This is a genomic window from Pseudomonas auratipiscis, assembly GCF_036324085.1.
Taxonomy (GTDB): Bacteria; Pseudomonadota; Gammaproteobacteria; order Pseudomonadales; family Pseudomonadaceae; genus Aquipseudomonas; species Aquipseudomonas auratipiscis.
Window position 1 is genome coordinate 1 of record NZ_JAZDCU010000015.1, and the last position, 56,946, is coordinate 56,946.

At 58.7% G+C, this 56,946-nt stretch carries 50 protein-coding genes and 1 pseudogene (1 of these 51 only partly in view); 28 read left to right on the forward strand and 23 right to left on the reverse strand.

Annotated elements, in window-relative coordinates; all coding sequences use genetic code 11:
- Nucleotides 1–192: 192 nt before the first annotated feature.
- Complete coding sequence (locus V0R60_RS19295) at nt 193–537, reverse strand: YggL family protein (protein ID WP_136475269.1); 345 nt, start codon at nt 535–537, stop codon at nt 193–195.
- A 259-nt stretch (nt 538–796) separates the two neighbouring features.
- Between V0R60_RS19295 and metE the strand changes: the two genes are divergently transcribed.
- Complete coding sequence (metE, locus tag V0R60_RS19300) at nt 797–3,085, forward strand: 5-methyltetrahydropteroyltriglutamate--homocysteine S-methyltransferase (RefSeq protein WP_330080485.1); 2,289 nt, start codon at nt 797–799, stop codon at nt 3,083–3,085.
- A 72-nt stretch (nt 3,086–3,157) separates the two neighbouring features.
- Here the strand turns inward: metE and V0R60_RS19305 are convergent, their stop codons facing one another.
- The 3 genes from V0R60_RS19305 to V0R60_RS19315 form a co-directional block, all read right to left on the reverse strand.
- Nucleotides 3,158–6,811, reverse strand: a complete 3,654-nt coding sequence (locus V0R60_RS19305; protein ID WP_330080486.1) for a transporter substrate-binding domain-containing protein — start codon at nt 6,809–6,811, stop codon at nt 3,158–3,160.
- A gap of 8 nt (nt 6,812–6,819) precedes the next feature.
- Entirely contained in the window at nt 6,820–7,446 is a 627-nt protein-coding gene (locus tag V0R60_RS19310) for a response regulator transcription factor (protein ID WP_330080487.1), read from the reverse strand.
- 304 nt (nt 7,447–7,750) lie between these two features.
- Nucleotides 7,751–9,082, reverse strand: a complete 1,332-nt coding sequence (locus tag V0R60_RS19315; RefSeq protein WP_136475273.1) for a deoxyguanosinetriphosphate triphosphohydrolase — start codon at nt 9,080–9,082, stop codon at nt 7,751–7,753.
- Between the two features lie 134 nt (nt 9,083–9,216).
- On the opposite strand from V0R60_RS19315, the gene V0R60_RS19320 reads away from it, so the two are divergent.
- Entirely contained in the window at nt 9,217–9,822 is a 606-nt protein-coding gene (locus V0R60_RS19320; RefSeq protein ID WP_330080488.1) for an ATP-binding protein, read from the forward strand.
- Between the two features lie 32 nt (nt 9,823–9,854).
- On the opposite strand, the gene V0R60_RS19325 is transcribed toward V0R60_RS19320, so the two are convergent.
- From V0R60_RS19325 to V0R60_RS19335, 3 genes are read right to left on the reverse strand one after another with little or no spacing between them, the layout of a single operon-like run.
- Complete coding sequence (locus V0R60_RS19325; protein ID WP_136475275.1) at nt 9,855–10,187, reverse strand: hypothetical protein; 333 nt, start codon at nt 10,185–10,187, stop codon at nt 9,855–9,857.
- Nucleotides 10,184–10,561 (reverse strand): phage holin family protein, encoded by a 378-nt coding sequence (locus V0R60_RS19330; RefSeq protein ID WP_136475276.1) that lies wholly within the window; start codon nt 10,559–10,561, stop codon nt 10,184–10,186. Before V0R60_RS19330 ends, V0R60_RS19325 begins: the two co-directional genes overlap by 4 nt.
- Before the next feature lie 8 nt (nt 10,562–10,569).
- Nucleotides 10,570–10,884, reverse strand: a complete 315-nt coding sequence (locus tag V0R60_RS19335) for a DUF883 family protein (protein ID WP_136475277.1) — start codon at nt 10,882–10,884, stop codon at nt 10,570–10,572.
- Between the two features lie 300 nt (nt 10,885–11,184).
- On the opposite strand from V0R60_RS19335, the gene V0R60_RS19340 reads away from it, so the two are divergent.
- Nucleotides 11,185–12,393 carry an ammonium transporter gene (locus V0R60_RS19340; protein WP_136475278.1) on the forward strand — a complete coding sequence of 403 codons (1,209 nt, stop codon included), beginning with the start codon at nt 11,185–11,187 and terminating at the stop codon, nt 12,391–12,393.
- Here the strand turns inward: V0R60_RS19340 and V0R60_RS19345 are convergent, their stop codons facing one another.
- On the reverse strand, nt 12,394–14,352 hold the full coding sequence (locus V0R60_RS19345) for a monovalent cation:proton antiporter family protein (protein ID WP_136475279.1): 1,959 nt from the start codon (nt 14,350–14,352) through the stop codon (nt 12,394–12,396).
- Between the two features lie 176 nt (nt 14,353–14,528).
- Here V0R60_RS19345 and V0R60_RS19350 point away from each other — a divergent pair, with 176 nt between their 5' ends.
- The 4 genes from V0R60_RS19350 to V0R60_RS19365 all read left to right on the forward strand — a co-directional run bounded on the left by V0R60_RS19350 (nt 14,529) and on the right by V0R60_RS19365 (nt 16,629).
- A complete protein-coding gene (locus tag V0R60_RS19350) occupies nt 14,529–14,765 on the forward strand; it encodes a glutaredoxin family protein (protein ID WP_136475280.1) in 237 nt (78 codons plus the stop codon).
- Between the two features lie 94 nt (nt 14,766–14,859).
- On the forward strand, nt 14,860–15,291 hold the full coding sequence (locus tag V0R60_RS19355; RefSeq protein WP_330080489.1) for a D-Ala-D-Ala carboxypeptidase family metallohydrolase: 432 nt from the start codon (nt 14,860–14,862) through the stop codon (nt 15,289–15,291).
- A gap of 88 nt (nt 15,292–15,379) precedes the next feature.
- The gene (locus tag V0R60_RS19360; RefSeq protein WP_136475282.1) at nt 15,380–15,691 is read left to right on the forward strand and encodes a transcriptional regulator; all 312 of its coding nucleotides are present in this window, start codon (nt 15,380–15,382) and stop codon (nt 15,689–15,691) included.
- A gap of 50 nt (nt 15,692–15,741) precedes the next feature.
- Nucleotides 15,742–16,629: a pseudouridine synthase gene (locus tag V0R60_RS19365; protein WP_330080490.1), complete on the forward strand. Its 888-nt coding sequence runs from the start codon at nt 15,742–15,744 to the stop codon at nt 16,627–16,629.
- Nucleotides 16,630–16,669: 40 nt separating this feature from the next.
- Here the strand turns inward: V0R60_RS19365 and V0R60_RS19370 are convergent, their stop codons facing one another.
- The 3 genes from V0R60_RS19370 to acnA all read right to left on the reverse strand — a co-directional run bounded on the left by V0R60_RS19370 (nt 16,670) and on the right by acnA (nt 21,998).
- A complete protein-coding gene (locus V0R60_RS19370) occupies nt 16,670–18,235 on the reverse strand; it encodes a methyl-accepting chemotaxis protein (RefSeq protein ID WP_330080491.1) in 1,566 nt (521 codons plus the stop codon).
- A 93-nt stretch (nt 18,236–18,328) separates the two neighbouring features.
- On the reverse strand, nt 18,329–19,105 hold the full coding sequence (locus V0R60_RS19375) for a CPBP family intramembrane glutamic endopeptidase (protein ID WP_136475285.1): 777 nt from the start codon (nt 19,103–19,105) through the stop codon (nt 18,329–18,331).
- 151 nt (nt 19,106–19,256) lie between these two features.
- Nucleotides 19,257–21,998, reverse strand: a complete 2,742-nt coding sequence (gene acnA / locus V0R60_RS19380; protein ID WP_330080492.1) for an aconitate hydratase AcnA — start codon at nt 21,996–21,998, stop codon at nt 19,257–19,259.
- Between the two features lie 253 nt (nt 21,999–22,251).
- On the opposite strand from acnA, the gene rlmM reads away from it, so the two are divergent.
- On the forward strand, nt 22,252–23,316 hold the full coding sequence (gene rlmM / locus V0R60_RS19385; RefSeq protein WP_330080493.1) for a 23S rRNA (cytidine(2498)-2'-O)-methyltransferase RlmM: 1,065 nt from the start codon (nt 22,252–22,254) through the stop codon (nt 23,314–23,316).
- A 31-nt stretch (nt 23,317–23,347) separates the two neighbouring features.
- Nucleotides 23,348–23,590: a sulfurtransferase TusA gene (tusA, locus tag V0R60_RS19390; RefSeq protein WP_330080494.1), complete on the forward strand. Its 243-nt coding sequence runs from the start codon at nt 23,348–23,350 to the stop codon at nt 23,588–23,590.
- On the opposite strand, the gene V0R60_RS19395 is transcribed toward tusA, so the two are convergent.
- On the reverse strand, nt 23,587–24,984 hold the full coding sequence (locus V0R60_RS19395; protein WP_330080495.1) for an MATE family efflux transporter: 1,398 nt from the start codon (nt 24,982–24,984) through the stop codon (nt 23,587–23,589). The genes tusA and V0R60_RS19395 overlap by 4 nt on opposite strands.
- Nucleotides 24,985–25,139: 155 nt before the next feature.
- Between V0R60_RS19395 and pdxB the strand changes: the two genes are divergently transcribed.
- Nucleotides 25,140–26,282 carry a 4-phosphoerythronate dehydrogenase PdxB gene (gene pdxB, locus V0R60_RS19400; RefSeq protein WP_330080496.1) on the forward strand — a complete coding sequence of 381 codons (1,143 nt, stop codon included), beginning with the start codon at nt 25,140–25,142 and terminating at the stop codon, nt 26,280–26,282.
- Between the two features lie 52 nt (nt 26,283–26,334).
- On the opposite strand, the gene V0R60_RS19405 is transcribed toward pdxB, so the two are convergent.
- On the reverse strand, nt 26,335–26,508 hold the full coding sequence (locus tag V0R60_RS19405; RefSeq protein WP_168198444.1) for a PA1571 family protein: 174 nt from the start codon (nt 26,506–26,508) through the stop codon (nt 26,335–26,337).
- Nucleotides 26,509–26,792: 284 nt separating this feature from the next.
- On the opposite strand from V0R60_RS19405, the gene V0R60_RS19410 reads away from it, so the two are divergent.
- The 4 genes and pseudogenes from V0R60_RS19410 (at nt 26,793) to mqo (ending at nt 32,353) form a co-directional block, all read left to right on the forward strand.
- Nucleotides 26,793–28,565 (forward strand): ABC transporter transmembrane domain-containing protein, encoded by a 1,773-nt coding sequence (locus tag V0R60_RS19410; protein WP_330080588.1) that lies wholly within the window; start codon nt 26,793–26,795, stop codon nt 28,563–28,565.
- 781 nt (nt 28,566–29,346) lie between these two features.
- Nucleotides 29,347–29,457: pseudogene (locus tag V0R60_RS27050) on the forward strand (hypothetical protein); the annotation flags it as partial.
- Between the two features lie 228 nt (nt 29,458–29,685).
- Nucleotides 29,686–30,390, forward strand: coding sequence for a methyl-accepting chemotaxis protein (locus V0R60_RS27055; RefSeq protein ID WP_375547292.1), 705 nt, complete (start codon nt 29,686–29,688; stop codon nt 30,388–30,390).
- Between the two features lie 364 nt (nt 30,391–30,754).
- Nucleotides 30,755–32,353, forward strand: coding sequence for a malate dehydrogenase (quinone) (gene mqo / locus V0R60_RS19420; protein ID WP_330080498.1), 1,599 nt, complete (start codon nt 30,755–30,757; stop codon nt 32,351–32,353).
- A 76-nt stretch (nt 32,354–32,429) separates the two neighbouring features.
- Here mqo and V0R60_RS19425 read toward each other — a convergent pair whose 3' ends face one another.
- Nucleotides 32,430–32,804 (reverse strand): glycine zipper domain-containing protein, encoded by a 375-nt coding sequence (locus tag V0R60_RS19425; RefSeq protein ID WP_136475292.1) that lies wholly within the window; start codon nt 32,802–32,804, stop codon nt 32,430–32,432.
- A gap of 138 nt (nt 32,805–32,942) precedes the next feature.
- Nucleotides 32,943–33,164: a YgdI/YgdR family lipoprotein gene (locus tag V0R60_RS19430; protein ID WP_136475293.1), complete on the reverse strand. Its 222-nt coding sequence runs from the start codon at nt 33,162–33,164 to the stop codon at nt 32,943–32,945.
- Nucleotides 33,165–33,356: 192 nt separating this feature from the next.
- On the opposite strand from V0R60_RS19430, the gene moaB reads away from it, so the two are divergent.
- Nucleotides 33,357–33,896 carry a molybdenum cofactor biosynthesis protein B gene (gene moaB, locus V0R60_RS19435; RefSeq protein WP_330080499.1) on the forward strand — a complete coding sequence of 180 codons (540 nt, stop codon included), beginning with the start codon at nt 33,357–33,359 and terminating at the stop codon, nt 33,894–33,896.
- A 22-nt stretch (nt 33,897–33,918) separates the two neighbouring features.
- A complete protein-coding gene (locus V0R60_RS19440) occupies nt 33,919–35,106 on the forward strand; it encodes a molybdopterin molybdotransferase MoeA (RefSeq protein WP_330080589.1) in 1,188 nt (395 codons plus the stop codon).
- On the opposite strand, the gene V0R60_RS19445 is transcribed toward V0R60_RS19440, so the two are convergent.
- Nucleotides 35,078–36,325 (reverse strand): glycosyltransferase family 4 protein, encoded by a 1,248-nt coding sequence (locus V0R60_RS19445; RefSeq protein WP_330080500.1) that lies wholly within the window; start codon nt 36,323–36,325, stop codon nt 35,078–35,080. The genes V0R60_RS19440 and V0R60_RS19445 overlap by 29 nt on opposite strands.
- 64 nt (nt 36,326–36,389) lie before the next feature.
- On the reverse strand, nt 36,390–37,844 hold the full coding sequence (locus V0R60_RS19450; RefSeq protein ID WP_136475297.1) for a mannose-1-phosphate guanylyltransferase/mannose-6-phosphate isomerase: 1,455 nt from the start codon (nt 37,842–37,844) through the stop codon (nt 36,390–36,392).
- Nucleotides 37,845–38,120: 276 nt separating this feature from the next.
- Here V0R60_RS19450 and yegS point away from each other — a divergent pair, with 276 nt between their 5' ends.
- On the forward strand, nt 38,121–39,020 hold the full coding sequence (gene yegS / locus V0R60_RS19455; RefSeq protein ID WP_330080501.1) for a lipid kinase YegS: 900 nt from the start codon (nt 38,121–38,123) through the stop codon (nt 39,018–39,020).
- Here yegS and V0R60_RS19460 read toward each other — a convergent pair.
- The 3 genes from V0R60_RS19460 to V0R60_RS19470 all read right to left on the reverse strand — a co-directional run bounded on the left by V0R60_RS19460 (nt 39,004) and on the right by V0R60_RS19470 (nt 41,487).
- The gene (locus tag V0R60_RS19460) at nt 39,004–39,663 is read right to left on the reverse strand and encodes a response regulator transcription factor (RefSeq protein ID WP_330080502.1); all 660 of its coding nucleotides are present in this window, start codon (nt 39,661–39,663) and stop codon (nt 39,004–39,006) included. The genes yegS and V0R60_RS19460 overlap by 17 nt on opposite strands.
- Nucleotides 39,660–40,550, reverse strand: coding sequence for a sensor histidine kinase (locus V0R60_RS19465; protein ID WP_330080503.1), 891 nt, complete (start codon nt 40,548–40,550; stop codon nt 39,660–39,662). Before V0R60_RS19465 ends, V0R60_RS19460 begins: the two co-directional genes overlap by 4 nt.
- Nucleotides 40,551–40,989: 439 nt before the next feature.
- Nucleotides 40,990–41,487, reverse strand: a complete 498-nt coding sequence (locus V0R60_RS19470; protein ID WP_330080504.1) for a histidine kinase — start codon at nt 41,485–41,487, stop codon at nt 40,990–40,992.
- A 348-nt stretch (nt 41,488–41,835) separates the two neighbouring features.
- Here V0R60_RS19470 and V0R60_RS19475 point away from each other — a divergent pair, with 348 nt between their 5' ends.
- Nucleotides 41,836–42,771, forward strand: coding sequence for a chemotaxis protein CheV (locus V0R60_RS19475; protein WP_136475302.1), 936 nt, complete (start codon nt 41,836–41,838; stop codon nt 42,769–42,771).
- 45 nt (nt 42,772–42,816) lie between these two features.
- Entirely contained in the window at nt 42,817–43,620 is an 804-nt protein-coding gene (locus V0R60_RS19480) for an MOSC domain-containing protein (RefSeq protein WP_136475303.1), read from the forward strand.
- 80 nt (nt 43,621–43,700) lie between these two features.
- Here V0R60_RS19480 and V0R60_RS19485 read toward each other — a convergent pair whose 3' ends face one another.
- Entirely contained in the window at nt 43,701–45,629 is a 1,929-nt protein-coding gene (locus V0R60_RS19485) for a transglycosylase SLT domain-containing protein (protein WP_330080505.1), read from the reverse strand.
- Between the two features lie 221 nt (nt 45,630–45,850).
- Here V0R60_RS19485 and V0R60_RS19490 point away from each other — a divergent pair, with 221 nt between their 5' ends.
- Nucleotides 45,851–47,770: an ATP-binding cassette domain-containing protein gene (locus tag V0R60_RS19490; RefSeq protein ID WP_136475305.1), complete on the forward strand. Its 1,920-nt coding sequence runs from the start codon at nt 45,851–45,853 to the stop codon at nt 47,768–47,770.
- A 39-nt stretch (nt 47,771–47,809) separates the two neighbouring features.
- Here V0R60_RS19490 and V0R60_RS19495 read toward each other — a convergent pair whose 3' ends face one another.
- Nucleotides 47,810–48,250, reverse strand: coding sequence for a universal stress protein (locus tag V0R60_RS19495; protein WP_136475306.1), 441 nt, complete (start codon nt 48,248–48,250; stop codon nt 47,810–47,812).
- A 109-nt stretch (nt 48,251–48,359) separates the two neighbouring features.
- Between V0R60_RS19495 and V0R60_RS19500 the strand changes: the two genes are divergently transcribed.
- The 8 genes from V0R60_RS19500 to V0R60_RS19535 all read left to right on the forward strand — a co-directional run bounded on the left by V0R60_RS19500 (nt 48,360) and on the right by V0R60_RS19535 (nt 56,599).
- Nucleotides 48,360–48,797, forward strand: coding sequence for a hypothetical protein (locus tag V0R60_RS19500; RefSeq protein ID WP_330080506.1), 438 nt, complete (start codon nt 48,360–48,362; stop codon nt 48,795–48,797).
- Between the two features lie 220 nt (nt 48,798–49,017).
- The gene (locus V0R60_RS19505) at nt 49,018–49,293 is read left to right on the forward strand and encodes a hypothetical protein (protein ID WP_203476728.1); all 276 of its coding nucleotides are present in this window, start codon (nt 49,018–49,020) and stop codon (nt 49,291–49,293) included.
- Nucleotides 49,293–51,440, forward strand: coding sequence for a fatty acid oxidation complex subunit alpha FadB (gene fadB / locus V0R60_RS19510; RefSeq protein WP_203543130.1), 2,148 nt, complete (start codon nt 49,293–49,295; stop codon nt 51,438–51,440). The genes V0R60_RS19505 and fadB overlap by 1 nt, the downstream gene beginning before the upstream one ends.
- Before the next feature lie 29 nt (nt 51,441–51,469).
- On the forward strand, nt 51,470–52,645 hold the full coding sequence (gene fadA / locus V0R60_RS19515) for an acetyl-CoA C-acyltransferase FadA (protein WP_136475309.1): 1,176 nt from the start codon (nt 51,470–51,472) through the stop codon (nt 52,643–52,645).
- Between the two features lie 78 nt (nt 52,646–52,723).
- A complete protein-coding gene (locus V0R60_RS19520; RefSeq protein WP_136475310.1) occupies nt 52,724–52,975 on the forward strand; it encodes a DUF1653 domain-containing protein in 252 nt (83 codons plus the stop codon).
- 100 nt (nt 52,976–53,075) lie between these two features.
- Nucleotides 53,076–55,688, forward strand: coding sequence for a type I DNA topoisomerase (gene topA, locus V0R60_RS19525; RefSeq protein ID WP_136475311.1), 2,613 nt, complete (start codon nt 53,076–53,078; stop codon nt 55,686–55,688).
- 105 nt (nt 55,689–55,793) lie between these two features.
- Nucleotides 55,794–56,315 carry a DUF6586 family protein gene (locus V0R60_RS19530; protein ID WP_330080507.1) on the forward strand — a complete coding sequence of 174 codons (522 nt, stop codon included), beginning with the start codon at nt 55,794–55,796 and terminating at the stop codon, nt 56,313–56,315.
- A 50-nt stretch (nt 56,316–56,365) separates the two neighbouring features.
- Nucleotides 56,366–56,599: a hypothetical protein gene (locus tag V0R60_RS19535; RefSeq protein WP_136475313.1), complete on the forward strand. Its 234-nt coding sequence runs from the start codon at nt 56,366–56,368 to the stop codon at nt 56,597–56,599.
- A 64-nt stretch (nt 56,600–56,663) separates the two neighbouring features.
- On the opposite strand, the gene sulA is transcribed toward V0R60_RS19535, so the two are convergent.
- On the reverse strand, nt 56,664–56,946 hold the 3' portion of the coding sequence (gene sulA, locus V0R60_RS19540) for an SOS-induced cell division inhibitor SulA (protein ID WP_136475314.1). It continues 212 nt past the right edge of the window; only the last 283 of its 495 coding nucleotides appear in the window; the start codon falls outside the window, past its right edge — the gene reads right to left on this strand; it ends in the stop codon at nt 56,664–56,666.

Sequence of the window (56,946 nt, forward strand, 5' to 3'; positions counted from 1 at the left end):
CGGTTTTGGTTCCTTTTGCCAAGACAAAAGGGACCCGCCGTAAGGGCGGAAGGGGCCAACAGCGCCGCCGCATCGAAAGGATAAGCTCACAGCCTCAAATCCCAGCCCAGCCCAAAGATCATGCCCCCGGGATTCCGTGAAGAACCAAAAAAAAGGGCCATCACGATGGATGGCCCTGATTACACCAGAAGATCAAACAGCCGGATTGACCGGATTTTCTGGGTACCATGCGTCGATCAGCGGGCTGATTTCGATATTGGTCAATTCAGCGCGACCTTTGAGCCATGCTTCAACGGCGCTGCGCTGTTCTTCGGTGACCGAGCCACGCTTGGCGGCGCACACCAGACCAAAGTCATCACCACCAACATAATCCAGACCGTTGGCGTCCATCGCCTCGGTCAGGAACGCGTCGAGGAAGGCATCGATTGCTTCGTCAGTCAGATCTTCCTTGAAGCCCAGGTTCAACTCGAAGCCCAATTCCTGGAACTCATCTACACAAAGCTTTTTGCGCAGACGGCGGGAACGGTTAGTGGCCATGAAACAATCCTCTTAATAAATATCGGGCGCAGTCTACCAGCTTCAGCCCCCGGCTGCCTGCTTGTACATGCACTTGCTGATTTAGCACCTGTTGGCTGTACGTTTTGTCTGTAGCGAGCGATCAGGACGGTGCGGATGGCGGAATCTGTTGTGCGAGATGATGAGTAAAATTTGTGATGATCAAGAATTAAATGAGTTTGTCTCACTATAGGCCAAGTGCCGACAATGGCTCCCATCAAACACATCGGAGTTTTTTGTCATGGCCTTGGCTCATTCCCTGGGATTTCCGCGCATTGGTCGCGACCGTGAACTGAAGAAAGCCCAGGAGGCTTTCTGGAAAGGTGAGCTGAGCGAGGCGGGCTTGCGTGCTGTTGGCAGTGAGTTGCGCAAAACCCACTGGCAACTGCAGAAAGATGCTGGAATCGAGTTGCTGCCCGTCGGCGATTTCGCTTGGTACGATCAAGTACTGACGCACTCCTTGATGTTCGGGGTGATTCCGGAGCGATTCCGCCCTCACGATGGTAAAGCGTCCCTGCAAACTCTGTTTGGCATGGCGCGTGGCGTCAGCGACAGTTGCTGTGGCGGTGCCCATGCCCAGGAAATGACCAAGTGGTTCGATACCAACTACCACTACCTGGTACCTGAGTTCAGTGCCGATCAGCGGTTTCAGCTGGGCTGGGATCAACTGTTCGAAGAAGTCGCCGAAGCCAAGGCGCTGGGCCACAACGTCAAACCCGTGGTAATCGGTCCGCTGACCTATCTGTGGCTGGGTAAAACCAAAGGTGCGCATTTCGACAAACTGGAACTGCTTGACCGTCTGTTGCCGTTGTATGGGCAGATTTTCCAGCGCCTGGCAGCCCAAGGCGTTGAGTGGGTTCAGATCGATGAGCCCATTCTGGTCCTGGACCTGCCGCAGGAATGGAAAAATGCGTTCGAACGCGCCTACAACCAGATCCAGCGTGATCCACTGAAAAAACTGCTCGCCACTTATTTCGGTGGCCTGGAAGAAAACCTGGGTCTGGCGGCTAACCTGCCGGTCGACGGTTTGCACATTGATTTAGTGCGCGCCCCCGAGCAGTATCCAACCATCCTCGATCGTTTGCCCGCTTACAAAGTTCTGTCGCTGGGTGTGGTCAACGGGCGTAACGTCTGGCGTTGCGACCTGGAAAAAGCTCTGGCCGTGCTGCAACACGCCAATGAGCGTCTGGGTGAGCGTCTGTGGATCGCACCTTCTTGTTCTTTGCTGCACAGCCCGGTGGATCTGGGGCGTGAAGACCTGTTGGATGCCGAACTCAAGAGTTGGCTGGCCTTCGCTGTACAGAAGTGCGAAGAAGTCGCTGTTCTGGCCAGGGCAGTCAATGAGCCGCAAGCGCCAGCCGTAGTGCAAGCACTGGCGCAAAGCTGTGCAGTGCAGGCCAGCCGCGCCGCTTCCTCGCGTATCCACAAGCCTGCTGTTCAGGCGCGAGTCGCTGCTATCACCAGCAAGGACAGCCAGCGTCAGTCGTCGTTTATCACCCGTATCGCCGAGCAGCGTGCGGGCCTGGATCTGCCGCTGTTTCCGACCACGACCATTGGCTCGTTCCCGCAAACCGGTGCGATTCGCCTGGCCCGTCAGTCGTTCAAGCAAGGCAAGCTCACCGAAGCCGAATACACCGAAGCAATGCACAGTGAGATTCGTCATGCCGTCGAAGTGCAGGAACGCTTGGGCCTGGACGTACTGGTGCACGGTGAAGCCGAGCGTAACGACATGGTCGAGTACTTTGCCGAGCAACTGGACGGCTATGTGTTCACCCGTTTTGGCTGGGTCCAGAGTTACGGTTCGCGCTGTGTGAAACCTGCAGTGATATTCGGTGACCTGAGCCGTCCGAAAGCCATGACTGTAGAATGGATTCGCTATGCTCAAGGTCTGACCGACAAAGTCATGAAAGGCATGCTGACCGGGCCGGTAACTATGCTGATGTGGTCGTTCCCCCGCGAGGATGTTTCTCGCGAAGTGCAGGCACGACAACTGGCGTTGGCCATTCGCGATGAAGTGGTCGATCTCGAAGCGGCGGGGATCAAGATCGTGCAGATCGACGAAGCCGCATTCCGTGAAGGACTACCGCTGCGCCAGGCACAATGGCAGCATTACCTGGATTGGGCGACCGAGGCCTTCCGTTTGTGTGCCTCCGGTGTCGGTGACCAAACCCAGATCCACACGCACATGTGTTACAGCGAGTTCAACGATGTCATTGCATCGATTGCTGCGATGGATGCCGACGTCATCACCATTGAAACATCGCGTTCGGATATGGAGTTGCTGGATGCTTTCGAGGCCTTCGCCTACCCGAATGAAATCGGTCCGGGGGTCTACGACATCCACTCGCCACGCGTGCCGGACGCCTCGGAAATGGCCAACTTGCTGCGCAAGGCCGCCAAGCGTATTCCTGCCGAGCGCTTGTGGGTCAATCCGGATTGCGGTCTGAAAACCCGTGGCTGGCCAGAAACCGAGGCGGCTCTGGTTCACATGGTCACCGCTGCTCGCCAACTGCGTAAAGAGTTGGCTTGATCCGTGTCGCGGTAATTTGCACTGGGTTGCTGGGCTGCGTTGCAGCCCAGCGCCGTTGTCGGCAGTTTGCTTTCAGCTTGCCTTGGCTGCTGTAGTGGCGCGGTCACCGCGCTGCAAGTGCTGCGCCAACGCCTGTTCCAGCATGGCCATCGCAGCTGTCACCTGTTGCTGGTGAAACTTGAGCGTGGCGGGCGATGCATCTGCGCTGCAGCCTGCTTCAAGTTGTTCGCAGGCATTGATCAAGGCATTGGCTTGAATGATGCGTGCAGCACCCAGAACTCGGTGTGCCTCACCTCTCAATTGATGCGATTGCAGGTTCGTATCAAGCGCCTCCATCGCGGCCCGATCCCGGCTCAGGCTTTCCAGAAGTTGCTCGAGCAACGCCTGCAAGTCGGCAGGACAGTCGCCCACCAATGGCCGCAGGCCTTGCAGATCGAACAATCGGCAGTCATCTGCGGGCTCGCGTTCAGGCAGCACGGCGATCCCGGCGAGGCGCTGACTGAGGGTCTTGAGGCTGATAGGTTTGAGCAGGCAGTCGTCCATGCCGGCGTGATGGCACTGTTGGCGGACTTCAGGCTGAGCGTTGGCGGTATAGCCCAGAATGGTGCAGCGTGGCCATCGCCTTTCACTTTCTTCAGTTCGGACCGTTCGGGCAAATTGATAGCCGTTGATGCCTGGCATATTGCAGTCCACGACCAGCACATCGAATGGCTCGCGGCGCCAGCGTTGCAAGCCTTCCAGGCCGTTGTCGGCGCTGCCGTACGCCAGCCCCAGATGAGTCAACTGTTGAGTCATTAGCAACAGATTGGCGGGGTGATCATCGACGACCAGTATTTTCAGCGCGGCAATCTCAATGCAGGACTCGGAGGTGGGGGTGATCACCCTGGGCGCATGGGTCATGAGCGTCAAAGGCATGCTGATGTGCACGCAGGTGCCCTGGCCCAACACGCTGTGCAATGTCAGGCTACCGCCCATACGCCTGCACAGGTCGCGGCTGATAGCCAGGCCCAGGCCGGTTCCACTGCGTGCCAGCTGACTGTCCGGGTTGGCCTGGGCGAAGGGCAGGAAAACGCGTTGTTGGTCTTGTTCGCGGATGCCGATGCCGCTGTCCTTGACCGTCAGCTCAAGTTGGACGATATCTGGCGCGGAGCCAGGCTCCAGGGTTAGATCGATGATGATCTGCCCGTGCTCGGTGAATTTGATCGCATTACTGAGCAGATTTGAAAGTATTTGCTTGAACCGTAGCGGGTCCAGTTGGACGTTGGTGTGGGCGTTGGGGGATATGCGGATCATCAGGCTCAGGTTTTTCTGCCGAGCCAGACCGTCGAACACTCGCCGGACAGACTCGACCAGCTCTGCAAGGTTGACTTGCTCCGGCGCCAGGGTCAGGTGCCCGGACTCGATACGGGCGATGTCGAGTATGTCGCCGATCAGCGCCAGCAGGTCCTTGGCCGAGCTGTAGGCGACTTCTATTGCCGGACGGTCCGGTTGGCTCGCTCCAGCTTTTTCCAGCGCCAGCTCAAGCATGCCGAGTATGGCATTCATGGGGGTACGGATTTCATGACTGATGGTTGCCAGAAAGGTGCTTTTGGCGCGGCTGGCGTCATCGGCACGTTGCTTGGCCAAGCTCAGGTCCTGAATCAATTGGCGGCGCTCGCTGATATCGATCCAGCCACCAATGATACCCTGGATCTCGCCGAGCGAATCGCGGTAGGGGAGGATCCAGTGGTAAATGGTCATTGCCTTGTCGTTGAGCAATAGCGGGCGGTCGACAACCAGTGGCACGCCCTCGCGCATCACTTGCTGATAGTCGGCCTGGATCTGGCTGGCATAGCAGCTGTCGCCCAGGGCGCCATCTTCGACGCGCATGTCCAGCACTTCACTGCGCTGCAATTGGACGGCCTCCAGGTAACTGTCGTTGCAGCTTTGCAGCAAGCCTTCGCGGTCACGCACATAGATGGGATGGGGAGTACCGTTGACCAGCGTGCGCATGAATTCCAGTTGATCGCCCAGGGCGCGCTCGGCACTCTCGCGTTGTTTGATCTGCCGGCGCATGCGCGCATTCCAGGCCAGTGAAAGCAACAGAAGCAGGCTGGTGCCCAGTACGACTTGCAGCACCAGTTGGTGGTACTTGTTCCAGTAGGCGTTACTCTCGGCACTGTAGCCGCGCCAGCGGTTGTTGATAATGCCCAGCTCCTCAGGTGCAATGCTCAGCAGCGCTTTGTCCAGGATGGAGGTTAGCTCCTGGGCATGGCGCGGGGTCGCCATGGAAAACGTTGCCGGCAGCGTGCCAACCGATGCGCGAATGACCATGCCGGCCTGGCTCGCCATACTGAAGTTGGCGTCGATCAGCGGCACAATGGCAGCGTCGACATGGCCGTTGGCGAGCAGTGACGTCGAATAGGCCGTGCTTTCGGTCTGGATCACTTCGGCCATGTGTTCGTGCAGCGTGTCGATCAGCGCGCTGTTGCGCGCCAGGGCTACACGTTTATTTGCGAGTTGCTCCAGGGACGTGGGCTGGTCGATGCCCTTGCGGGTCATCAGCACATACGAATTTTCCAGGTAGGGTCGGCTGATGGCCAGGGTGTTTTCGCGATGCTTGCTATGGCTGATCGCGGCGATGATATCGGCCTGGTCATTGTTCAGGCGGTCGATCATTTCGCTGAAGCCGTTGGCGCGTTGTATCTCGAAGCGCAGGCCTGTACGCAAGCGAATCAGTTCAAGAAGGTCGGCGGCAATCCCGCGAAAATTCCCCGAGCTGTCAAAAAACGTCAGCGGCGCTGCGGTTTCATTGACCACCACGCGAACCACTGGATGCTCGCTCAGCCATCGCTCTTCACGCTGAGAAAGTTGTAGTTTGCGATCTGTCAGCAGCACATCGCTGCCTGCGCTCCAGCGTTTGAACAAATTCTCGCGGGTGTCGAGGGGTATGTGATCGAGTGTTGCATTGACCAGTTGCAGCAAGGTGAGATTGCTCTGCTGTATAGCGAAGCTGAAGCCGACCGGTTCATGTTTGCCGAAGTTGGCCATCTTGACGTTCTGCAAGTGACCTTGTTTGATCAGGTAATGGGTGGAAATGGTATCGCCAAGAAAAACATCGGCCTGGTTGAACGCAACGGCATTGAGGGCGTTCTGGTAGGACGGGTAAGTCTGGATTATGGCGTTGGGATAAGTGGCCCGTACCTCGGCCAGTGGCAGGTAGTGATACACCATGCTCAGGCGTAGGCCAGCCAAACCGGTATCAAGGGGGCGGCTTTCGTCCTCGCGGGTAACCAGCACCGGCTGATCAATTGCGTAGGGCGTGGAAAGTGCCACTCCCGGGGCAGCAGCCTCGAAGCCGTTGGCGCTACCGAGCAGGTCTATCTCTCCACGGATCAAGGCTTGCACTGCATCCTGGCGGGTGGCAAAACGTTTTACCTGAATGCGCAAGCCAATGGCCTGTCCCAGAATCCCGGCAATGTCGGCAGTCAGCCCTTCATAGTCGTCGCCGCTGGCGGTTATGTCGAATGGCGGGTAATCCGCCGCCGAGGTGCCCAGCACCAATTGTTCTTTGCTGTCGATCCACTGCCGCTGTGCATCATTGAGTGCCAGGTTGAGGTTCAACGGCTGGCCGCGGCTGAGCAATCGGTAGTGGCCGGCCGCTATCTGCTCAGCGACAGCCGTCGATACCACACATAGGCAAGCCATGAGCAGACACAAGTAAACGAAGACTACGCGGCTAGGCATGGCCTGACTCAAACCAGAGCATTGCGTTTGGCCATTTCAATAAGTTCGACCAGCGATTTGACTTTAAGCTTCTGCATCAAGCGCTTTTTGTAAGTGCTGACAGTTTTGTTGCTGAGAAACATGCCTTGGGCAATTTCCTTGTTACTCCTTCCCTGGGCAAACAGTTGCAATACCATGAGCTCACGATCATTGACCTGTTTGAAAAGATCCAGTTCGCAAAGCTCGCCTCCCTGAGTTCGGAGATTGTTGATTGCCTGGCTGGGGAAATAGTTGTAACCCGACAGTACCGCTTTGATAGCGCTGAGCAGTTCACTCAGGTCTTCTTGTTTGCACACATATCCAGCGGCGCCGGAGTGCATACAGCGAACGGCGAACAACGCTGGCGATTGTGCCGTGAGCACGAGAATTTTCAGTGGAATTGCCATGGTGTGAAAACGCGACAGCACCTCCAGGCCATCCAGCCGTGGAATGCTGATGTCGAGAATTATCAGGTCCGGCGGGCATTCGCGGACCATTTGCATGGCGTCTACACCATTGTCCGACTCTCCGACCACGTTGTAGCCTTCGTTTTCCAGGAGCATGCGCACCGCCAGGCGGATGACCGGGTGATCGTCGATGATGAATACAGAATGCATGTTGAACTTTCCATGAAGGTGCCAAAGAGTAGGCGGGCACCTTAACGCAGATAGAACAGGTCGCACATGAACTCAAACGCTGGTAAGTGCTATATAGGAAATGTCTTACCTTTAATGCAGGAATGGCCTACGAGAGTTGTGTGGTGTTATTGCCGTAATTGCGTTTATTGGTAACTTTCTGTTTCATTTTGAACGACTTGTTTAGTTGGCGGTTCGCTTTGTAGTCTTTGTCCTGCAGGAAAACGCAGATAGAACAAGCCTGCTGAGAACCGTTTCGTTTACAGCAGGCTTATTCCTCTCGGGGTCAAACCGGGCTGGAGCGGCCGGTCATCTCTCGTGCCATTTCGCTGGCATAACTGTCTGTCATTCCGGCGATGAAATCGATCATGCGCAAGAACGAACTGTGTAGGGATGCCGTAGGGTTTGGAGCATTGTTGCCAAGCAGGTCAAGTACGCGTCGGCTCTTGAATGACGGTGTGCGTCCCCCATGCTGCTCCAGCGCCGCGCCACAGAAAGAATTGAGCAAGATCTCAAGCGTGGTATAGGCACCGATTTCATGCAGGGTCTTGCGTTTGTCCTGGAAGATTTTCTTGCGCGCCATGTCCTTCGCTTGCAGAACGCAGCGCTTGGCCGGGCCATGCATATGTTCGACAAGATCGCCCTGCAACTGGCCAGAAAGCAGAGTCTGCTGTTGTTCGACAAAGGCCCGAGCGGCGGCATTGGTCAAATGCTCGATGGCTTTGCCGCGCAGAATTGCCAACTTACGCCGGCGCGAATCGCCGGGGCCCAGTTGCCGATAGGTTTCTGGTAGGTCATCACCCACCAGGCTCAGCAATAGCGACTCCACCTCGGGGTAATCGAGCAGTTCCATTTCCAGGCCGTCTTCGAGGTCGATAAGGGCGTAGCAGATGTCATCGGCGGCTTCCATCAGATACACCAATGGATGTCGCGCCCAGCGCTGCTCCTCGATCTGTGGCAGGCCCAGCTTGCGGGCAATCTGTTCAAGCAAAGGCAGTTCGCTCTGATAGCAGCCGAACTTGTGCTTTTTATAGCCCAGTGCGTCAGCGTGGCGGGCGGTCCAGGGGTACTTGAGATAGGTGCCGAGGGTGGCGTAGGTCAGGCGGGTGCCGCCATCGAACTGGTGGTATTCCAATTGCGTCAGCACGCGAAAGCCTTGGGCATTGCCTTCGAAATTGAGAAAGTCGGCGCGTTCGGCGTCCGTCATGTCATCCAGCCAGCCGCGCCCGGCGGCCTGCTGGAACCAGTGGCGGATAGCATCTTCGCCGGAGTGGCCGAAGGGGGGATTGCCGATGTCATGGGCAAGGCATGCCGATTGCACGACCATGCCCAGGTCACTCGGCTCGCACCATTGCGGCAGCTTGTCACGCAGGGTTTCGCCAACGCGCATGCCCAGTGAGCGGCCGACACAACTGACTTCCAGCGAATGTGTCAGGCGCGTATGGATATGGTCATTGCTCGATACCGGATGCACCTGGGTCTTGCGTCCCAGGCGGCGGAACGCGCCGGAGAAGATGATTCGGTCATGATCTTTGTGAAAGGGGCTGCGGCCCAGCTCTTCAGGGCTGTGCAGGGTCTTGCCAAGACGTTCGCGGGTGAGCAGGGTGTGCCAGTCCAAGGCCGATTCTCCAATACAGGGGGCAAGCCTGTAGCTTCCAGCTTCGGCGTGGTGCCTGCAAGTTAATCAGTGCCAGTCAGCGGATGCCTGTAGGCTTATGGACGATTTACCTAATGCGTGGAGCAGCCAGCAGGATGATTGTCGTGGTCGAGGGTATCAGTGCCAGTGGGAAAACCACGTGGTGCACGAAGCATGGAGCAGAGCATGTCGTTGCTGAGCATGGACGTTTCGGGAATGTGCCGGACCGTCAACGTGAGCCGGTAGCAGCGGCAGCTTTCTGGTCCGAACGGAATGTGGAGCGCTGGCAGGCGACACTCGCAACGGAAGAAAGCCATGGGTGGGCGCTGTGTGACAGCGACCCGTTAAAGCTCCACTACATCTGGACTCTTTGGCAGATTGGTGAAGCATGCGAACAGGATTGGCTATTGGAACTGGCGGCCACCAGAGAAACAGTAGCGCAAGGGCGAATCGGCTTTGCTGACTGTTACATTGTCGGGCGGATCGATCCGCAGCTTGCACGCGAACGAGCCAAGGCAGACACCAGTCGACGAAGAAGAAATTTCGACTTGCACGTACGTCTGCAAACCGCACTCATGGACTGGTACTCAGCCCTCGACAAGGCACTGCCAGGCAGGGTGCGTTTCGACTTTCCCACCCTCATGCCTGACGTGCAATCCGTTGACAATCGGTACTCGGTAGCGGCTTTCTACCAAATGATCGCCTCACTGCCCAGCGCCTAGCGCCGGCAGCTCAGGATGAGTTCGCGAGGTGCTCAACGCTTGTTGGCGGCGCCCTGCATTGCCAACTTGAGCAACGGTATCAAGCTGCTCCCCAAGCGAATCATTCGGATCAGACCACCGCCTTTTGCGCCTTTGCCGGTAAGAAATCCGAGTACCACCACTGCGCCAATTCCCCACAGTGGCGCATGCTTTATGCCCAGACCGCCCTGCAGGTTGTCACCCATGGCGCGCAGGCGGGTAAGGGGGGTGAGCAATTGTCCAGACTCGTGACGGATTTCCTGGCGGTGCATTTCCAGGCGCAAGCGGATCAACGCTTTGCGCAGTTCACGGCGGTCGGTGGTTTTCGGCAACTCAGGCAGGCTCATGGCAGTAGGCGCTCCCGGTCCTTGGCAAGTTCTTCGAGGGTCGAGTGGAACGGCGATGATTCGTCGAACACCGCAGCTTTCAAGCGCAGTCCACAAAACACCGCCGCCAGGCCGTAGAACACACACAGGCCAATGACCCCGGCCAACCGATAAGTGTCCCACAGCAGCACTAGCACCAGGCCCGAGAGAGCCACCAGCAGCAGCAGGGCAAACACCAGGGCCAGGCCGGCAAACAGCAGCAGGCTCAAGGTTCGGGCTTTCTGCTCCTGCAGTTCAATTCCGAACAGCTCGACATGACCGTGGAGCAGGCCAAGTACGGCGGCACCCAGGCGCTTGCTTGAAGCTGCACTGGTGCTGATCGATTCACTTTCCATAGCCAACCTCAGCGCCGATTTGCCAACAGACCAATCAGGAAACCCACCCCGGCGGCGATACCAATCGATTGCCATGGGTTGCTCTGGACATAATCTTCAGTCGCCGTCAGCGCAGCCTGGCTGCGTTCACGGACCGAGTCCTGGGTAAGCTGCAGGGTTTCGCGAGCGCGAAGCAGGCTGTCATGAATCTGCTCGCGCAGCTCATCGGCCTGATCACCAGCCAATGTGGCGGAGTGCTCCAGCAATTTTTCCGTGTCACGAACCAGAGCCTGGAAGTCGGCCATCAGTATGTCTTGAGCAGTCTTTGCCGATTTGCTGGTCATGGGGCTCTCCTTAAGGGTGTGTGGCTATTTCGAGTGGCGTTTACTTGCGAAGGTTCAGAGTAAAACGCTGGTACAGGTTTTGCTGTTCCAAGGGGCGCTCAGGTCCGCGGCTTTCGCTTCGTCCATGCGAAGGCCTTGAACGGTCCTGTAAACCTTAACCCAATCCACGCCAAACCCAAGGAAAAACTCCAGATATCAGCAGGATCTGCCCAGGGAGGAGGCGCTTCATTGATCCAGGCTGGTGCACAAAGGAGTCACTCCGCGCTGTCTTGGTGCTTTTTCGAAAGGCCTGCCGATTCTATGGAAAACCTGCAAAGTGCAGTGGACACGCTGGTCCACGGCTCCAATACGCTGTTCATCCTGCTGGGCGCTGTAATGGTGCTGGCCATGCACGCCGGCTTTGCCTTCCTCGAAGTGGGTACTGTGCGGCACAAAAACCAGGTCAATGCTTTGTCCAAAATCCTCAGTGACTTCGCTATATCAACTCTGGCGTATTTCTTCGTTGGTTACTGGATCTCCTATGGTGTGAGTTTTCTGCAGCCGGCGTCGGTGCTCAGCCACGAGCATGGTTACAGCCTGGTGAAGTTCTTCTTTCTGCTGACATTTGCCGCGGCGATTCCGGCGATCATCTCTGGAGGCATCGCCGAGCGTGCCCGTTTTGCTCCGCAACTGTGCGCCACGGCGCTGATTGTCGCCTTCGTTTATCCATTCTTCGAAGGCATTGTCTGGAACGGCAATTTTGGTGCGCAGCAGTGGCTGGTAGAGCAATTTGGCGCCGGCTTCCACGATTTTGCCGGCTCCGTGGTCGTGCATGCCATGGGCGGCTGGTTGGCATTGACTGCCGTGCTCCTGCTGGGGGCGCGCAATGGCCGTTACCGTGACGGCAAGTTGGTGGCGTTTGCCCCCTCGAACATCCCGTTTCTGGCGCTGGGATCATGGATCCTGATTGTCGGCTGGTTCGGCTTCAACGTCATGAGTGCCCAGACCCTGCAAGGGGTAAGCGGTCTGGTGGCGGTCAATTCGTTGATGGCGATGGTGGGTGGCACCGTGGCCGCCTTGCTGGTCGGGCGCAACGACCCGGGCTTTCTGCACAACGGTCCACTGGCTGGGCTGGTAGCAGTGTGCGCCGGTTCTGATCTGATGCATCCGGTCGGAGCGCTGGCTACCGGAGCGATTGCTGGCGCCTTGTTTGTCTGGTGCTTCATTGCCGCGCAGAACACCTGGAAAATCGACGATGTATTGGGCGTCTGGCCGCTGCACGGCTTGTGCGGGGTATGGGGTGGTGTCGCCTGTGGCATTTTTGGCCAGACTGCACTCGGTGGGCTGGGCGGCGTCAGTCTGATCAGCCAGTTGATCGGCAGCCTGGCCGGGGTGATGGTGGCACTGGCCGGTGGTTTTGTCGTTTATGGCATGATCAAACTGCTGGTTGGCCTGCGTTTGAGCCAGGAGCAGGAGTACTACGGCGCCGACCTGTCGATCCACAAGATCGGCGCCACCAGCCAGGACTGATCAGCGTCCGGCCACCAGTCGCGCCTCACAGGCTGAGAGCGCAGGCTGTGGGCCGCTGAGCAGCACCGCATCACCCGCATGCAGGCACGTCTGGGCATCTACGGCCAGCTCTTCGCCATTGCGTTGCACCCCCTGCAATTCGACGCCCAGCTGTTCAAGGTTCAGTTCACTCAGCGGGCGTCCACAGGCGTAAGCTTCGGCACCGAGATTGACCGCGTGCATCATGGCCTTGGGCAGCCCTTCGCTGTCGACCGGGCTGGTTTGTGCGCCATGATAGAACGCCTGGAGCATACGGTAGCGTGACTGGCGCACTTCATTGATTCGCGCTTGCACATGCTCCATCGGCAGTCCAAGCATGATCAGTGCATGGGAGGCGAGCATCAGGCTCGACTCGAGCAGCTCCGGCACCACGGCCGTGGCGCCAGCAGCGTTCAATTCTTCACGCTGACTGTCGTCGCGGGTGCGCACCAGTATCTGCACGTCGGGATGACGTTCGCGGGCCACTTTAAGGACGCTCATGGCGATATCGGTCTTGTCTACTGCAATCACCAGCAGGCGTGCTCGCTCAAGGCCGATAGCGCTGAGCAGATCCCCACGACGTGAGTCACCGTAGTGCACGCAGCTTTCGCCAGCGGCAGCTTCCTGGACCCTGACAGGGTCATCATCGAGCGCAATGAAGGGAATGTTTTCCCGACGCAGGAAACGTCCGATCGATTGCCCGACTCGGCCATAGCCGCAGATCAGCACGTGCCCACTCATCGAGGCGCTTTGTGCCTCGATTTCCTCCAGGTGAACTTCTTCATTGGGCTTGCGGTGCAGGCGGGCGGCAAGGCCTGGCGCTGCACGCAGCAGCAGGGGCGTGACCAGCATCGAGCAGAAGGTAGCTGCCAGCAGCAGATTGCCAATAGCCTCGGGGAGTAGATGGGTTTGTTGCATCTGGGCCATGAGTGCAAAGCAGAATTCGCCACCTTGTGCCAGAGCCAGGCCACTGCGCCAGGCCGTTTCAGCATCGCTGCCACGTATGCGCACCAGTGCCGCCACCACACAGCCCTTGACCACTAGCAGGCCCAGGGTCAGCGCGAGAATCTCCAGGCCATGGGTGGCAAACAGGTGCAAGTCGATGAGCATGCCGATACTGACGAAGAACAGCCCCAGGAGAATGTCGCGGAAGGGGCGGATATCTGCCTCGATCTGATGGCGGTAGTTGCTCTCGCCCAACAGCATGCCGGCAAGAAACGCCCCCAGTGCCGGTGACAGTCCGAGCAAATGGGTCAGCCAGGCGGTTAGCAGGACTATCACCAAAGCCAGCAGTACGAACAACTCGGCCGAATGAGAGCTGGCAACTTCATGGAACAGGCGCGGCAGTATCCACCGGCTGGCGAGCAACAGGCCGATAAACAGGATGACGGTTTTGCCCAGGGTCAACGGCAAGGCCCAGTACCAGGCTTGATCGCTTTGGCCCGCAAACACCGGGACCAGCGTCAACAGCAGTACCGCCACCACATCTTGAAACAGCAGCACGCCGATTGCGTTTTGCCCGTGACTGCTGAAAATCTCTCCCAGGCTGGTCAGCTCCTTGCTGACGATTGCCGTCGACGACAACGCCAGCCCCGCGCCTAGCAGCAGTGCAGCGTTGGCGGGCATGTCGAGTAAAAACAGCAGCCCGGCCAGCAGGATCCCCGAGCAGGCCACCTGCAGGCTGCCCAGGCCAAATACCACCTTGCGCAGGGCAAGCATTTTCGACAGAGAGAATTCAAGGCCCAGGGAGAACAGCAGGAACACCACACCCATTTCCGCCAGGTCGGGCAGTTCTTCGCTTTCGTTGACCCAGTTCAGGGCCGTAGGGCCGACGAACAGGCCAACGCAGAGGTAACCCAGTACAGGCGGCAGCTTCAGGCGCCTGAAGAAGGCAATGACGACCAGCGACGAAGCCAGAATGATCAACAGGTTGGCGAACACAAAACACTCCATGTGGAAAAACGATGAAAACCATTAAGTCTGCACCATAGCGCAAGCGTGCGCGCTGATCTGAATCAGCAGCCGGCCAGCGCTGCATGCGCCACGCTGGGTGCTCGACGGTTCCAGCTAGCAGACCTAGAATAGTGGTCCTTTCAACCATCTGCCGGTACTTGTCCATGCTTCCTGAATGCCAACTGTACGGCACCCTGGGTTGTCACCTGTGTGAAGTGGCAGAAGCCTTGTTGATGCCTTTCGTCGAGCATGGCCTGTTGGTCGAGCTGGTTGATATTGCCGAGAACGAATTCTGGGTCGAGCAATACGGCCTGAAAATCCCGGTGCTACGCCGCTGTGATACCGGCGCCGAGTTGAACTGGCCGTTCGATGCCGATCAAGTGGTGGCATTTCTGCGCTGAAGCGCTAGCCCTGCGGAGAGAATTCCTCTCGTGCGCCGCCGCGTGGGTAGGTGGACAATCCTTGGACGCTGTTATGTGTACCAAGGAGTGGATCATGAACCTCAGCGAGCATTTCACCCTGGCCGAAATGACGGCATCGCAAAGCGCTGTGCGCTTGGGTATCGATAATTCACCCAGCGTAGAAACCCTCGACAACCTTCGCCGATTATGCGCGCTTCTGGAACAAGTACGCCTGCTGGTGGAAAAGCCGGTTTTGGTCAGCAGCGGTTACCGCAGTACCGAGTTGAATCGCATCATCGGCGGGGCACCCCAAAGTGCGCATATGCAGGGTCTTGCCGCAGACATCAACGTGCCGGGCATGAGCCCTGCAACCTTGGCGCGGTGTGTGGCAGACAGTCCATTGATGTTTGATCAATTGATTATTGAATTCGATCAGTGGGTGCACCTTGGTCTTGCCGAGGGCCTGCAAAGGCGGCAATTGCTGACGATACGCAAGGGGGCTGGCTACCTTCCGGGGCTGGTCTGAGCCGGGTCTGATTGACGTGTCCGATAACTCTGAATATGCTGTATATAAATACAGTATAGGGGTGGCGTTTGCCCTGAGGATCCAAACCATGGTCAATGTCGAACAACTGAAATACACCGTTAACCGCATGCCTATCGACAGGGTGAGCGAAGCGGTGCTCGAGTTGCGCCTCGACGGTCTGGTGCTGGAGGGCAAGACGCCCTTCAACAAACTGCACTTCAATACCTGTTTTGCCGAGATCGAAGCGTTGTTCCAGCGCGCCGGCTACCATCGCGCTCTTGACGTGGTCGGTTATCAGGGTTTGCTGTACGCACTTTATGACCCAGGTCGCTGGGAAGCGGTCGATGTTCTGCGTTGGCTCAAGGAATTCACCGAGGCCGCTGCAACCCAGACTGGCTGAGGCGCCAGGCTTGCGGGATAATGCACGGTCAATCTGTCAAGAGCGTTCCCATGGCCATTGCCCCTTTCGATCCGGCCCAGCACCAAGCCAGTACGGTCTGCCTGCCGCCTGGCAACTGGGTCACCGTGCTTGACTGCCTGAGCGAGCACTTCAAGGCGATTGGACGCGAACAGTGGCTGGATCGTATCGCCCGTGGGCGAGTACTCGATGTCCATGGGCAGCCCATCAGTGCCACATTGGCCTACAAACCAGGCCTGCGTATCCACTATTTTCGCGAAGTGCCCAACGAGAAAGTGATTCCGTTCCAGGAGCAGATCCTGCACGTCGACGAGCACCTCGTAGTGGCAGACAAACCGCACTTTCTGCCGGTCACGCCGACTGGCGAGTATGTCGAGCACACGTTATTGCGTCGGCTGATCCGGCGCCTCGACAACCCCAGCCTGGTGCCTTTGCACCGTATTGATCGACACACCGCCGGCCTGGTGTTGTTCTCCGCGAACCCGCAGAGTCGCTCAGCCTATCAATCGCTGTTTCCCAATCGGCAGATCGACAAGCAGTACCAGGCTATTGCGCCAGCACTGGCGCACCTGCAGTTTCCACGGGTGCACAAGAGCCGAATGGTGAATGGCGAACCATTCTTTCGCATGCAGGAAGTCGAGGGGCAAAGCAACAGCGAAACCCTGGCACGGGTGCTGGAGAAGAATGGCGAGCTCTGGCGGTATGCGCTGTCGCCGATTACCGGCAAGACTCACCAGTTGCGCGTGCACATGACGGCCCTTGGGGCGAGTATCTGCAACGATCCGTTCTATCCGCAGGTGCTGCAGGAGCAGGATGACTACAGCAAGCCGTTGAAGCTACTGGCGCGGAGTTTGCGATTCAACGATCCGCTAAGTGGTGAAGAACGTTATTTCGAAAGTCGGCTGACGCTCGACTGGTAGGCAGGGAAGCGGCGCACCCACCAGTGGGCGCGCCGTTTTTTCAGCGGTTGAAGCGCTCGACCAGCGAGTATTGAGTAGTCGCCGTCTGGTTCAATTCTTCGCTGAGCAGCGCCGAGTGCTGGGCCTGCTCGGAGGTTTGATCTGCCAGTTCGGCGATTGTGCTGATATTGCGGCTGATCTCGTCGGCTACGGCAGTCTGCTCTTCGGTGGCAGCAGCGATCTGCGTGGTCATGTCTGTGATGTTGGCCACCGCTTCGCTTATGCCCACCAGCGCCTGGTCCGCTTCCATCACCCGGGCGACACCTTCCTCGGCTTGGCGATGACCCGCCTCCATGGTCTGTACGGCATTGCTGGCGGTTTGTTGCAGCTTGGCAATCAGCCCGTGGATCTGACCGGTCGATTCGCTGGTGCGTTGTGCCAGTTGACGAACTTCGTCGGCCACGACGGCAAACCCACGCCCCATCTCGCCAGCACGCGCCGCTTCGATCGCAGCGTTGAGCGCCAGCAGGTTGGTTTGGTCGGCGATGCCTTTGATGACATCGACCACGCCGCCGATTTCGTCACTGTCACGGGCCAATTGAGTCACGGTCAGGCCGGTTTCACCTACAGCTGACGACAGGCGCTGGATCGCCTCGCGCGTTTCGCCAGCGATATTGCGGCCACGGCTGGTCAGGCGGTTGGCTTCTTGAGTCGCATCGGCCGTACGCTGCACATGATTGGCCACTTCCTGGGTGGTGGCTGCCATCTGGTTGACCGCAGCGGCGACTTGTTCGGTTTCGACTCGCTGGCGCTCCAGCCCCGAGGAGCTGTTGTGGGCCAGGGTGTCGGATTGCCGAGCCTGCTCGTTGAGATGCTCTGCGGTATCTTGCAGACGCGTCAGGCAGGTTTTCATCCGTGCATCCTGGCTGAGCATGGCCATTTCCAGGCGCGCCTGGACGCCACGACTGTCCGTGTACATTTGCGCGATCAGCGGGTCGGATGTGGCTTGTTCAGCCAGGCGTAGCAGACGTTTGAGTCCACGCTGCTGCCAGCTCAACCCCAGCAGCCCCAGTGGCACCGACAGTGCTGCCGCCAAGGCGAAGCCCCAGGAGTGACCGAGCCAGTTGCCGATCAGGAAACCGACCTGGCTGACCAGAATGAAGGGCAGCCAGTCTTGCACTACCGGCAACCAACGGTCGCGACGTGGAATCGCCGCGCGCCCTTGGTTGATGCGCTGATAAAGCGCTTCGGCGCGACGAATCTGCTCGGCGGTCGGTTTGATACGCACCGATTCGTAGCCGACCACCTGGTTGTTCTCGAGCACCGGGGTGACGTAGGCGTTGACCCAGTAATGGTCGCCATTCTTGCAGCGGTTCTTGACGATGCCCATCCATGGCAGACCTTGTTTGAGCGTGTTCCACATGTGGGCGAACACCGCAGGCGGGACGTCTGGATGGCGCACCAGGTTATGGGGCGCGCGGATCAGTTCCTCACGGGAAAAACCACTGATTTCGACGAAGGCATCGTTGCAGTAGGTGATGACACCCTTGGCATTGGTGGTCGAGATCAAGCGTTGTTGAGCAGGGAAAGTCCGTTCGCGCTGAGTTATTGGCTGGTTGTTACGCATAAGCTGTTCAATCCGCAAGGCTTTCGAAGGTTATCGGCAACATGGGGTGATTGTTGAATGTATTTTTACACGCGTCAGTAAATGACTGTGGGTTCACGACGGGGCTAGCATTGGGTAGGTAAAGCCGGCGAAATGTGCGAGGTTTAGGCCGAAATGGCAGAGTATTGCAGCGAACAGGCCTCCATAGCGATACGCCAGGCCATAACCGATACCCGCCACGAACGCCAGCACTACCCACAACCAGCCGGCACCAAGATGAGCCAGTGCAAACAGGCCGGCAGCAAAAAACAGTGCCAGGTGCTGATTCTTGAGCAAACGTTGCAAGCCGCCCTGAATGTAACCGCGAAACAGCAGCTCTTCGGTCAGGCTGACCAGCAGCAGATTGTTGAGCATCCACAGCCAGGCTTGTTCTGGCCATTTCGGTGTCCAGGTAATAATCCCCACCAACCAGGCGCCGCCCAGGCAGGCGGCAATCACCGCCGGTAGGGTAGCCGCCAGGCTTGGCAGCAGGCGCTTGCCGCCCATTGCCAGTACCCACGGGCAGGCTAGCAGCAACCAAAAGCCAATAAGCGGCTTGTCCAGATTCAGGTACATGGTGAAGGGCACCGCGCCTTCGCTCCAGAGTGCTTTGTCGATGACCTTGCTGCCCTGGAATCCAGGCAGCCAGTGCAACGCCAGGCCCAGTGCCAGCAGCACGAACAGGGCATGACCGATTATTTGTTGCCAGCGCGCCGCGCGGTTGACCAGCAAGCCTGTGCACAACAACGCGATCAGCGTGGGCAGGGCGAGTAAACCCAGGTTGCCATGAATGAGCGAGTAGACGTAACCAAGACCCAGCAGGGCCAGTCCGATCCATTGGGAGGCAGGCATGTAGATTCCATTGTGCGGCGAAAAGTGAAGCCTTCGACTCCACTGGTGTCGTTCAAGGCACGCCTGTTTGTTGTATCGCTCCTACAACAAGCTGTCGATCAGCAGTGTGTAACCAAACAAAGGCCCGGCCACAAAGGGCCGGGCCGGTGCTTCAGGATGCGATCAATTGCCGCAGCACGTAATGCAGGATGCCGCCTGCCTTGAAGTACTCCACCTCGTTGAGGGTATCGATGCGGCACAGCATCTTGATCTGCTCCTGAGTGCCATCTTGACGCGTGATCTTCACATCCAGGTGCATATGGGGCTGGATCCGCGCATTGCTCAGGCCAAGGATATCGATGTGTTCACTGCCATCGAGGCCAAGGCTCTTGCGCGTCTGTCCGCTGAGGAACTGCAAGGGCAGCACGCCCATGCCCACCAGATTCGAGCGATGGATTCGCTCGAAGCTTTCTGCCAGTACTGCCTTGATACCCAGCAGGTTGGTACCCTTGGCTGCCCAGTCGCGACTGGAGCCGGTGCCATATTCCTGGCCGGCGACAACCACCAGCGCAGTGCCTTCTGCCTGGTAGCGCATGGCTGCATCGTAGATCGCCATTTTTTCGCCAGTCGGCACATACAGCGTATTGCCGCCTTCTTCGCCACCAAGCATCTCGTTGCGGATACGGATGTTGGCGAAGGTGCCACGCATCATCACCTCATGGTTACCGCGTCGAGAGCCGTAGGAGTTGAAATCGCGTGGTTCGACGCCTTTGTCGCGCAAGTAGCGACCCGCTGGGCTGTCGACTTTGATATTACCGGCCGGGGAAATGTGGTCGGTGGTGACCGAGTCGCCGAGCAGCGCCAGGACTCGCGCGCCATGGATGTCCTCGATAACCGGAAGGGGTCCGGTGATTTCATCGAAGAACGGTGGATGCTGGATGTAGGTCGAGTCTTCCTGCCAGACATACGTTGCGGCTTGCGGTACTTCAATCGCTTGCCACTGGGCGTCGCCCGCGAAAACTTCGGCGTACTCCTTGTGGAACATGGCGGTATCGACCTTGGCAACGGCGTCGGCAATTTCCTGTTGGCTCGGCCAGATGTCGCGCAGGTATACCGGCTGGCCATCGCTGCCGGTGCCCAGCGCTTCGGTGCTCAAATCCAGACGCACAGTTCCTGCCAGGGCGTAGGCCACCACCAATGGTGGAGAGGCCAACCAATTGGTTTTCACCAGCGGATGCACCCGGCCTTCAAAGTTGCGGTTGCCCGACAACACCGAGGCGACGGTGAGGTCGGCACCGGTAATGGCCTTCTCGATGACTTCGTCAAGCGGGCCGGAGTTACCAATGCACGTGGTGCAACCGTACCCCACCAGGTCAAAACCCAGTTCATCCAGGTAGCGTGTGAGGCCGGCCGCCTTGTAGTAGTCAGTCACTACCTTGGAACCAGGAGCCAGGGAGCTCTTGACCCAGGGTTTGCGCTGCAGGCCTTTTTCGATCGCCTTTTTCGCTACCAGCCCGGCGGCCATCATGACGCTGGGGTTGGAGGTGTTGGTGCAGGAGGTGATCGCGGCGATTACCACGGCGCCGTCGCGCAGTAAATGATGCTGGCCGCCATGTTCATAACTGACTTCGCCAGCCTGGTCGGCATTGCCGACGGCTACGCCCCCGCCGCCTTCACTCTCCAGTCGCCCGACTTCTTTGTTCGACGCACGTAGCTGCAAGCCGAGGAACCCGTCAAAAGCCTGGCTGACCTGCGACAGGGCAACCCGGTCCTGAGGGCGCTTGGGGCCGGCGAGACTGGCTTCGACTTCATGCATGTCCAACGCCAGGGTGTCGGTGAACGCCGGCTCCTGGCCTGGCAAGCGCCACAGGCCTTGTTCCTTGCAGTAGGCCTCAACCAGTTGCACCGTTTCATTGGGCCGCCCGGACAGGCGCAGGTAGTCGAGTGTCACCTGGTCGACAGGGAAGAAGCCGCAGGTGGCACCGTATTCGGGAGCCATGTTGGCGATCGTTGCACGGTCGGCCAGAGGCAGGTCGGCCAGGCCATCGCCGTAGAATTCGACAAACTTACCGACCACACCTTTTTTGCGCAGCATCTGGGTAACGGTCAGCACCAGGTCGGTAGCCGTAATACCTTCGCGCAGTTTGCCGGTGAGTTTGAAGCCAATGACCTCGGGAATCAGCATCGAGACCGGTTGACCGAGCATGGCTGCCTCGGCCTCGATCCCGCCCACGCCCCAGCCCAGCACGCCCAGGCCATTGATCATGGTGGTGTGCGAGTCGGTGCCGACCAGGGTGTCGGGAAAGGCATAGGTGCGGCCGTCTTCTTCACGGGTCCAGACGGTTCGTCCCAGGTACTCCAGGTTGACCTGGTGACAGATGCCGGTGCCGGGCGGCACCACGCTGAAGTTGTCGAAGGCATTCTGACCCCAGCGCAGGAAGGCGTAACGCTCGCCATTGCGCTGCATTTCGATGTCGACGTTTTCGGCGAACGCCTCTTGGCTGGCGTAGCGGTCCACCATGACCGAGTGGTCGATCACCAGATCGACCGGCGACAGCGGGTTGATTCGTTGCGGATCGCCACCGGCCTTGGCCATGGCCGCACGCATGGCTGCCAAGTCGACCACTGCCGGCACACCAGTGAAGTCCTGCATCAGCACCCGTGCCGGGCGGTACTGGATCTCTCGGTCGGAACGACGCTCCTTGAGCCAGTCGGCGAGGGCGCGGAGGTCGGCCTGGGTGACGGTTTTGCCATCTTCCCAGCGCAACAGGTTTTCCAGCAGCACTTTCAGCGACATCGGCAAGCGCTGCAGGTCGCCGAGGCTCTTTGTCGCTTCAGTGAGACTGAAGTATGCGTAAGTGCGGTCAGCGACCGGTAATGACTTTAACGTTTTCAGGCTATCTAGCGAGGGCATTACCAACTCCTTCTGCGCCGGTGAACGGCAATCTTCCCTGCTGTCGCCGGTTCACCGCCTCTATGACGGTCCGCACGGCACGGACCTGGCTGAACGGTCAGGTTAGACCTGTTTGTCACCCCTGACCATGTTCTGGACCGGCGGGGCATGTCGCAGGTTCCGAACTTCCTTTATCATTCGTGCATTTGCCGGCGCAGTACATTGCGCTCGGTCAGGGTTGGAGTGATTGGCTGCCAACCGTCCTGGAGTGAGAATGAATACCCTGTTTATGCACTGCCGGCCCGGCTTCGAGAGTGAAGTGTGTTCGGAAATCGCCGAACATGCCGCCCGGCTGAACGTTCCCGGTTACGCCAAGGCCAAGCCGCAAACCGCGTGTGCCGAGTTCATCTGCAACGACGCTGAAGGGGCCGAGCGCCTGATGCGCGAGCTGCGCTTTGGTCAACTGATTTTTCCCCGTCAGTGGGCGCGCGGCAGTTTCATCGAGCTGCCGGAAACCGACCGAATCAGTGTGCTGCTCGACTTTCTGGCCGAGTACCCGCAGTGCGGCAGCCTTTGGCTGGAAGTAATGGACACCAACGACGGAAAAGAGCTTTCGACGTTTTGCCGCAAGTTCGAAATGCCCCTGCGCAAGGCCTTGAGCAAGGCCGGGCGCCTGGTTGAAGACGCCAGCAAACCACGTTTGTTGCTGACCTTCGTCAGCGGCCGACGGGTGTTCGCAGGCATTGCCGCCGCAGACAATTCGGCCATGTGGCCAATGGGTATCCCACGTCTGAAATTCCCTCGTGAAGCGCCCAGCCGCTCGACCCTCAAGCTGGAAGAGGCTTGGCATCATTTCATTCCTCGGGACCAGTGGGAGGCGCGACTGTCCGATGACATGACGGGCGTAGACCTGGGCGCGGCACCCGGCGGCTGGACCTACCAATTGGTCAAGCGTGGCATGCTGGTCACCGCCATCGATAACGGACCGATGGCGGAAAGTCTGATGGATACCGGGCTGGTGCAGCACCTGATGGCCGACGGTTTTACCTACAAGCCCAAGCAGATTGTGGACTGGATGGTCTGCGATATCGTCGAAAAACCGGCGCGCAGTGCTGCGTTGCTGGAGACCTGGTTGGGCGAAGGTCTGTGCCGCGAAGCGGTGGTCAACCTCAAGTTGCCGATGAAGCAGCGTTATGCCGAAGTGCGGCGCTTGCTCGACCGCATCGAGGAAGGCTTCAAGGCGCGCAAGGTCAAGGTTTCAATCGGCTGCAAGCAGCTGTACCACGACCGCGAAGAGGTAACCTGCCATTTGCGTCGGCTGGATTTGAAACCACGCTGAACCCCACAGTTAACAGTTTCTGGAGTTGCACATGACTGATTTCACCCCGGACGCGGTTCTCGACGCCACCGGCCTCAACTGCCCTGAGCCGGTAATGATGTTGCACCAGCACGTTCGTGACCTGGCCGCGGGCGGCTTGCTCAAAGTTATCGCCACCGATCCATCGACGCGCCGTGATATCCCCAAGTTCTGCGTGTTCCTGGGCCATGAACTGGTCCAGCAGCAGGAAGAGGCCGGCACCTACCTGTACTGGATCCGCAAGAAACTCGACTAAGCGCGCTGCGCCCGGCGAATGTGTTTGTTACTGCTGCGTGCCAGACGAATGGACAGCATCACCGCTGCGCACGTCAAACCGGCAATCAGCCCTTCCCACAAACCGTTGGGACCGCTGGCTGGGCCCCAGTAATCGGTCAGGCCGAGCACGTAGCCCACCGGCAAGCCGATGCCCCAGTAGGCGAACAGGGTAAGGATCATGGTCACTCGCGTGTCTTGATAGCCACGCAAGGCGCCCGCTGCAATCACCTGGATGGCATCGGAAAACTGATACAGCGCGGCGTACACGATAAGCATGGCGGCAATCTGGATAACCGTCGTGTCAGGGGTGTAGATCGAAGCGATCGGCTCACGCATCAGCAAGATCAGGCTGGCCGAGAAACAGGCGAAGACCAGTGCCGCCGCCAGTCCCACGAGGGCGGCAAAGCGTGCCTGATGCGGCGCCCCGGCGCCCAATGCCTGGCCGACCCGTACCGTCACGGCCATGCCCAGCGAGTACGGGATCATGAACAGCAGGGAGCTGATGTTCAGGGCGATCTGATGGCCAGCCACCACCGTCGGGCCGAGACTACCGATCAGCAGGGCAATTACCGCGAAGATGCTCGACTCGGCAAACACCGCGATGCCAATTGGCAGGCCGACGCCAATCAGACGCTTGATGACTGACCATTGCGGGCGCTCGAAGTTGACCAGCACTCGACTCTTTGCGTACGCCGGAGCCCAGCGGGTCCAGGCCGCCATGGCCAGGGCCATGAACCACATGACGATACCGCTGGCCCAGCCACAGCCAACGCCGCCCATGGCCGGCAGGCCGAGGTGGCCATAGATCAGCACATAGTTGAGCGGAATATTCAGCAACAAGCCGAGGCAGCCAATGACCATGCTTGGGCGGGTATGGCCGAGGCCATCGCTGTAGCAACGCAGCACGTAATAGAGCGCGATACCGGGAAAACCAAAGGCGATGCCTTGCAGGTAGCCCAGACTCGGTTCGATCAGCTGCGGGTCGACTTTCATCACTTGCAGGACCGGCTCGGAACAGATCAGCAAAGCGCTGGCAATCAGGCCGACGGTGACCGCCAACCACAGCGCCTGGCGCACCAGCGGACCGATTTCAGCATGCTGCCCGGCACCAAAACGCTGGGCTACCTTAGGCGTGGTGGCGAGCAGAATACCGGTCATGAGCAGGAACACCGGAATCCAGATCGAGTTGCCCAATGCTACGGCTGCAAGATCGCGCGGACTCACCCGTCCGGCCATCACCGCATCGACGAAGCCCATGGCCGTGGTCGCCAGTTGCGCAATGATAATCGGCGTTGCCAGCAACAACAGGCTGCGCAGTTCTACGCGCACCCGGGCAGCGCGGGATAAGGAAGGAGATAGAGCGTCGCTGATCATGGGCGTCACAAGGCAGGTGTCCTGCAAAATAGGATGCAAAGCCGACCAGTGTACCCGTTGACATCCTGGTCAGGAAATCCATTCGCAGGATCTGTCGGTAACTGGATTAGCGCCCCTGCAAGGGCCTACACTGCGCACCCCGATAGGAGAGCGCCATGCTGATTGTTGCCGACGAGAATATTCCGCTGCTCGATGCCTTTTTTGCAGGATTCGGCGAAATTCGCCGTTATCCGGGACGTGCAATCGATGCTGCCTGTGTAAAAGATGCCGATGTCCTGCTGGTGCGCTCGGTGACTCGCGTCGATCAGGCGCTGCTTGAGGGCAGCAAGGTTCGCTTCGTCGGCACCTGCACCATTGGTACCGACCACCTGGCGTTGGACTACTTCGCTCAGACTGGCATCCAGTGGTCCAGTGCGCCGGGCTGCAACGCCCGAGGTGTGGTCGATTATGTGCTGGGTAGTCTGCTGACGTTGGCTGAACTCGATGGTGCCGAGCTGGCTGGGCGTACTTATGGTGTCGTCGGTGCCGGTGAGGTGGGAGGGCGCCTGGTTGAGGTGCTACGTGGTTTGGGTTGGCAGGTATTGGTGTGCGACCCGCCACGCCAGGCCCGAGAGGGTGGTGATTATGTCAGCCTGGAAACCATTCTGGCGCGTTGCGATGTGATCAGTTTGCATACGCCGCTGACCCGTTGTGGCGAGAACGCGACTTGGCATTTGCTCGGCGAGCAGCAACTCCAGGCATTGCGTCCGGGATCCTGGCTGATCAATGCCAGCCGTGGCCCGGTTATCGACAATTCGGCGCTGCGCGAGCTATTGCTGCAGCGAGAAGATGTGCTGGCGGTACTGGACGTCTGGGAGGGCGAGCCGCAGGTCGATCTGGAGCTGGCTGACCTTTGTGTATTGGCCACGCCGCACATTGCCGGTTACAGCTTGGACGGCAAGCAACGCGGCACTGCACAGATTTATCAGGCTTTTTGTGCCTGGCGTGGTGAGCCGGCTTCAGTGCAACTGGCCGACTTGCTGCCTCAGTTCTGGTTGGCAGAAGTGGGCCTGCAGGCTGAAACCGATCCTGCCTGGGCGCTGGCAACCCTGTGCCGTGCGGTGTATGACCCACGCCGTGACGACGCTGATTTTCGTCGCAGCTTGAGCAGTGATGTGCTTGAGCAAAAGAGTGCGTTCGATGCCTTGCGCAAGCACTACCCGCCGCGCCGTGAAATCGAAGGCCTGGTGGTGCGTCTGCATGGCGAAGCCCCCCATTTGGCGCAGATGGTTCGAGCCCTGGGCGCTGTGCTGGCCTGAATTTCAGGTAATAAAAACCCGGCGCTCGGGCCGGGTTGAACAATTCGGTGATTCAGTCTTTCTTGGCGGGTGCCTTGCGGCTTTGTTCCAGCTTTTCGCACGCCTGCTGGACCATCTCTTCGGTGATGATGATCTCTTTGCCATCTGGGCCGATGATCGAACCGCCCACCGGCGCTTGCGGGTTTGGAGCGCTTTTGGGCTGGTTGGTGCTGTGTTGCAAGCTCATTTTTGTCTCCTCATCAGATTGCCAGCTCAGACTAGAGTCGCGCAGTGACCGAACTATGACAGCTGCGTCGGTTTTCACGCTACGACTCTCTCCAGTCCAACAGAAAGTTGGACAAACCTCCAGTGGTGCCTTAGAACGAAACGGTCTAACCACTTAAGCGGCGACATCTGGAGGGGCGCCGAGACTGGTTTGTTAAATGACGACTGTTTATTCCTGTGAGTTCCTTGGCATGGGACGAGCGGTCAGGTGTAGGCTGGCAGAAACAATTGATCGTTGGTCTCTCCATGCTCAACCGCTTCTCACCCCGCCAGCGCCAGGCGCTGCAATTGGGTTGGCGTTTTGTTCGCCCTTATCGCAAACAAGTTCTGCTGGCGTTGCTCGCCTTGATCGTGACAGCAGGTATCACGCTGTCGATGGGCCAGGGCATACGCTTACTGGTCGATCAGGGCTTCATGACCCGCTCACCGCAGTTGCTCAACCAATCCATCGGTTTCTTCCTGTTGCTGGTATTGGCATTGGCGATCGGGACGTTCAGTCGCTTCTATCTGGTGTCGTGGATCGGCGAACGGTGTGTGGCTGACATCCGTCAGCAAGTGTTCGATCACCTGATCTATTTGCATCCAGGCTTTTTCGAGAGTAATCGCAGCTCGGAAATTCAGTCGCGCCTTACTGCCGACACGACCCTGCTGCAGTCGGTGATCGGCTCGTCACTTTCCTTGTTTCTGCGCAATGCCTTGATGGTACTGGGTGGCATTGTTCTGTTGTTCGTGACCAACCCCAAGTTGACCAGCATCGTGGTGGTCGCCTTGCCGCTGGTGCTGGCACCGATCTTGATCTTCGGACGACGGGTACGCAGCCTGTCGCGTCAGAGCCAGGACCGGGTAGCCGATGTCGGTAGCTACGTTGCCGAAACCCTTGGACAGATCAAGACCGTGCAGGCCTACAACCACCAGGCAAGCGATCAGCAGCGCTTCGGCCAGACCGTGGAAGCTGCCTTCGCCATCGCGCGCAAGCGCATCATGCAGCGGGCCTGGCTGATTACTCTGGTAATCGTGCTGGTGCTCGGGGCCGTGGGGGTAATGCTCTGGGTTGGCGGCATGGATGTCATCGCCGGGCGGATTTCCGGGGGCGAGTTGGCGGCGTTCGTGTTCTACAGTCTGATCGTTGGCGGCGCCTTCGGTACGCTCAGCGAGGTGATCGGTGAGTTGCAGCGTGCCGCGGGTGCGGCTGAGCGAATTGCCGAGTTGTTGGCCGCCCGAAATGAAATCGGCGTGCCGGCCGAAGGCCTGGAGCGCAGCGCGGTGCGGGCCACTGGCCGGCTTGAGTTGCGTGAGGTGCGCTTTGCCTATCCATCACGACCCACACCTGCTGCTATCGATGGCTTGAGCCTGACTGTCGAACCAGGAGAGACGCTGGCGCTGGTTGGGCCTTCGGGGGCTGGCAAGTCGACGTTGTTCGACTTGTTGCTGCGTTTCTACGACCCTCAGCAAGGGCAGATACTCCTGGATGGCCAGGCGTTGAACCGGCTTGATCCCCTGGACCTGCGTCGGCATTTTGCCCTGGTTGCACAGAACCCGGCATTGTTCTTCGGTACGGTCGAGGACAACATCCGTTACGGGCGTGCCGATGCCAGTGCTGAGCAGGTCGAGGCGGCGGCCCGAAGCGCTCACGCCCATGAATTCATTCTCCAACTGCCCCAGGGTTACCAGACTCACCTGGGAGACGCGGGCCTGGGATTGTCAGGCGGCCAGCGTCAGCGCCTGGCCATTGCACGAGCGTTGCTGGTAGATGCACCGATCTTGCTGCTCGATGAGGCCACCAGTGCCTTGGACGCCCAAAGCGAGCACCTTATTCAGCAAGCGCTGCCGACGCTGATGCGTGGGCGCACCACGTTGGTTATCGCCCATCGGCTAGCCACGGTACAGCATGCCGATCGTATCGCTGTGATTGACCAGGGGCGCCTGGTGGCGATCGGCACGCATCGCCAGTTGATCGCTGAAAGTCCGTTGTACGCGCGACTGGCGGCGTTGCAATTCAACACCGTTACGGATTTGTGACAGCGTTTCGCGAACTGTCACATTTTTGTAGCAATCCCCTGAGACTATCTATCACAGCTGTTGCGTAACGCTCGAACTTGGCTGCTATCGGATGATGGCAGCTTTTTTTTCGCCTGCAGCAGCTGCCAGTGAACGAGGACAAGGACGTCTTTATCTGGTTGATGCAGCGATGCCTCGCTTCCTATTTCCTTGTTCCGGAACCCTGCCGATGTTGCGTAAATCCCTCCGAGTGCAAATCCTCGCATTACTCGCTGGCAGCCTGATGGCGATACTGATGATCGCTCTGGTTTGCTTTCAATTGCTGTCCTCCAGTGTGCGTGGCTACGGCCAACTGATTGATGGGCCGTTGCAGGCCTCGCAGTTGATCGATGAGGCCAATCTGCAATTCAAGGTGCAGGTTCAAGAGTGGAAGAACGTGTTACTGCGTGGCAAGCAGCCGGCGGAACTGGATAAGTACTGGCAGCAGTTTCTGGCCCGCGAACAGCAGGTGCAGGGTATTCTCGATCAGTTGATCCGCAGTAGCGACGCCACGCTCAAAGCGCGTGCCGAGCAACTCAAGCAGAGCCACCGACAACTGGGCCAGGCCTACGCTCAGGGGCGCCAGGCATTTTTGGCCGCAGGTGCCGACCCTGCGGTCGGGGATCAGGCGGTCAAAGGTGTGGATCGAGCGACCAGTGAGCAAATGAGCGAGTTGGTCAGCCAGTTGCGCAGCGATGCCCAGGGTCGTGCCCAGGCCATCAATGCGTCTGCCGAACGTATCGTGTGGCTGGGGCTGCTGGTGATGTTCGGCTCTGCACTTGTGGTGGGGGTGTTCAGCCTGTGGCTGATCAATCGTAGCCTGATCGAGCCGATCCGGGCGCTGATCGAGTACGTCGCGCAACTGAGTCAGGGGCGCTTCGAGGCACGTGTAGCCAGTGACCGCCAGGATGAACTGGGCCGTCTGGCGGTGGCTGCCAATACTTTGCGTGACTTTCTCGCCGAGACCATTGCTCGGCTGCAAAACAATGCCGGCGAACTGGAAGCTGCGAGTGGTGATTTGCGCTCCCTTGCCGGCAGCATGGCGCTAGGGACCGATGATCAGTTCCAGCGTACTGATCAGGTTGCCACGGCCATGCATGAAATGTCTGCCACAGCCCAGGAAGTTGCCCGCCACGCCGCACAAGCGGCACGCGCCGCTGATGATGCCGATCACAGTGCCCAGGCGGGCGAACAGGTGATGCAGGCCACCATCGACACGATTGCTGCCGTAAACCAGGAAATCACCGGAACAGCGGCGGTGATTCGCCATCTGGAAGCTGACAGCGCCCGGATCGGCAAGGTCCTGGAGGTGATTCGCGCGATTGCCGAGCAGACCAATCTATTGGCGCTCAATGCCGCCATCGAGGCGGCGCGCGCGGGGGAGGCCGGTCGTGGTTTTGCCGTAGTCGCGGATGAGGTACGGAGTCTGGCCCAGCGTACTGCGGCTTCGATCGCCGAGATCAACCAGATTATCGGTGCTGTGCAGAACGGAGCCCTGGAGGCGGTCAAGGCGATCGAGAGCGGGCAGCAGCGCAGTGAAGAGGGGGCTGAACAAGTTCAGCGTGCCGGGCAGATGCTCCAGCGTATCACCCAGGCGGTGGAGGCCATTCGCGACATGAATCGGCAGATTGCCACCGCCGCCGAAGAGCAGACCAGTGTGGCAGAAGACATCTCTCGCAATCTGGTGGAGATTACCCGCATCGCCACTGCCAACCAGCAGGCGGTGCAGCACACCGAGCAGGCCGGGCATCGCCTGCACGGACTATCAGGTCAGCTCGGCGAGGTTACCGCCCGTTTGAGCGCCTGATTGGCAGGGGGAAATCCGCCACATAGCTGCTTCAGGGCGTGGCAATGTGGCGGATTGTCGCCAGAAAAACCGTTAAAGATGGGGTGCGACGACTCGTCCTAGCTATTAGTCGTTAGTCTTGCATGAGTTGGCCTGATTTGTGCTTAAAGGGGGCAGCAAGCTTCAATGTCAGTTCGTCCGAGTGACGACCGGTTCCGATCCATCGAATAATCCCAGCCGACAACACATTGCCGCGTGTCCCGGCCGCTCGCCAGAGCGCCAGGCCTCGCTAAGCTTTGGTATGTGCGAGCGATAACAAGAATGTGGGCGTGCGCAACGGAATCAACGGTCATTGCCAATTACTCCACCTTCATTGGATTGAATTATGAAAAAAATCCTGCTGGCGCTCCTATGCCTGAGCGTCATTGGTTGCTCCAAACCCAGCGAGCCAGAAAAAACCGTCGATGTCCTGCTGATCGGCGGCGGCATTATGAGCGCGAGCCTGGGTACCTACCTCAATGAGCTGGAGCCTACCTGGTCGATCGACATCTACGAGCGTCTGGACAAAGTTGCCGAAGAAAGCTCCAACGCCTGGAACAACGCAGGTACTGGTCACTCCGCGTTCTGCGAACTGAACTACACCAGTGAAGGCGCCGACGGCAAAATCGACATCAGCAAGGCGGTAGGGGTCAACGAGCAGTTCGAGATATCCAAGCAGTTCTGGGCCTATCAGGTCGAGCAGAACGTATTGAGCAACCCCAAGTCGTTCATCAACAACGTGCCGCACATGAGCTTCGTCTGGGGCGACAAGAACGTCGAGTTCCTCAAGAAGCGCCATGAAGCCCTGCAGCACAGCTCGTTGTTCCGTGGCATGGAGTATTCCGAGGACCACGCCCAGATCCAGAAATGGGTGCCGATCGTGATGGAAGGCCGTGCTGCCGACCAGAAGATTGCCGCGACCCGCATGCCGATCGGCACCGACGTCAACTTTGGCGAAATTACCCGTCAGTTGATCGCTTCGCTGACCAAGCATGACAACGTCAAGCTGCATGTGCAGCATGAAGTGCGTGACATCGTCCGCAACGCGGACAACACCTGGACCGTGGTCGTCGCTGACCTGGCCAACAAGGGTGTAGAGCGTAGCGTCAAAGCCAAGTTCGTCTTTATCGGTGCCGGTGGTGGCGCCCTGAAGTTGCTGCAGAAGTCCGGTATTCCGGAAGCTGACGGTTATGCAGGCTTCCCGGTAGGTGGTCAGTTCCTGATGACCGATAATCAGGCTATCGTTGCCCGTCACAAGGCCAAGCTGTACGGCAAGGCTTCGGTGGGTGCACCGCCGATGTCCGTTCCACACCTGGACACGCGGGTTATCGACGGCAAGGAAGTGTTGCTGTTCGGCCCGTTCGCGACCTTCTCGACCAAGTTCCTCAAGAACGGTTCGTTGCTCGATATGTTTGCTGCGCTGACTACGCACAACATCATGCCGATAACTCACGCCGGTATCGACAACATTGACCTGAGCACTTACCTGATGGGACAGCTGATGCTCAGCTTCGATGACCGTATGGAGGCGCTGCGCGAGTACTTCCCGAACGCCAAGAACGAAGACTGGAAGTTGCTGCAAGCTGGCCAGCGCGTCCAGGTCATCAAGAAAGACCCTGTACAAGGCGGCATCCTGCAATTCGGTACCGAAGTGGTTGCTGCCCAGGATGGCACTATCGCAGCCTTGCTTGGCGCATCGCCTGGCGCCTCGACTGCTGCGCCGATCATGCTCAGCGTGCTGGAGAAGACCTTCAAGGATCGAATCAAGACCCCTGAGTGGCAGGCCAAACTGAAGGAGATCGTTCCGACCTATGGCCAGAAGCTCAACAATAATCTTGAGTTGACCAACAAGACCCGTGAATGGAGCAGCTCGCGCCTGCAGTTGCTGTACGTTCCGGTGCTGCCTGAAGAAACTGCTGCAGTTCAGGCTGAGCCTGCGCTGTAACGTTTGCATCGGTAGAAAAACAGCCCCCTATTCAGGGGGCTGTTTCGTTTCGGCGCTGGGTTTGTTCAGCCTGAGATCAATGACGCTTTTTACGATGGTCATTGGCCAGGTTGTTGCCCAGGGCGCCGCCAGCCGCACCACCGAGGCCTGCGCCGATTGCCGAACCGGTGCTGCCGCCCAGCTTGCCGCCTACCAGCGAGCCGCCAGCAGAACCCAGGCCGCCACCAATGGCCGCCTTGGTCTTGTTGCCACTTTTTGCGCCCATGGCGCTGCCTGCGGCGCCACCGACACCGGCACCGATTGCGGCGCCTGTGCTGCCCCCCAGTTGCTGGCCAACTACGTTGCCCAGAACACCGCCCAGGCCGCCACCTACGGCAGTCTGGCCATCGCCAGCCATGGCGCCTTGAGTGCACAGCAGGCCAAGAGTCAGGGCGGCAAGAGTCTTACGCATGTGTTTCAACCTCTAAGTTCGAAAGGCGCGCATTCTGCTGGGCGCGGCAGCAGGGTGCAATGCTGGCCAGGGTGGTTTGTTGCAATCGGGACACAAAAAAGCCCGCGCAAGGCGGGCTCGTTGTAGTGCGCTATGGCTTCAAAGATCTTTTACGGTACGAACCTGATCTTTGTTGATGCGCGTACGCTTGCCATCAAGTTGTTCGAATTCATAGAAGCCCGACTCATCGTCATATTGCGGTGTGTCGACTGCCTGGATCTCGCGACCGTCGTTCAGGGTGATGACGGTTGGCGAAGCGCAACCTGCCAGAGTACCTAGGCCGAGGGCGAGCAGAAATGCAGGAAGGGTCCGTTGAATCATTGTGTTTCTCCAGTAAAGGATGGTGCGTAATGTTCTTGAGACGCATGGTGCCGACGCAAGTTCCTTGCTGATTGCAGCATAGTCATTGCGCAGGACTTTTGATTCACGGCAATCGAGTGTCGAGGGCGGGCGCGAGCCGGGCAGGGCTGTGATATAACACCGCCATTCTCTCTATCAATGGATCAAGGCCCCATGAAAGCCAAGGCTGATGTACCTTTCGTGCCACTGAACATTGCAGTGTTGACGGTCAGTGACACCCGTACCCTGGAAACCGACACTTCCGGGCAGGTATTTGTCGATCGCCTGACCGAAGCCGGCCATGGCCTGGCGGCGCGTGTACTGCTCAAAGACGACCTGTACAAGATTCGTGCGCAGGTTGCGACCTGGATCGCCGATGAGCAGGTGCAGGTGGTGCTGATCACCGGCGGCACTGGTTTCACCGGCCGCGACAGTACGCCCGAAGCGGTTGCCTGCCTGCTGGACAAGCAAGTCGATGGCTTTGGTGAGCTGTTCCGGCATATTTCCCTGGCAGACATCGGCACATCAACCGTTCAGTCTCGCGCCTTGGCCGGGTTGGCCAACGGTACGCTGGTCTGTTGCTTGCCGGGTTCGACCAATGCCGTGCGCACGGGCTGGGATGGCATCCTTGCCGAGCAGCTCGATGCTCGCCATCGTCCCTGCAATTTCGTACCTCATCTCAAGCAGGCCGAACCCTGCGTCAGTCGTGGTTGAGGTGCCTGTGAACAAGCCATTGATGCCGGTCGAAGATGCTTTGGCACGCTTGCTGGCACTGGCTGAAGCCGCCCCGATCGTCGAAACCGAACAGCTTGCGCTGGCGCAGGCCGAGGGGCGGGTGCTAGCCCGCGAACTGGTTGCGACCCTGGATCTGCCGCCTTGGCCAAACAGTGCCATGGACGGTTACGCGTTGCGGCACGCCGACTGGCAGGGCGAGCCTTTGCCTGTCAGTCAGCGAATCTTCGCAGGTCACGCCCCTGAGCCGTTGCTGCCGGGAACCTGCGCCCGGATATTTACCGGCGCGCCGGTTCCGCCTGGAGCCGACTGCGTCGAGATGCAGGAAAATGCCGAGGTCCTGGAGGATCAGCGGGTGCAATTCACCGCGCCGCTGCGCGTGGGTCAGAATATTCGCCCGCAAGGGCAGGAAACCCGTGCCGGAGAGTCGGTGCTGGCGGCGGGTACGCGCCTGGGGCCGATTGAGCTTGGCTTGGCGGCAACGCTTGGCTACGCCACCGTCAATGTGGTGCGCAAGATCAAGGTTGCCGTGCTGTCCACAGGAGATGAGCTGGTCGAGCCGGGTTTGCCGTTGGGGCCAGGACAGATCTACAACAGCAACCGACGCCTGCTCGTCAGTTGGCTGCAGCGCCTGGGTTGCGAAGTGACCGATGCTGGGATTCTTGCCGATGACCTGCAAAAGACCCGTGACTGCCTGGCCGGGTTGAGCGAAGTCGATTTGATACTTTCCACCGGCGGTGTCTCGGTGGGAGAGGCGGACTACCTGGGCCTGGCCTTGCGTGAGGCAGGCGAACTGGCACTGTGGAAGTTGGCGATCAAGCCCGGCAAGCCGCTGACCTTCGGCCACTACAAAGGTGTACCGGTCATTGGTTTGCCTGGCAATCCGGCCTCGACGCTGGTGACTTTTGGCCTGCTGACTCGACCCTACCTGTTGCGCCGCCAAGGCGTGCAGGACGTGACGCCGTTACAGTTCGCGGTGCCCGCAGGTTTCGACTGGCCCACGGCTGGCTCGCGTCGGGAATACCTGCGCGCGCGACTGGAGCAGGGTCAAACGCTGATCTACAGGAACCAGAGCTCTGGCGTACTACGCAGCGCCGCTTGGGCCGAGGGCCTTGTCGAAGTTCGCGAAGGCACTGCACCTGCCAAGGGTGACACCGTTCAGTTCATTCCCCTGAGTGAGTTGCTCGGCTGAGTGCGCTGGCTTGAGAAAACACGGGTGCCCGCTGACTCAGGCGGGCATGCACGTTTTCCAACTGGGCGGCGGCAATGCTCCAATCGTGACGGTCGTTGACGAACTGGCGAGCCGCCTCGGAAAGTTGGCGCATGCGCCAGGGCTGGTTGAGCAGTTGGGTAATGATCAAGGCCAGTTGATCACTGTCGTCGCTGCCTAGATAGTGCTCGCCCTGAGTCACTTGTAGCCCGGAAACCCCTTTGGCGGTGGTGACCACTGGCAGGCCTGCGGCCATGGCCTCGAGTACCTTGATTTTCGAGCCGCCGCCATAGCGCAGGGGGGCGAAGAAGATCGCCGAATGTCGTTGCAGTTCGCGTAAGTCAGGCAAGTAGCCAATCCACTCGATACGCGGATCGTTCCAGCGCGATTTCCAGCTGTCGGGCAAGGCATGTCCTACTATGGCCAGGCGCACGGCAGGATTGCTTTGCCACACTTGCGGGAGGATGTCTTCAAGCGCCCATTCCACGGCTTCGAGGCTGGCGCTGTATTCAAAGTTACCGACAAACAAAAGTCGCTGGCTGTGCTGAGACGGGTAGATATCCTGGTAATGCGCGCAATCGACGCCATTGATCACCAGAGACGCGGGGTAGCCGGTCAGGCGACTGATATGTTCGACATCCCTGGGGCTGACGGCGACGACCTCATGCGCCTGGCTCAATACGCGACTTTCCCAGCGCCGGTAGCGCCAGCGGTCGAAGGCGTTGAATGGTCGCAACCATAAAGGCAGGCGGTCATGACAGGCCGCGCCAGATACCGATTCGATGGTGTGTTCGCTGAGTAGAAAGGGCAGTTGCCGAGCTTGCAGTGCTTTTTCAAATGGCTGGAAGCTGTAGCTGTGCTCAATGTGGATCACATCCCAGTGTTCTTCCAGCAGTTGCTCGAAACGATGCCGAAGGTGCGGCGCCAGGCCATTCACACTGGCGCGCACGGGATAGCCGGCATAGACCGCAGCCAACAGGTTCAATGGGCTGTGCAATGGCCGCCTGGGCAATACGATCAGGCGTTCGAGCAGTGGCTCGAGCGCCTGACGTGCTGCTTCGCTGGGCGGGATCTTGGACTGCACCAGTAAGGTGATCTGGTGGCCCCGCTGCGCGAGACTGCGCAGCAGGTGGTATTGCCGGGTTTTGCCACCGCTGGTGGTAGGCCAGGGCAGATAAGGCAGTGTCCAAAGTACGCGCATGACCCCTTTCCTCTATACCCAGGCGGGTGACGGCATGCAGATAGGAATGGACGCGCCTTGGGTGTCAGTTGCTGGCAGACTCCGGGGCGCGTCCATAGATATCAGTAAAGCGCACGATGTCGTCTTCGCCCATATATTCGCCACTTTGTACTTCGATCATGACCAGGTCGATCACGCCCGGGTTGGTCAGGCGGTGAACTCGGCCGGGTTTGATGAACGTCGACTCGTTGGTGTCGAGGAGGAACTCGTCCTCACCATTGGTCACGCAAGCCATGCCGCTGACCACGATCCAGTGTTCGCTGCGATGGTGGTGCATCTGCAATGACAGCGACTCTTGGGGGCGCACCACGATACGCTTGATCTTGAAGCGCGGGCCTTCTTCCAGCACGGTATACATGCCCCACGGGCGATTCACCGTGCGATGCAGGCGATACGCATCATGACCTTGGTGCTTGAGCTGCTGGGCGATCACTTTGACTTCCTGGCTGCGTGAAGCATCGGCGATCAGCAGGGCATCAGGTGTATCGATGACAATCAGATTGTCCAGGCCGACGGCACCGACCAGTCGGCGTGGCGAGTCGATGTAGCAGTTGGTCACATCATGCAGCACGGTTTCGCCGTTGCAGTGATTGCCGTTGTGATCGGCTTCCTTGAGCCCGCGCACCGCCTCCCAGCAACCGATGTCGCTCCAGCCAAGGTCGGCAGGCAGCACGGCAACCTGGCTCGAGGTTTCCATGACTGCATAGTCGATGGAAATGTCCGGTACTTTTTCGAAAGATTGCGGGTCAAGTTCCAGCTGCAATTCGTTTTTGCCCTGTTTGCGCGGGCTTTGTTGCAGGCACTGGTGGACGCTGGCGAGCAGGTCGGGAACGTGGCGGTCAAGTTCGGCCAGAATCGCGTCCACGCGCATGCAGAACATGCCCGCGTTCCACAGGTGCTGGCCGCCATCCAGGTAGCCTTGGGCGGTGACCGCATCAGGCTTCTCGACAAAGCATTCGACTTTGTAGCCTTGGCCATTCAAGGCCTGGCCTTTCTCGATGTAGCCAAAGCCGGTTTCGGCGTGACCTGGCACCAGGCCGAATGTGGTCAGCCAGCCTTCGCGAGCCAGGTTGCGGGCTTCGGCGACAGCGCGTTCAAACGCTGGGAGATCACCGATCAAGTGGTCAGCCGGCAGTATCAGCAGTTGGGCGCTGTCACCGTACAGTTCGGCGCAATGCAGGGCTGCAGCGGCAATCGCAGGGGCGGTGTTGCGGCCGAAGGGCTCGAGGATAAAGTCCAGTGCGATGCCGTTATGGTTCAGTTGGCGGTATTCATCCTGGGTGCGGAAATAGACTTCCCGGTTGGTCACGGTCAAAACCCGTTCGACATCCGGCAGGGCGCTGGCGCGAGCGAAGGTCTTTTGCAGCAGGCTCTGGCCGTCGGGCAAGCGCATAAAGGGCTTGGGCATGGTTTCGCGGGAAACAGGCCAAAGTCGAGTGCCGGCGCCGCCGGCGATGATGCAAGGGATTAGAACGCTCATTTCACAGCCTTGTGTCAGAGCACTGAGACTACAGTGCATTAAAGGGAATCCGGACCTGGCAGGCGCTCGCTTGGGTAGTCAATAAAATGACTTTTAGCATCGGCATCTTCCGTGAAGGCCAAATATTTGTCGAATGATGCACCCAGGCGCGCGCTGTTTCAATGATATTTGTGTGAATACTCGGCAAGTATCTCGGAAAAAGAGCAACGAAAATGCAGTAAACAGGTCGGCAACAAGGTCCAGATAGTGGGTTTTCTTTGGTGGGGATCGGGTGCTATGGCGCAAAAAAAGGCGTTATTGATTTTGCATGGCAAACAGGCAACGAACGAGCAGGTGCGCGCTGCCGTCAGCGTGATGCGCGAGCGCGGTTGGCCGCTGGATGTGCGTTTGACGTGGGAAGCCGGTGATGCCGCCCGCTGGGTCGAGGAGGCGCTGGCCGCGGGCTACAGTCATATCGTGGCCGGCGGTGGCGATGGTACGCTACGCGATGTCGCCGAAGCCATGGCGCGGGCCCAGGGAAAGGCTGGTCTTGTGCTATTGCCATTGGGAACGGCCAATGATTTTGCCCGTGCCGCGGGAATACCGTTGGAACCCGAGGCGGCGCTGGCGCTGCTGGATGCCCCGGCGCAGGCGATTGACCTTGGCCAGGTAGGGCAGCAGATATTTCTCAACATGGCCACCGGCGGCTTTGGTAGTCAGGTAACCGCCAATACCTCCGAAGACCTGAAAAAGGTGCTAGGTGCGGCAGCCTACCTGTTTACCGGCTTGTCGCGCTTCAGTGAGCTCAGTGCCGCTTCGGTGGAGCTGCATGGGCCGGACTTTCAATGGCAGGGCGAGTTGTTGGCGCTGGGTATCGGCAATGGTCGTCAAGCCGGTGGTGGGCATGTGCTGTGTCCGCAGGCGCAGGTTGACGACGGGCTGCTGGATATCAGCATTTTGCCCGCGCCGCAGGAAATGGTAGGTACGTTGCGCAGTCTGCTCAGCGATGGGCTGGGATTGGATAACCTGTTCGTGCGCGCGCGCTTGCCGTGGATTGAAATCAAGAGTTCGCAAGGCCTGGATATCAATCTCGATGGCGAGCCGCTGCAGGGCGACAGCTTGCGTTTTGAAGCGCTGGCAGGCGCGTTGCGGGTGCACTTGCCGCCCGACTCGCCATTACTCAGTCATCGAGGCTGATGATTCGTTCGCGCACCGCAAATAGAACCAGGCCGGCAACGTCATAGATATGCAGGCGTTTCATGATCTGCGAGCGATGGGTTTCCACGGTCTTGATGCTCAAGCCCAGGCCGTGAGCAATTTCCCGGGTCGATTTGCCGCGCACAATCAAGCGCAGAATTTCCAGTTGGCGGGCCGTGAGGTTGTGATTTTCCGCGATCTGCGGCTTAGGTCTCTGCGTGCGTGACAAGGCCCGATTGATCACCGTATGGGCAATCGCCGGGCTCAGGTAGCGCTCGTTGTTACGCAGGGCTGCGAGGGCCTGTTCCAATTCGGTGGCGGTGGTGTCTTTGAGCAGATAGCCGTGGGCACCGCTTTCCAAGGCTTGCATGATCAGTTCGGGGTCTGTGTGCATCGACAGAATCAGCACCTTGCTGCGACAACCGTTGGCGCGCAGTTGGGTCAAGGCATCGAGGCCATTGGTGGTACGCATGGAAATATCCAGCAAGATGATGTCCGGATCCAGGTGCAGCACCAGCTCGGCCACCTGACTGCCATCATTGCCTTCGCCCACCACCGTGTAACCGGGGATATAGGATACCAAGGCGCGAACGCCGGCACGGATCAGCGAGTGGTCATCTATCAGCAACAACTTACAGGTCATGGGGCACTACTTGTGTCGGCGCGTTCAAGGGTGCGGGGCGGCCAGGGAAACAGAGCGTCGATGCGAGTACCTTTGCCTGGCTGGCTGCTGACATTCAGCGTGCCGTCGAGCAGTGCCGCACGTTCGCACATGCCGGCCATGCCGCGCTGTCCTTCATCTGCAGGATTGCAGGCCGGTAGAAAGCCTTGTCCGTCGTCCCGGATGGACAACGCCAGGCCACCTGGCTGGCGTTCGATGCAAATGATCAGATTGCGTGCGTCAGCATGGCGAAGAATATTGGTGACGGCTTCCTGGGTGATACGGAAGGCGGCAATGGCCATCTCTTCGGGAATTCCGCCAAGACGCTGGCGGCATTCAAGGCTCCAATGCAGGCTGGTGTTTTCCAGGGTGCGCACCAGGTGGGCGCGTAAACTGGCCTCCAGCCCAAGGCTGGACAACTGGCGAGGATTGAGGGTGGCGCAGACGTCGCGCATGTTATCCAAAGTGTCATCCAGTGTGCTGCGCAAGGTGCTGCAGTGCTCCTGCAGCGCGCCGGGTGCGAGGCGCTGCAGCAAGTCGGCCTGAAGCTTGGCGGCGGTCAGCAGCTGGCCGATATCATCATGCAACTCTCGGCTTATGCGCTGGCGCTCACTCTCCTGAACTTTGAGCAGACGGTCAGCGAGTTCGGCAGGGCGCATGGCAATTGAATGTGCCCATTGGTGAAGGTGCCAACCGATGCTCAGCATGGCAGCAAGGTGCAGTAGGATAACGGCAAGCGGCATTGGCAGCGCGTAAATATACAGGGCCAGGTTGGCGGCGATCGAGGTGAGGCACAAGACAGTGGTGAGTCCGCGCAGAAGGGCGGCTCCGGGGGGCCAGAACTTGGATCGATTTAGGCTTGAGAGCATAGAAAAATGAAGCCATTGAAATATCGCGGTAGAAAGCCGTGCAAGTAGCAAGCTAGAGACGTTTTGGCAGTGCCTTCAATATCGTTGAATGTCGGCAGCAAACGGCCTGGATAAATACTTGCGCCAAGTGACTTAGTCATCTAAGGCGTGTCCGACCTGGGGGTATCTGGTCGTCTTTGGCGCGCATGGTATCACTTCAAGTGTAAATGGTCGCGAACTCTCGGGACTGTCACAATCGTCAGGTTTTACGGGCTGATGCCCGGATTTCTCAGGGGCTTGATCCTAGCATTTGGCCACTACTTTATTAGCCGAAAATTTTGCCCCGTAGAACTAAAGTCATACTTGTCAAAGTGGCGGCGGCAATGGGTCGGTCTGTGCGTAAAGTTCAAAGCTAATATGCTCTCCGGGCGCGTCGACTGGCCAGGGGCTGTCATGCTGTTTAGTTGTCCGTACTTGGATGCCTAATTGTCGGATGAAGCAGGTGCGACGGATGGTCGCAAGGGGCTTGGCTGGCGCTGCAGGATTCGCAGGCCAGCACTGGGTTCAGTGCGGCGGCGAGGTTATCCAGCAATAGGACTTGCTCATCGATATCCAGGCCCAGGCGGCCGGTACGAGGATCCACCAACTCCAATTGCCAGGCCAGCAAGGTCAGGCACTCGGTCAGGGCGGGTAGTGCGGTTCCTGGTAGTTGCGCTGGGTTCTGGGCGGTTTCCAGCAAATGCTGCAGCTGTCTGCAGTAGCTGGCCACTTCGACCAACCCCAGGCGCTGGGCGCGATTGACCAGTGAGGCCAGAGTATCGTTCAGGCAATGACAGGCATCCGGATCGTTGTCGATCAGTTCCAGATGCTGCAAGCACTCCTGGGCTTGGGTCAGCAGCACTTGGGCATCCACCAGGAACTCCTGGAGCGCGCCGCTGTTCAGTGATTCGTTGGCCATCATTTGGCTCCAGCGCAAAGGGCTGGAGCAGGGGCTGGCCACAATGAGGCGATCGCTGACAAAAGCCTGACTCCGTTCATGCAATGAGAATGGCGTCACATTAATGGCTATTGGATATCGCGAACATCAGGTCTCGCCCGATTGCTACTAGGGGAATCCCTGATGGTGTGATTCGTTTGCGACCTTTTGCGAAGGTTGGCGACGAGAGGGGCGTTCAGCAGTAAAGCATGATGTTAAAGTGACATCAATGGTTGGCGAAGCATTTTCGCCAAGGGGTCAAGCTGAGTCCTATCTGGCCGATACAGAGCCATTGGATTCATTTATTGAAACAAGCCTGGGGGTTCTGTAATGGCTGGCATTCTCGACACTGTAGACCAAAGAACGCAGTTGGTAGGTGAGAACCGCCTGGAAATTCTGATGTTCCGCCTGGCTGGCCGGCAGTTGTTTGCGATCAACGTGTTCAAGGTTCAGGAAGTGCTGCAAATGCCTAAGCTGACCTTGATGCCCCAACGCCACGCCTATGTTTGTGGCGTGGTCAATCTGCGCGGACAGACGCTACCGGTTATCGACCTGTCTCAGGCCATCGGCATGCGACCGTTGGAGCCGGGGCCGGGCAGCACAATTATCGTCACCGAATACAACCGTTCGGTTCAGGCATTTTTAGTAGGTGGGGTCGACCGAATCGTCAACATGAACTGGGAGGCGATCATGCCGCCACCCAGCAGCGCCGGTCGCCAGCATTACCTGACGGCCATCAGCAAGGTTGATGAGCAGTTGGTGGAAATCATCGACGTGGAAAAAGTGCTGGCTGAAATCGTGCCCTACAGTGCCAAGGTTTCACGCGACAAACTCCAGGACCCCGTGCTGGCTCGAGCCCGAGGTCGTGAGGTGCTATTGGTGGATGACTCCACGGTAGCGCTGGCGCAGTTGCGCGATACGTTGTCGCAGTTGGGAGTGAAAATGCACGTTGCCACTGATGGCCTGAAAGCGTTGCGCATGCTCAAGGGTTGGGCGGATGCAGGAGAGGACGTCTGTGAAAAGCTGTTGATGATTTTCACCGATGCCGAGATGCCAGAAATGGACGGCTACCGCCTGACCACCGAGATTCGTAACGACGCCCGCTTGCGTCCGCTTCATGTGGTGTTGCATACCTCGCTCTCAGGTAGCTTCAACGAATCGATGGTGAAGAAGGTCGGCTGCGACAACTTCCTGTCCAAGTTCCAGCCCGATAAATTGGTCGATGTGGTGCGTCAGCGCCTGATGCTGGATGAAGCCACGGCCTGAGTCGGTATAAGCTACGGCTTTGAACCGGCAGAAGGAAGGTCGTCGATGCAATTGAGTGCGCTTTACCGTTATCCACTTAAGTCCGCGCGCGGCCAGGCGCTGCAATCTTCTTCGCTGGGCCTGTTGGGATTGAGTGGTGATCGTCGCTGGATGCTTGTAGAGCGTGACAATGGGCGATTCCTGACGCAGCGCGCGTATCCGCAGATGAGTCAGTTAACAGCCCTGTACAGCGTTGATGGCGATCTCACTCTTGAGGCGCCCGGACGATCAGCGCTGTCCGTGCCGGTGCCGCAGGCTGACAGCGACCTGCGCGGCGTAACGATCTGGCGAGACACCTTCCGTGTGCCGGATGCCGGGGACGAGGCAGCACAATGGCTGAGCGAATTCATTGGCAAGGACATCCGTCTGGTCCATGTACCTGAAGAGCGCGCTCGTTTTTTGCCTGGCGGTTATGGTGACAACAGCGACCGAGTGGCTTTTGCCGATGGCTTTCCCTTGCTGCTTATCGGCCAATCATCACTGGATGATCTGATCCAGAAGGTCGGCCGTCCGCTGGAAATGTCGCGTTTTCGTCCCAACCTGGTCGTTGAGGGGGCGCAGGCCTTTGCCGAGGATGGCTGGAAGCGCATCCGTATTGGTGACATGGAGTTTCGCGTGCTCAAGCCCTGTGAGCGCTGCATCATGACCACCATTGACCCGCAGACAGGCGAGCGCAGCGCCGACCGCGAACCCCTGACGACACTCAAGACCTATCGGCAAAAAGAAGGGGATGTGCTGTTCGGCCAGAACCTGGTGGCCGATGGTAGCGGTACGCTTGAGGTGGGGATGCCGGTGACGGTTCTGGAATAGCCGTCGCAAGAGGGGGCTTTGTATAACGCCAGTTGTCAGGCCGGCGTTATACAAGGCAGCGCGCTGTGTAAGGGCCGCGTTTACTGATCGTCGAAATACCGCTCATGCCAATCCACCAGCGGCTGTGGCGAATTGAGCTTCTGGCCATAGATGACCGAGTAGGACAGAACGTTCTGCACGTATTGGCGAGTCTCATCGAACGGAATCGATTCCACCCACACATCAAAGCTCAGGTGATCGGCGCCACGCAGCCATTGCCGTACCCGACCTGGTCCCGCGTTGTAGGCGGCTGAAGCCAGGACCCGGTTACCGTTGAATTGACTGTGCACTTGACTCAGGTACGCCGCGCCAAGCTGGATGTTTTTGTCCGGATTGAACACCTGGGCCGGCGAAGCCAGTGGGATGCTGAACTTGCGCGCGGTTTCCTTGGCGGTAGCGGGCATCAATTGCATCAGGCCACTGGCGCCCACGCTGGAGCGGGCGTCCTCCATGAATGCACTTTCCTGGCGAGTGATGGCGAATACCCAACTTGAATGCAGGCCACGCACCTTGGCTTCACGTACCAGTGTGTCGCGGTGGGCCATTGGGAAGCGGATGTCCAGGTCATCCCAGTACTGAGCCTGGCTGATAGTGCGAATCGCCGGGAAGTACCAGCGCATGTCGTAGGCCAGGCGCGCTTGAGCCACCATTTCGTCGCGATTGAAGTGGCGACTGACGTGGTACCACTCACGTCGACCATCAACGATCTGGCCGCGTGCATGAAACTCCAGGGCGCGACGGATGCCCGGAGTGTTGCGAACCTTGTTCATCAAGGCCTTGCTCAGCACCAAGGGTTTGTTGTTGAGCTGGTAAGGGGTTTTCGCCCGATCGGCAGCCAGGAAGCCATAGAAATCACGCTCCCGGGCAACGGTTTTGTACAGCATGGGAATCTGCGTGTTCTGTGGCTGCGCCAGTTCAAGGCTGCGCGCTTGCCAATAGCGCCAGCGGTTGCTCGAGGCAAGATCCTGCGGCAGGCGCTTGGTCAGCTCATAGGCATCTTCCCAGCGTCCCAGGCGCAACAGCAGGCGCAGGCGCCACTCGGTGACGGTGTTGTCGCGCAACTCGGGGTCGTAGCGGGTCATCAAGTCCAGGGCCCGCGGGTCGTAGCGTCGGGCCAGGGTCAAACCGATTTCCCGGGCGATGGCGACTTTTTCGTCGCGCGAGAAGTGCATGCGGCTGGCGTAGTCATCCAGCAGGCTCATGGCGCGCTGTGGGTCCTGGCGGGCCAGGCGACGCAAGCCAAGGCTGACCACATCCGACATGGCCTCGTTGACAGGTACGAAGCGACCCGGTTGGTTCAGCAGTTGTGGTTTCTGTGCCACCTCAACCAGCAGGCGGCCTTGCGGTGCCAGGGTAGGGAGGGTCTTGGTCAGGCTGTTGGCCAGCGCATAGTTGCGGGCCTGGGCTGCAAGCTTGGTGCGCTCCCAGCGTTTTTGCTCACTGAGCTGGCCTTCGGCTGCCCAGCGCTCGAACAGGGCATCGCAGGCGGCAGGCTGGGATTTGCCCACCAGCCAGAGTTTTTCTGCGCTGGCGTAGCCCTCGGCGCGCTGGCCCTGGATCAATTGGCGCTGGCCATTGAGACAGTCGAGTTCGGTGAAATTGAGTTTCGGGTCATAGTAACGGCTGAAGGTTTCCCATTCGCCACGCTCAGCCAGCCAGCGCAACCAGCGCAGTTTCATCCAGTTGGCCTGGGGCAGGTCGCCATGGGCGGCGAGGAATTTTTCAATCTCGGCGTTACTGGCGGATTTCAGCCGCGCGGTCAGCTCGTCGTAGGCCAAGTAGGGCGTCAGCGGGTAATCGCTCAGGGCCTGGGCGTAGCGCAGGTACGGCCCTTTGTCGCCTTTGGCCAGGGCGCGCTTGGCCTCGTCGTAATACTGGCGCTGCACAGTGATGTCGGTGGCCTGGGCGACGCTGGCCGCGGAGGCCGAGAGGAGCAGGCAGGAAACTAGATTTAACAGGCGGCTGCGCATGAGACTTCCGGGCAGTTTGACCATGAAAAGTGACGGCGAAGCCAGCACTGTTGGGGTTACGTTGCCTAAGCTTAGCCGTTTGCCGTGGGCGGATGAAAGCATTGTGCTTGTATCGAGTTGTAATCAGGCGGTCTGTCGTCGGATCTGTAAGCGCACGTGCCTGCTTAATGTGAACCAGGCCCAAGTCGGGTAGAATACGCGCCCGGTTTTTGGAGAAGATCATGACCCTGCTCAAATTAAGCGATGTGTCCCTTGCGTTCGGCGCCATGCCGTTGTTGGACAAGGTGTCGTGGCAGATCGCCCGTGGTGAGCGGGTGTGCATTATCGGCCGCAACGGCACTGGCAAGTCGAGCATGCTGCGCCTGGTCAAGGGCGATCAGAAGCCTGACGACGGCGATGTCTGGCGTGCCCCTGGCCTCAAGATTGGCGAGTTGCCGCAAGAGCTGCCGCTGGCAGACGGCCGTACGGTATTCGACGTAGTGGCCGAAGGCCTCGACGGTGTTGGTGCATTGCTCGCTGAGTACCACCACCTGAGCCAGAACATCCACAGCGATGCCGATCTGGAAAAGCTCATGCACGTCCAGCACGATCTGGAAGCGCGTGATGGCTGGCGCTTGCAGCAGTTGGTGGACAGTACCCTGAGCCGCTTGCAACTGCCGGCCGACAAAACGCTGGCCGAGCTGTCCGGCGGCTGGCGTCGTCGCGTGCTGCTGGCCCAGGCCCTGGTGTCCGAGCCAGATCTGCTGCTGCTCGACGAACCAACCAACCACCTGGACATCGGCGCAATTGCCTGGCTTGAAGAAGCACTGAGTGGCTTTGGTGGCGCCGTACTGTTCATTACCCACGACCGTTCTTTCCTGCAGAACCTGGCTACGCGCATTCTTGAACTGGATCGCGGTGGCTTGATTGATTGGAACGGCGACTACGCCAGCTTCCTGGTGCACAAAGAAGCTGCACTGGCCGCTGAAGAAACGGCCAACGCCCTGTTCGACAAGAAGCTCGCTCAGGAAGAAGTGTGGATTCGCCAGGGCATCAAGGCTCGTCGCACCCGTAACGAGGGGCGCGTTCGTGCCCTGAAGGCATTGCGTGTAGAGCGCAGCGAACGTCGTGAGCGTACGGGCAAGGCGAATATTCTGCTCGATGTTGCGGAAAAGTCCGGTAAGCAGGTCATGGTGCTGGAGAACGTCAGCTTCGCCCACCCAGGTGGTCCGCAACTGGTCAAGGACTTCTCCATGGTCTTGCAGCGTGAAGACCGGATCGGTCTGCTCGGCGCCAACGGTACCGGTAAAACCACCTTGCTCAAGCTGATGCTCGGCGATCTTGAGCCTACCAGCGGCACGGTTGAGTCCGGCACCCGTCTTGAGGTGGCTTATTTCGATCAGTTGCGCCATCAACTGGACCTGGAAAAGACTGTCATCGACAACCTGTCCGAAGGTCGCGATTTTATCGAAATCGATGGCCAGAACCGTCACGTCCTGAGTTATCTCGGCGATTTCCTGTTCAGCCCACAGCGTGCCCGTACCCCGGTCAAGGCGCTTTCTGGTGGCGAGCGCGCGCGCTTGCTGCTGGCCAAGTTGTTCAGTAAGCCAGCCAACTTGCTGGTGCTCGACGAACCGACCAACGACCTGGACGTAGAAACCCTCGAATTGCTCGAAGAAGTGTTGTCGGCATTCAAGGGCACCGTGCTGATGGTCAGCCACGACCGGGCCTTCCTCGATAACGTGGTCACCAGCACGCTGGTCTTCGAAGGTGAGGGCAAGGTGCGCGAATACGTCGGCGGCTATCAGGACTGGATTCGCCAAGGCGGTTCGCCGAAGTTACTGGGTGTCAGCGAAAGCAAGTCGGGCAAATCGGAGCTCAATACTGCGGTGGTTGAAGCGGTGGCACCGGAGCCGGCACCAGCCGCCGCTGCCGAAGCACCGAAAAAGAAGCTCAGCTACAAACTGCAGCGCGAGCTCGAGGCCTTGCCTGGCCAGATCGACGCGCTGGAGCAGAAGATGGCAGCCGTGCAGGAAGAGATTTCCAGCCCGGCCTTCTATCAGCGTCCAATCGATCAGACCACTGCGGTGCTGGCCCAATTGGAGCAGTTACAGGCAGAACTGGATGTGTTGGTAGAACGCTGGGCAGAGCTCGACAGCTAAGAAGGAGGGCCTGGCGCAGCCTGCGCCAGGCTTTCCGCGTTACGAGGTTTTCAGCAGGCGCACCGCGAGCACATCGCAAGGTGCGCCGTGCAGTACGTCGTTGGCAGTGGAACCGAGCAGCAGCGCCAGGCCGTGACGGCCATGGCTGCCCACCACGATCAGGTCGCAATTCTGGTCTTTGGCCAGTTGATGGATTTCCTGGCGAGGTTGGCCATAAGTCAGGTGCGAGTCGCCGCGATTGATGTCCGGATACTTGTTGAACAGGCGGTCCATGCGCTCTTTGGCCTGGTCGAACTGTTGTTGTTGCAGTTGTGACAGGTCCATCGGTACATCGCCACCAAAGGCCATGGCCATTGGTTCCACGATATGCACCAGAGAGACCTTGGCACCTGTCGGCTCGGCGAGTTTCATGGCGCGCTTGATGACCGGGTCACATTCTTCGGTCAGATCGACGGCAACCAGTATGTGTTCGTAGGGCATGAGAGGCTCTCCTGACAATCGCAATAGTTCAAGTATGGTCGGTTTCAGGCTGATCGCTTAGAACCTCGGCTAACCAGCTCATTTGCAAAGCTTTATGGGAACAACAGATATGACGGTCTGGGTGGTGGTGTCAATCCTTGCGCTGATTTTGAGTCCATTGGCCTGGCTGCGTCCTTCGCGCAATCAGAGCGGCCGGATGGCGCTGCGCATGGAGGCCCGGCGCATGGGATTGAATATGCAATTGACGGCGCAACAGTGGCCGCACTGGCTGCCCAAGGAACCGCCTAGCCCCTGTGCGCAGTACGTACGGCCGCGCCGTCAGGGCAGGGTAGACAGTTGGAGCTACTGGCAAACTGCGCCCGGTACCTGGCTCAATCAATGGCGAGAGCCGTGCGCTGATGCTGTGCTGAATGAGCATTTTTCCCGCCTGCCTGACAACGTCTACAAGGTCGAAGCCGGCCCGCAAATGATTTCCCTGTACTGGGGAGAGCACGGCGAAACGGCTGTATTGCAGGATATTGCTGCAGTATTGAAAGCGCTCGCCTGACCGCGCTCAATAAAAAGCCCGATGTACGCATCGGGCGGGCGGGCCAGGCAGGCCGGTTGTAAGTGTTGATTCCCACCTAGTGTAGCGGGCTTGCCGCTTTCTGCTTTTTCTCTGTGCTTGTTGATTGCACCCGAATGCGTGGACAGCGCGTTTGTGCGTGTAAGCCTTTGACCACTATCGCTGGTATGAATACGGCTCGATCACCGAGGTCGGTGTTTGCATGCGCCGAAAGAAAAATGACCGCAAAGTCGCGTTTTCACGCCGCTTTTGGGTATTTGACAACGGCGTTCTTTTCGTTGAATGTGTGCATACCCAAATCAAACGGGCGTATGAATTGAGCGTTTGTATTGTCAGAAGGCTCTTACAGAATCCCGACTATCGCGCTGACGGGTGTGCCTGGCGCAAGGATTCGGCAAACACCGGCCAACGGCCCGCCGAGTCTTTCACCAGCGATTGGCGTGTACAGTTCAGCTTCCATATCGTGGAGATCAGTTGATGATTTACGAAGGTAAAGCCATCACGGTTAAGGCTCTTGAAAGCGGCATCGTCGAACTGAAGTTCGACCTCAAGGGTGAGTCCGTCAACAAGTTCAACCGTCTAACCCTGAACGAATTGCGTCAGGCCGTAGACACCATCAAGGCCGATGCATCGATCAAGGGCGTCATTGTCAGCAGTGGCAAGGACGTTTTCATCGTCGGCGCGGATATCACCGAGTTTGTCGATAACTTCAAGCTGCCCGAGGCCGAACTGGTCGCCGGCAACCTGGAAGCAAACCGCATTTTCAGCGACTTCGAAGACCTGGCCGTCCCGACCGTTGTGGCCATCAATGGCATTGCCCTGGGTGGCGGTCTGGAAATGTGCCTGGCAGCCGACTACCGCGTAATGTCCAGCAACGCCAAAATCGGCTTGCCGGAAGTCAAACTGGGTATCTACCCAGGTTTTGGCGGTACTGTTCGCCTGCCGCGCATTATCGGTGCCGACAACGCTATCGAGTGGATTGCCGCTGGCAAGGAAAACCGTGCTGAAGACGCCCTGAAGGTCGGCGCCGTCGATGCCGTGGTTGCGCCCGAGCTGCTGCAGGCTGCGGCCCTCGACCTGATCAAGCGCGCCATCAGTGGCGAGTTCGATTACAAGGCCAAGCGTCAGCCAAAGCTTGAAAAAATCAAGCTCAACGCCATTGAGCAGATGATGTCTTTCGAAACCGCCAAAGGTTTCGTTGCTGGCCAGGCTGGGCCGAACTACCCGGCGCCGGTCGAAGCGATCAAGAGCATCCAGAAGGCGGCCAACTTCGGGCGTGACAAAGCGCTGGAAGTTGAAGCTGCAGGTTTTGCCAAACTGGCCAAGACCTCGGTTGCAGAAAGCCTGATCGGCCTGTTCCTCAACGACCAGGAGCTCAAGCGCAAGGCCAAGGCTCATGACGAAATCGCTCACGACGTGAAGCAGGCCGCCGTACTCGGCGCCGGCATCATGGGTGGCGGCATTGCCTACCAGTCCGCGGTCAAAGGCACGCCGATCCTGATGAAGGATATCAACGAGGCTGCCATCCAGTTGGGCTTGAACGAAGCGTCCAAGCTGCTCGGCAAACGCGTTGAAAAAGGCCGTCTGACCCCAGCGAAAATGGCCGAAGCGCTCAATGCGATCCGTCCGACCCTGTCGTATGGCGATTTCGCCAACGTCGACATCGTCGTCGAGGCCGTGGTCGAGAACCCGAAGGTCAAGCAAGCAGTATTGGCTGAAGTGGAAGGCCAGGTGAAGGAAGATGCCATCCTGGCGTCCAACACCTCGACCATCTCCATCAACCTGCTGGCCAAGGCGCTCAAGCGTCCAGAGAACTTTGTCGGCATGCACTTCTTCAACCCGGTGCACATGATGCCGCTGGTTGAGGTTATTCGCGGCGAGAAGTCCAGCGACGTGGCGGTTGCCACCACCGTCGCCTACGCCAAGAAAATGGGTAAGAACCCAATCGTGGTCAATGACTGCCCGGGCTTCTTGGTCAACCGCGTGCTGTTCCCGTACTTCGGTGGTTTCGCCCGCCTGGTCAGCGCCGGTGTCGATTTCGTACGCATCGACAAGATCATGGAAAAATTCGGCTGGCCGATGGGCCCGGCCTACCTGATGGACGTAGTTGGCATCGACACCGGCCACCACGGTCGTGACGTCATGGCCGAAGGTTTCCCGGACCGCATGAAGGACGACCGTCGCTCAGCGATCGATGCGCTCTACGAAGCCAACCGCCTGGGCCAGAAGAATGGCAAAGGTTTCTACGCCTACGAAACCGACAAGCGCGGCAAGCCGAAGAAAGTTGCCGATGCGGCTGTACTCGAAGTACTCAAGCCAATCGTTTACGAGCAGCGTGAAGTCACCGACGAAGACATCATCAACTGGATGATGATCCCGCTGTGCCTGGAAACGGTTCGTTGCCTGGAAGACGGTATTGTCGAAACAGCTGCCGAAGCCGACATGGGTCTGGTCTACGGCATTGGTTTCCCTCCGTTCCGTGGCGGTGCACTGCGCTACATCGATTCGATTGGCGTAGCAGAATTCGTTGCCCTGGCAGACAAGTACGCCGATCTGGGTCCGCTGTATCACCCCACCGCGAAGCTGCGTGAAATGGCCAAGAACGGTCAGAGCTTTTTCGGTTAAGCGCCCAACGATAGAGAGCGAGAGAAAATATGAGCTTGAATCCAAGAGACGTGGTGATTGTCGACTTCGGTCGCACACCAATGGGCCGCTCCAAGGGTGGCATGCACCGCAACACCCGCGCCGAGGACATGTCCGCGCACCTGATCAGCAAGGTGCTGGAGCGCAACACCAAGGTTGATCCGAACGAGGTCGAAGATGTGATCTGGGGCTGCGTCAACCAGACCCTGGAACAGGGCTGGAACATCGCCCGCATGGCCTCGTTGATGACCCAGATCCCGCACACTGCCGCTGGCCAGACTGTCAGTCGTCTGTGCGGTTCGTCGATGAGCGCGCTGCACACTGCAGCACAGGCGATCATGACCGGCAATGGTGACGTGTTCGTCGTCGGTGGCGTCGAGCACATGGGGCACGTCAGCATGATGCATGGTGTCGACCCGAACCCGCACATGTCGCTGTATGCCGCCAAGGCCTCGGGCATGATGGGCCTGACCGCGGAAATGCTCGGCAAGATGCACGGTATTACCCGTGAGCAGCAGGACCTGTTCGGCCTGCGTTCGCACCAGCTCGCCCACAAGGCGACGGTCGAAGGCAAGTTCAAGGATGAAATCATCCCGATGCAGGGCTATGACGAAAATGGCTTCCTCAAAGTCTTCGACTACGATGAAACCATTCGCCCGGATACCACGCTGGAAAGTCTGGCGGCACTGAAGCCGGCATTCAATCCAAAAGGCGGTACTGTGACTGCCGGTACTTCCTCGCAGATCACCGACGGTGCTTCTTGCATGATCGTGATGTCGGCCCAGCGTGCCCAGGACCTCGGAATCCAGCCGCTGGCTGTTATCCGTTCCATGGCCGTGGCCGGTGTCGATCCTGCGATCATGGGCTACGGCCCGGTTCCGGCGACCAAGAAAGCGCTCAAGCGTGCGGGCCTGAGCATCGCTGATATCGACTTCTTCGAGCTCAACGAGGCCTTCGCTGCACAGGCACTTCCAGTACTGAAAGATCTGAAAGTGCTCGACAAGATGGATGAGAAGGTTAACCTGCACGGCGGCGCGATCGCTCTGGGTCATCCTTTCGGTTGCTCTGGTGCGCGGATTTCCGGCACTCTGCTCAACGTCATGAAGCAGAATGGCGGGACCTTCGGCGTTTCGACCATGTGCGTCGGCCTGGGTCAAGGCATCACTACCGTCTTCGAACGCGTTTAAGCGTTTCGCGGGTGGAAACCGGGGCCTGGTGCCCCGGTTTTTGTTTTTTGCAGTTTTTTTTTCAAGAGGGTGAGCAACATGCAGATACAACCAGGCGTATACCGGCATTACAAGGGGCCTGAGTATCGTGTGTTCGGTACAGCGCGCCATTCCGAAACCGAGGAATGGGTCGTGTTCTACCAAGCTCTGTACGGCGAATTCGGCCTTTGGGTTCGGCCACTTTCCATGTTCATGGAGTCGGTCGAGGTTGACGGCGAGCATGTGCCGCGCTTTGCTTTGGTCACGGCTGAAAAGGATCTGTTTTCTCGCTCCGATGCCGAGGGTGGCTAGCGCCTCGCGCTTGACCTCACTCTGTTGCCACTATATATAGCGGTGCCGCGTCAGGTACCTGCCGTGTTTTTATTTTCAGTATTCAGGAATTTTCCGATCCATGGGCAAATCGCTGGTCATTGTGGAATCCCCGGCTAAGGCCAAGACCATCAACAAGTATCTGGGCAGCCAGTACGTGGTGAAGTCGAGTATCGGCCATATCCGAGACCTGCCCACCAGCGGTTCGGCCAGCGCCAGCAAAGAGCCTGCCGCCAAGCGTGGCAAGGCCGCAGCGGGCGAGGCTCCGGCTCTGTCGCCGAAAGAAAAGGCGCGCAAGCAACTGGTTGCACGCATGGGGGTTGATCCGGACCACGGCTGGAAAGCCAAGTACGAGATCCTTCCAGGCAAGGAAAAGGTCATCGAAGAGCTGCGTCGCCTGGCCAAGGATGCCGACACCATCTATCTCGCAACCGACTTGGATCGCGAGGGGGAAGCCATTGCCTGGCACCTGCGCGAAGCCATCGGTGGTGACGACAGCCGCTACAAGCGCGTGGTGTTCAACGAAATTACCAAAAAGGCCATTCAGGAAGCGTTCTCGCAGCCGGGTGAGCTGGATATCGATCGGGTCAACGCCCAGCAGGCTCGTCGTTTCCTCGATCGCGTAGTGGGCTACATGGTTTCGCCACTGCTGTGGCAGAAGATCGCCCGTGGTCTGTCAGCCGGTCGCGTGCAGTCGGTCGCGGTAAAGCTTGTGGTCGAGCGTGAGCGTGAGATCCGTGCCTTCATTCCTGAAGAATACTGGGAAGTGCATGCCGACCTGGGAACCGCCAAAGATGCCAAGGTGCGTTTCGAAGTTGCGCGCGAGAAGGGCGAGGCTTTCAAACCGCTCAACGAAGCCCAGGCTATGGCGGCATTGGAGAAGCTCAAGGCTTCCAGCTACAGCGTCGCCAAGCGTGAAGACCGTCCTACCAGCAGCAAACCGTCTGCTCCTTTCATCACCTCCACCCTGCAGCAGGCGGCGAGCAATCGCCTGGGCTTCGGGGTGAAGAAGACCATGATGATGGCCCAGCGTCTGTACGAAGCCGGCTACATCACCTATATGCGTACCGACTCGACCAACCTTTCGGCCGACGCGGTGGAAATGGCGCGTAGTTACATCGAGAGCGAATTCGGCAAGAAGTACCTGCCAGAAGCGCCGATTGTCTACAGCAGCAAAGAGGGTGCCCAGGAGGCGCACGAGGCGATTCGCCCTTCCGACGTCAACACCCACCCGAGCAAACTCGCGGGGATGGAGCGTGATGCCGAGCGCCTCTACGAGCTGATCTGGCGTCAGTTCCTGGCTTGCCAAATGCCACCGGCGCAGTACCTGTCGACTACCGTCAGCGTGATGGCTGGCGATTTCGAGCTGCGCGCCAAGGGCCGTATTCTCAAGTTCGACGGTTACACCCGCGTGCTGCCACAGCAGACCAAGCCGGGCGATGATGACGTACTGCCTGAGATGAATCAGGGTGAAGTGCTCAAGCTTATTCAGCTTGATCCAAGCCAGCACTTCACCAAGCCACCTGCGCGTTTCTCCGAAGCCAGCCTGGTCAAGGAAATGGAAAAGCGGGGTATCGGCCGTCCTTCCACCTATGCGGCGATCATCTCGACCATCCAGGATCGTGGCTACGTCACCCTGCATAACCGTCGGTTCTATTCCGAGAAAATGGGCGACATCGTCACCGAGCGCCTGTCCGAAAGCTTCTCGAACCTGATGGACTACGGCTTTACCGCCGGTATGGAAGAAAACCTCGATGACGTGGCTCAAGGTGAGCGCGACTGGAAGAATGTGCTGGATGAGTTCTATGGCGACTTCAGCAACAAGCTCAAGCTTGCCGAAGATGCTGAGAAGGGCATGCGTGCCAATCAGCCGACGCTGACCAATATCCCCTGCAAGGATTGCGGTCGTCCGATGATGATTCGCACGGCCTCCACTGGCGTGTTCTTGGGTTGCTCGGGGTATAGCCTGCCGCCTAAAGAACGGTGCAAGGCCACCGTCAACCTGGTCCCGGGTGATGAGATCGCTGCTGATGACGAGGGTGAGTCCGAGTCGCGGGTATTGCTCAACAAGCACCGCTGCCCGATCTGCTCCACCGCGATGGACGCATACCTGCTCGACGAGAAGCACAAGCTGCACATCTGCGGTAACAACCCTGATTGCACCGGCTACGAGATCGAAGAGGGTAGCTACCGCATCAAAGGCTATGAAGGCCCGAGCCTTGAGTGCGACAAGTGCGGGAGCGAAATGCAGCTCAAGACCGGCCGCTTTGGCAAGTTCTTCGGCTGCACCAACGCTGAATGCAAAAACACCCGCAAGCTGCTCAAGAGTGGTGAAGCGGCGCCGCCGAAGATGGACGCGGTGAAAATGCCGGAGCTCAAGTGCGAAAAGGTCAATGACACTTACGTGCTGCGTGACGGTGCTTCGGGACTGTTCCTGGCCGCCAGCCAGTTCCCGAAAAACCGTGAGACCCGTGCACCGCTGGTGATCGAGATCATTCCGCATAAGGATGAGATCGATCCGAAGTATCACTTCCTTTGCGATGCGCCAAAGAAAGATCCTGACGGACGCCCAGCGGTAATTCGCTATAGCCGCAAGACCAAGGAGCAGTACGTGCAGACCGAGGTTGAAGGTAAGCCTACAGGCTGGCGTGCGTTCTATGACGGCAAGGCCTGGAAGGTCGAAGACAAGCGCTGATCAATCGCCATTGATCCAATCGCGGGGCAGGGCCCCGCGATGCATTTCGGGGCTGCATTAGTGTAAATTCAGTAATCGCCTTGCAGCCTTTCGGAGGGCACCCAGATGGCCCAGGAACTTTACACGCGCACCAACCAGAAAATTTATTTCGCAGGCCTGGCTCTCGAGGCTATGGGCAAGGCACAGGACAGCCGGGCAATGAACGCTCAAGCGTTGATTCAGGCTGAGCGCGAATCTGCGTTGTTTCACCTCTACGGCGCGCTTCTGGGCCTTTGCCATGAAATTGCCGGCTACTACCGTCTACCGCAAGCCGCGGCTGCGCGTGCGGAGTTGTTGCTGACTCGCGAAGTGCTGGAAGCGGTGGCTATTCCGGAGATGGCCGAGCTGGTTGAATTGGCGGAGCAACGCGAAACCTGGCTCGCGCAACTGTTGAGCGCTTATGCCGATTTGTTTCGACCGCCGGTCGCGAAAAAAGCGCTGAAAACCGATGTCACCCAGCCTCTGATACAAGCCGTAAGCCTTGATGAGCCTGAGCAAGCGCCGCTATCTCGGGAGGAGTTGGAGGGTTGGCGGCAAAATCTCAAGGGCTTGACCGTTCGCTTTCGTGAGGGCCTGAGTGAGTGCTGATTTAAGCGCTCGCTGGTACAATACTGGCCTTTCGTGGAGAACAGCCCTTTATGCCAACGTCCTTTCTAGAAATTGTCGAGTTGCCTGATGGCCGGATCGAGCTGCGCCGCGCCGAGGACGAGGGCTCCCTGGTGACCCTGGATTTCTCCGAGGACGCCAAGGCCTTCTTGCAAGGTCAGCACGTGGAGGTGGCCAAAGCCATGCTCAGTGTTGGCGTGCAGATGGCTGGCAAGCTGGTCGAAGGTGAAGTCGAACGAGACGATGGGTCGCGCGTTCTGCACTGATCGAGCGGTATGGCTTCCTTGTTCTGAGGAAGCCGGACAATATCCAGACTACCGAGCCTGAATATCAGCCAAGGCGGATATTCAGGCTTTGTGCATCTCCGGCGCGGGCGGCATTGCTCAATTGCATGCGTGCGCTGCTGCTGACGGTGCTCAGCCAGCTGACCACGGTGTGGCTGCGGCCCAGGCGCAGGGCGTCACAAGCCAGTTGCAATGCACTTTGGTTGCCGCGTGGTTGCAGCAGCAGAATGCGCTCGCGATTCAGGCCGGCTTCGCGTAGCCAGGCCTGGGTCAGGCTGGCCGGTGGGGCGATCAAGGTTAGCCAGCGAGCGTCGTGCTCTTCGCTCAAC

Coding starts and splice junctions, on each gene's coding strand:
- V0R60_RS19295 (WP_136475269.1), bottom strand. CDS start 537: ATGGCCACTAACCGTTCCCGCCGTCTGCGCAAAAAGCTTTGTGTAGAT.
- metE (WP_330080485.1), top strand. CDS start 797: ATGGCCTTGGCTCATTCCCTGGGATTTCCGCGCATTGGTCGCGACCGT.
- V0R60_RS19305 (WP_330080486.1), bottom strand. CDS start 6,811: ATGCCTAGCCGCGTAGTCTTCGTTTACTTGTGTCTGCTCATGGCTTGC.
- V0R60_RS19310 (WP_330080487.1), bottom strand. CDS start 7,446: ATGCATTCTGTATTCATCATCGACGATCACCCGGTCATCCGCCTGGCG.
- V0R60_RS19320 (WP_330080488.1), top strand. CDS start 9,217: ATGATTGTCGTGGTCGAGGGTATCAGTGCCAGTGGGAAAACCACGTGG.
- V0R60_RS19325 (WP_136475275.1), bottom strand. CDS start 10,187: ATGAGCCTGCCTGAGTTGCCGAAAACCACCGACCGCCGTGAACTGCGC.
- V0R60_RS19330 (WP_136475276.1), bottom strand. CDS start 10,561: ATGGAAAGTGAATCGATCAGCACCAGTGCAGCTTCAAGCAAGCGCCTG.
- V0R60_RS19335 (WP_136475277.1), bottom strand. CDS start 10,884: ATGACCAGCAAATCGGCAAAGACTGCTCAAGACATACTGATGGCCGAC.
- V0R60_RS19340 (WP_136475278.1), top strand. CDS start 11,185: ATGGAAAACCTGCAAAGTGCAGTGGACACGCTGGTCCACGGCTCCAAT.
- V0R60_RS19350 (WP_136475280.1), top strand. CDS start 14,529: ATGCTTCCTGAATGCCAACTGTACGGCACCCTGGGTTGTCACCTGTGT.
- V0R60_RS19355 (WP_330080489.1), top strand. CDS start 14,860: ATGAACCTCAGCGAGCATTTCACCCTGGCCGAAATGACGGCATCGCAA.
- V0R60_RS19360 (WP_136475282.1), top strand. CDS start 15,380: ATGGTCAATGTCGAACAACTGAAATACACCGTTAACCGCATGCCTATC.
- V0R60_RS19365 (WP_330080490.1), top strand. CDS start 15,742: ATGGCCATTGCCCCTTTCGATCCGGCCCAGCACCAAGCCAGTACGGTC.
- V0R60_RS19370 (WP_330080491.1), bottom strand. CDS start 18,235: ATGCGTAACAACCAGCCAATAACTCAGCGCGAACGGACTTTCCCTGCT.
- V0R60_RS19375 (WP_136475285.1), bottom strand. CDS start 19,105: ATGCCTGCCTCCCAATGGATCGGACTGGCCCTGCTGGGTCTTGGTTAC.
- acnA (WP_330080492.1), bottom strand. CDS start 21,998: ATGCCCTCGCTAGATAGCCTGAAAACGTTAAAGTCATTACCGGTCGCT.
- rlmM (WP_330080493.1), top strand. CDS start 22,252: ATGAATACCCTGTTTATGCACTGCCGGCCCGGCTTCGAGAGTGAAGTG.
- tusA (WP_330080494.1), top strand. CDS start 23,348: ATGACTGATTTCACCCCGGACGCGGTTCTCGACGCCACCGGCCTCAAC.
- V0R60_RS19395 (WP_330080495.1), bottom strand. CDS start 24,984: ATGATCAGCGACGCTCTATCTCCTTCCTTATCCCGCGCTGCCCGGGTG.
- pdxB (WP_330080496.1), top strand. CDS start 25,140: ATGCTGATTGTTGCCGACGAGAATATTCCGCTGCTCGATGCCTTTTTT.
- V0R60_RS19405 (WP_168198444.1), bottom strand. CDS start 26,508: ATGAGCTTGCAACACAGCACCAACCAGCCCAAAAGCGCTCCAAACCCG.
- V0R60_RS19410 (WP_330080588.1), top strand. CDS start 26,793: ATGCTCAACCGCTTCTCACCCCGCCAGCGCCAGGCGCTGCAATTGGGT.
- V0R60_RS27055 (WP_375547292.1), top strand. CDS start 29,686: ATGTCTGCCACAGCCCAGGAAGTTGCCCGCCACGCCGCACAAGCGGCA.
- mqo (WP_330080498.1), top strand. CDS start 30,755: ATGAAAAAAATCCTGCTGGCGCTCCTATGCCTGAGCGTCATTGGTTGC.
- V0R60_RS19425 (WP_136475292.1), bottom strand. CDS start 32,804: ATGCGTAAGACTCTTGCCGCCCTGACTCTTGGCCTGCTGTGCACTCAA.
- V0R60_RS19430 (WP_136475293.1), bottom strand. CDS start 33,164: ATGATTCAACGGACCCTTCCTGCATTTCTGCTCGCCCTCGGCCTAGGT.
- moaB (WP_330080499.1), top strand. CDS start 33,357: ATGAAAGCCAAGGCTGATGTACCTTTCGTGCCACTGAACATTGCAGTG.
- V0R60_RS19440 (WP_330080589.1), top strand. CDS start 33,919: ATGCCGGTCGAAGATGCTTTGGCACGCTTGCTGGCACTGGCTGAAGCC.
- V0R60_RS19445 (WP_330080500.1), bottom strand. CDS start 36,325: ATGCGCGTACTTTGGACACTGCCTTATCTGCCCTGGCCTACCACCAGC.
- V0R60_RS19450 (WP_136475297.1), bottom strand. CDS start 37,844: ATGAGCGTTCTAATCCCTTGCATCATCGCCGGCGGCGCCGGCACTCGA.
- yegS (WP_330080501.1), top strand. CDS start 38,121: ATGGCGCAAAAAAAGGCGTTATTGATTTTGCATGGCAAACAGGCAACG.
- V0R60_RS19460 (WP_330080502.1), bottom strand. CDS start 39,663: ATGACCTGTAAGTTGTTGCTGATAGATGACCACTCGCTGATCCGTGCC.
- V0R60_RS19465 (WP_330080503.1), bottom strand. CDS start 40,550: ATGCTCTCAAGCCTAAATCGATCCAAGTTCTGGCCCCCCGGAGCCGCC.
- V0R60_RS19470 (WP_330080504.1), bottom strand. CDS start 41,487: ATGGCCAACGAATCACTGAACAGCGGCGCGCTCCAGGAGTTCCTGGTG.
- V0R60_RS19475 (WP_136475302.1), top strand. CDS start 41,836: ATGGCTGGCATTCTCGACACTGTAGACCAAAGAACGCAGTTGGTAGGT.
- V0R60_RS19480 (WP_136475303.1), top strand. CDS start 42,817: ATGCAATTGAGTGCGCTTTACCGTTATCCACTTAAGTCCGCGCGCGGC.
- V0R60_RS19485 (WP_330080505.1), bottom strand. CDS start 45,629: ATGCGCAGCCGCCTGTTAAATCTAGTTTCCTGCCTGCTCCTCTCGGCC.
- V0R60_RS19490 (WP_136475305.1), top strand. CDS start 45,851: ATGACCCTGCTCAAATTAAGCGATGTGTCCCTTGCGTTCGGCGCCATG.
- V0R60_RS19495 (WP_136475306.1), bottom strand. CDS start 48,250: ATGCCCTACGAACACATACTGGTTGCCGTCGATCTGACCGAAGAATGT.
- V0R60_RS19500 (WP_330080506.1), top strand. CDS start 48,360: ATGACGGTCTGGGTGGTGGTGTCAATCCTTGCGCTGATTTTGAGTCCA.
- V0R60_RS19505 (WP_203476728.1), top strand. CDS start 49,018: ATGCGCCGAAAGAAAAATGACCGCAAAGTCGCGTTTTCACGCCGCTTT.
- fadB (WP_203543130.1), top strand. CDS start 49,293: ATGATTTACGAAGGTAAAGCCATCACGGTTAAGGCTCTTGAAAGCGGC.
- fadA (WP_136475309.1), top strand. CDS start 51,470: ATGAGCTTGAATCCAAGAGACGTGGTGATTGTCGACTTCGGTCGCACA.
- V0R60_RS19520 (WP_136475310.1), top strand. CDS start 52,724: ATGCAGATACAACCAGGCGTATACCGGCATTACAAGGGGCCTGAGTAT.
- topA (WP_136475311.1), top strand. CDS start 53,076: ATGGGCAAATCGCTGGTCATTGTGGAATCCCCGGCTAAGGCCAAGACC.
- V0R60_RS19530 (WP_330080507.1), top strand. CDS start 55,794: ATGGCCCAGGAACTTTACACGCGCACCAACCAGAAAATTTATTTCGCA.
- V0R60_RS19535 (WP_136475313.1), top strand. CDS start 56,366: ATGCCAACGTCCTTTCTAGAAATTGTCGAGTTGCCTGATGGCCGGATC.